The sequence below is a fragment of the Streptomyces sp. NPDC046915 genome, from assembly GCF_040644935.1.
GTDB lineage: Bacteria > Actinomycetota > Actinomycetes > Streptomycetales > Streptomycetaceae > Streptomyces.
This window is the reverse complement of the sequence record NZ_JBEYXB010000010.1, coordinates 1-57,671: the sequence shown is the minus strand read 5'-3', so window position 1 is coordinate 57,671 and position 57,671 is coordinate 1. Positions and strand designations below refer to the sequence as shown.

General features: G+C 70.3%; 46 protein-coding genes and 2 pseudogenes. 24 read left to right on the top strand and 24 right to left on the bottom strand.

From position 1 onward, the window contains the following. Positions 1-66: 66 nt before the first annotated feature. The 3 genes from ABZ915_RS25655 to ABZ915_RS25645 all read right to left on the bottom strand — a co-directional run bounded on the left by ABZ915_RS25655 (position 67) and on the right by ABZ915_RS25645 (position 2,703). Positions 67-594 carry a general stress protein gene (locus tag ABZ915_RS25655; protein WP_361807572.1) on the bottom strand — a complete coding sequence of 176 codons (528 nt, stop codon included), beginning with the start codon at positions 592-594 and terminating at the stop codon, positions 67-69. A 643-nt stretch (positions 595-1,237) separates the two neighbouring features. Beyond that, a complete protein-coding gene (locus ABZ915_RS25650; RefSeq protein ID WP_358940233.1) occupies positions 1,238-1,804 on the bottom strand; it encodes a type 1 glutamine amidotransferase domain-containing protein in 567 nt (188 codons plus the stop codon). 449 nt (positions 1,805-2,253) lie between these two features. After that, positions 2,254-2,703, bottom strand: coding sequence for a DUF1931 family protein (locus tag ABZ915_RS25645; protein WP_263276742.1), 450 nt, complete (start codon positions 2,701-2,703; stop codon positions 2,254-2,256). 908 nt (positions 2,704-3,611) lie between these two features. On the opposite strand from ABZ915_RS25645, the gene ABZ915_RS25640 reads away from it, so the two are divergent. Genes ABZ915_RS25640 through ABZ915_RS25630 form a run of 3 tightly spaced genes read left to right on the top strand, consistent with a single transcriptional unit; the run spans position 3,612 to position 5,451 of the window. After that, entirely contained in the window at positions 3,612-3,989 is a 378-nt protein-coding gene (locus ABZ915_RS25640) for a DUF2267 domain-containing protein (RefSeq protein ID WP_361807569.1), read from the top strand. 8 nt (positions 3,990-3,997) lie between these two features. Next, a complete protein-coding gene (locus ABZ915_RS25635) occupies positions 3,998-4,378 on the top strand; it encodes a glycogen debranching N-terminal domain-containing protein (RefSeq protein ID WP_361807566.1) in 381 nt (126 codons plus the stop codon). 17 nt (positions 4,379-4,395) lie between these two features. Next, positions 4,396-5,451 (top strand): LLM class oxidoreductase, encoded by a 1,056-nt coding sequence (locus ABZ915_RS25630; RefSeq protein WP_361807564.1) that lies wholly within the window; start codon positions 4,396-4,398, stop codon positions 5,449-5,451. 41 nt (positions 5,452-5,492) lie between these two features. Here ABZ915_RS25630 and ABZ915_RS25625 read toward each other — a convergent pair whose 3' ends face one another. From ABZ915_RS25625 to ABZ915_RS25615, 3 genes are all read right to left on the bottom strand, one after another. Next, a complete protein-coding gene (locus ABZ915_RS25625) occupies positions 5,493-6,101 on the bottom strand; it encodes an NAD(P)H-dependent oxidoreductase (protein WP_361807561.1) in 609 nt (202 codons plus the stop codon). A 13-nt stretch (positions 6,102-6,114) separates the two neighbouring features. Next, positions 6,115-6,960, bottom strand: a complete 846-nt coding sequence (locus ABZ915_RS25620) for an aldo/keto reductase (RefSeq protein WP_361807558.1) — start codon at positions 6,958-6,960, stop codon at positions 6,115-6,117. 101 nt (positions 6,961-7,061) lie between these two features. Further along, positions 7,062-8,360 (bottom strand): MFS transporter, encoded by a 1,299-nt coding sequence (locus ABZ915_RS25615; protein WP_361808299.1) that lies wholly within the window; start codon positions 8,358-8,360, stop codon positions 7,062-7,064. A 179-nt stretch (positions 8,361-8,539) separates the two neighbouring features. On the opposite strand from ABZ915_RS25615, the gene ABZ915_RS25610 reads away from it, so the two are divergent. Then, entirely contained in the window at positions 8,540-9,439 is a 900-nt protein-coding gene (locus tag ABZ915_RS25610; protein ID WP_361807555.1) for a LysR family transcriptional regulator, read from the top strand. 22 nt (positions 9,440-9,461) lie between these two features. Here ABZ915_RS25610 and ABZ915_RS25605 read toward each other — a convergent pair whose 3' ends face one another. From ABZ915_RS25605 to ABZ915_RS25590, 4 genes are all read right to left on the bottom strand, one after another. After that, the gene (locus tag ABZ915_RS25605; RefSeq protein ID WP_361807552.1) at positions 9,462-9,617 is read right to left on the bottom strand and encodes a hypothetical protein; all 156 of its coding nucleotides are present in this window, start codon (positions 9,615-9,617) and stop codon (positions 9,462-9,464) included. Continuing rightward, a complete protein-coding gene (locus ABZ915_RS25600) occupies positions 9,614-10,261 on the bottom strand; it encodes a hypothetical protein (RefSeq protein ID WP_361807549.1) in 648 nt (215 codons plus the stop codon). The genes ABZ915_RS25605 and ABZ915_RS25600 overlap by 4 nt, the downstream gene beginning before the upstream one ends. Positions 10,262-10,749: 488 nt before the next feature. Continuing rightward, positions 10,750-11,130, bottom strand: coding sequence for a DUF2267 domain-containing protein (locus tag ABZ915_RS25595; RefSeq protein WP_361807546.1), 381 nt, complete (start codon positions 11,128-11,130; stop codon positions 10,750-10,752). Then, the gene (locus ABZ915_RS25590) at positions 11,123-11,377 is read right to left on the bottom strand and encodes a hypothetical protein (RefSeq protein WP_361807543.1); all 255 of its coding nucleotides are present in this window, start codon (positions 11,375-11,377) and stop codon (positions 11,123-11,125) included. The genes ABZ915_RS25595 and ABZ915_RS25590 overlap by 8 nt, the downstream gene beginning before the upstream one ends. Positions 11,378-11,494: 117 nt before the next feature. On the opposite strand from ABZ915_RS25590, the gene ABZ915_RS25585 reads away from it, so the two are divergent. Beyond that, positions 11,495-12,919, top strand: a complete 1,425-nt coding sequence (locus ABZ915_RS25585) for an NAD-dependent succinate-semialdehyde dehydrogenase (protein WP_361807540.1) — start codon at positions 11,495-11,497, stop codon at positions 12,917-12,919. On the opposite strand, the pseudogene ABZ915_RS25580 reads toward ABZ915_RS25585, so the two are convergent. The 4 genes and pseudogenes from ABZ915_RS25580 to ABZ915_RS25565 form a co-directional block, all read right to left on the bottom strand. Continuing rightward, positions 12,919-13,020 (bottom strand): annotated as a pseudogene (locus ABZ915_RS25580) (IS5/IS1182 family transposase); the annotation flags it as partial. The gene ABZ915_RS25585 and the pseudogene ABZ915_RS25580 sit on opposite strands and share 1 nt — an antisense overlap. A gap of 443 nt (positions 13,021-13,463) precedes the next feature. Then, on the bottom strand, positions 13,464-14,453 hold the full coding sequence (locus tag ABZ915_RS25575) for a cytochrome d ubiquinol oxidase subunit II (protein WP_361807537.1): 990 nt from the start codon (positions 14,451-14,453) through the stop codon (positions 13,464-13,466). Beyond that, the gene (locus ABZ915_RS25570) at positions 14,450-15,865 is read right to left on the bottom strand and encodes a cytochrome ubiquinol oxidase subunit I (protein WP_361807534.1); all 1,416 of its coding nucleotides are present in this window, start codon (positions 15,863-15,865) and stop codon (positions 14,450-14,452) included. Before ABZ915_RS25570 ends, ABZ915_RS25575 begins: the two co-directional genes overlap by 4 nt. Before the next feature lie 865 nt (positions 15,866-16,730). Continuing rightward, positions 16,731-17,051, bottom strand: a complete 321-nt coding sequence (locus ABZ915_RS25565; RefSeq protein WP_361807531.1) for a DUF2795 domain-containing protein — start codon at positions 17,049-17,051, stop codon at positions 16,731-16,733. Between the two features lie 447 nt (positions 17,052-17,498). On the opposite strand from ABZ915_RS25565, the pseudogene ABZ915_RS25560 reads away from it, so the two are divergent. Next, positions 17,499-17,695 (top strand): annotated as a pseudogene (locus ABZ915_RS25560) (IS5/IS1182 family transposase); the annotation flags it as partial. An 81-nt stretch (positions 17,696-17,776) separates the two neighbouring features. On the opposite strand, the gene ABZ915_RS25555 reads toward ABZ915_RS25560, so the two are convergent. Continuing rightward, on the bottom strand, positions 17,777-19,558 hold the full coding sequence (locus ABZ915_RS25555) for a helix-turn-helix domain-containing protein (protein ID WP_361807529.1): 1,782 nt from the start codon (positions 19,556-19,558) through the stop codon (positions 17,777-17,779). Positions 19,559-20,427: 869 nt separating this feature from the next. On the opposite strand from ABZ915_RS25555, the gene ABZ915_RS25550 reads away from it, so the two are divergent. Next, entirely contained in the window at positions 20,428-20,790 is a 363-nt protein-coding gene (locus ABZ915_RS25550) for a hypothetical protein (protein ID WP_361807526.1), read from the top strand. A gap of 280 nt (positions 20,791-21,070) precedes the next feature. Here ABZ915_RS25550 and ABZ915_RS25545 read toward each other — a convergent pair whose 3' ends face one another. Both ABZ915_RS25545 and uvrA read right to left on the bottom strand, forming a co-directional pair. Beyond that, on the bottom strand, positions 21,071-21,733 hold the full coding sequence (locus ABZ915_RS25545) for an SDR family oxidoreductase (RefSeq protein WP_361807523.1): 663 nt from the start codon (positions 21,731-21,733) through the stop codon (positions 21,071-21,073). A 176-nt stretch (positions 21,734-21,909) separates the two neighbouring features. Continuing rightward, positions 21,910-24,378 carry an excinuclease ABC subunit UvrA gene (gene uvrA / locus ABZ915_RS25540; RefSeq protein WP_361807520.1) on the bottom strand — a complete coding sequence of 823 codons (2,469 nt, stop codon included), beginning with the start codon at positions 24,376-24,378 and terminating at the stop codon, positions 21,910-21,912. A 431-nt stretch (positions 24,379-24,809) separates the two neighbouring features. Between uvrA and ABZ915_RS25535 the strand changes: the two genes are divergently transcribed. From ABZ915_RS25535 to ABZ915_RS25520, 4 genes are all read left to right on the top strand, one after another. Beyond that, positions 24,810-25,898, top strand: a complete 1,089-nt coding sequence (locus ABZ915_RS25535) for a hypothetical protein (RefSeq protein ID WP_361807517.1) — start codon at positions 24,810-24,812, stop codon at positions 25,896-25,898. Positions 25,899-26,200: 302 nt separating this feature from the next. Continuing rightward, positions 26,201-27,376 (top strand): glutathione-independent formaldehyde dehydrogenase, encoded by a 1,176-nt coding sequence (locus tag ABZ915_RS25530; protein WP_361807514.1) that lies wholly within the window; start codon positions 26,201-26,203, stop codon positions 27,374-27,376. 314 nt (positions 27,377-27,690) lie between these two features. Then, entirely contained in the window at positions 27,691-29,868 is a 2,178-nt protein-coding gene (locus ABZ915_RS25525) for an FUSC family protein (RefSeq protein WP_361807511.1), read from the top strand. A 360-nt stretch (positions 29,869-30,228) separates the two neighbouring features. After that, positions 30,229-30,519, top strand: a complete 291-nt coding sequence (locus ABZ915_RS25520) for a hypothetical protein (RefSeq protein ID WP_361807508.1) — start codon at positions 30,229-30,231, stop codon at positions 30,517-30,519. Between the two features lie 87 nt (positions 30,520-30,606). Here ABZ915_RS25520 and ABZ915_RS25515 read toward each other — a convergent pair whose 3' ends face one another. Then, positions 30,607-32,766, bottom strand: coding sequence for a ricin-type beta-trefoil lectin domain protein (locus tag ABZ915_RS25515; protein WP_361807505.1), 2,160 nt, complete (start codon positions 32,764-32,766; stop codon positions 30,607-30,609). A 270-nt stretch (positions 32,767-33,036) separates the two neighbouring features. Here ABZ915_RS25515 and ABZ915_RS25510 point away from each other — a divergent pair, with 270 nt between their 5' ends. The 5 genes from ABZ915_RS25510 (at position 33,037) to ABZ915_RS25490 (ending at position 39,217) form a co-directional block, all read left to right on the top strand. Further along, positions 33,037-34,071: a LacI family DNA-binding transcriptional regulator gene (locus ABZ915_RS25510; protein ID WP_361807502.1), complete on the top strand. Its 1,035-nt coding sequence runs from the start codon at positions 33,037-33,039 to the stop codon at positions 34,069-34,071. Between the two features lie 67 nt (positions 34,072-34,138). Beyond that, a complete protein-coding gene (locus ABZ915_RS25505; RefSeq protein WP_361807499.1) occupies positions 34,139-36,028 on the top strand; it encodes a sugar-binding domain-containing protein in 1,890 nt (629 codons plus the stop codon). A 76-nt stretch (positions 36,029-36,104) separates the two neighbouring features. Continuing rightward, positions 36,105-37,379, top strand: a complete 1,275-nt coding sequence (locus ABZ915_RS25500; RefSeq protein WP_361807496.1) for an ABC transporter substrate-binding protein — start codon at positions 36,105-36,107, stop codon at positions 37,377-37,379. 78 nt (positions 37,380-37,457) lie between these two features. Further along, on the top strand, positions 37,458-38,330 hold the full coding sequence (locus ABZ915_RS25495; RefSeq protein WP_361807493.1) for a sugar ABC transporter permease: 873 nt from the start codon (positions 37,458-37,460) through the stop codon (positions 38,328-38,330). After that, positions 38,327-39,217, top strand: coding sequence for a carbohydrate ABC transporter permease (locus ABZ915_RS25490; RefSeq protein ID WP_361807490.1), 891 nt, complete (start codon positions 38,327-38,329; stop codon positions 39,215-39,217). The genes ABZ915_RS25495 and ABZ915_RS25490 overlap by 4 nt, the downstream gene beginning before the upstream one ends. A 68-nt stretch (positions 39,218-39,285) precedes the next feature. On the opposite strand, the gene ABZ915_RS25485 is transcribed toward ABZ915_RS25490, so the two are convergent. Genes ABZ915_RS25485 through ABZ915_RS25475 form a run of 3 tightly spaced genes read right to left on the bottom strand, consistent with a single transcriptional unit; the run spans position 39,286 to position 43,807 of the window. Continuing rightward, on the bottom strand, positions 39,286-40,260 hold the full coding sequence (locus ABZ915_RS25485) for an antibiotic biosynthesis monooxygenase (RefSeq protein WP_361807487.1): 975 nt from the start codon (positions 40,258-40,260) through the stop codon (positions 39,286-39,288). A gap of 5 nt (positions 40,261-40,265) precedes the next feature. Next, the gene (locus ABZ915_RS25480) at positions 40,266-42,983 is read right to left on the bottom strand and encodes a molybdopterin-dependent oxidoreductase (protein WP_361807484.1); all 2,718 of its coding nucleotides are present in this window, start codon (positions 42,981-42,983) and stop codon (positions 40,266-40,268) included. After that, the gene (locus ABZ915_RS25475; protein ID WP_361807482.1) at positions 42,980-43,807 is read right to left on the bottom strand and encodes an FAD binding domain-containing protein; all 828 of its coding nucleotides are present in this window, start codon (positions 43,805-43,807) and stop codon (positions 42,980-42,982) included. Before ABZ915_RS25475 ends, ABZ915_RS25480 begins: the two co-directional genes overlap by 4 nt. Positions 43,808-44,034: 227 nt before the next feature. On the opposite strand from ABZ915_RS25475, the gene ABZ915_RS25470 reads away from it, so the two are divergent. Beyond that, a complete protein-coding gene (locus tag ABZ915_RS25470) occupies positions 44,035-45,090 on the top strand; it encodes an alpha/beta hydrolase (protein WP_361807479.1) in 1,056 nt (351 codons plus the stop codon). An 86-nt stretch (positions 45,091-45,176) separates the two neighbouring features. On the opposite strand, the gene ABZ915_RS25465 is transcribed toward ABZ915_RS25470, so the two are convergent. From ABZ915_RS25465 to ABZ915_RS25455, 3 genes are all read right to left on the bottom strand, one after another. Further along, positions 45,177-46,532, bottom strand: coding sequence for a restriction endonuclease (locus ABZ915_RS25465; RefSeq protein WP_361807476.1), 1,356 nt, complete (start codon positions 46,530-46,532; stop codon positions 45,177-45,179). Between the two features lie 162 nt (positions 46,533-46,694). Next, a complete protein-coding gene (locus ABZ915_RS25460; protein WP_361807473.1) occupies positions 46,695-48,551 on the bottom strand; it encodes a DUF2207 domain-containing protein in 1,857 nt (618 codons plus the stop codon). A gap of 191 nt (positions 48,552-48,742) precedes the next feature. Beyond that, positions 48,743-49,507 carry an alpha/beta hydrolase gene (locus ABZ915_RS25455; protein WP_361807470.1) on the bottom strand — a complete coding sequence of 255 codons (765 nt, stop codon included), beginning with the start codon at positions 49,505-49,507 and terminating at the stop codon, positions 48,743-48,745. A gap of 419 nt (positions 49,508-49,926) precedes the next feature. Between ABZ915_RS25455 and ABZ915_RS25450 the strand changes: the two genes are divergently transcribed. From ABZ915_RS25450 to ABZ915_RS25420, 7 genes are all read left to right on the top strand, one after another. Beyond that, positions 49,927-52,290 carry a glycoside hydrolase domain-containing protein gene (locus tag ABZ915_RS25450; RefSeq protein WP_361807467.1) on the top strand — a complete coding sequence of 788 codons (2,364 nt, stop codon included), beginning with the start codon at positions 49,927-49,929 and terminating at the stop codon, positions 52,288-52,290. A gap of 21 nt (positions 52,291-52,311) precedes the next feature. After that, positions 52,312-52,674, top strand: a complete 363-nt coding sequence (locus tag ABZ915_RS25445) for a hypothetical protein (protein WP_361807464.1) — start codon at positions 52,312-52,314, stop codon at positions 52,672-52,674. Next, on the top strand, positions 52,671-53,360 hold the full coding sequence (locus ABZ915_RS25440; protein WP_361807461.1) for a hypothetical protein: 690 nt from the start codon (positions 52,671-52,673) through the stop codon (positions 53,358-53,360). The genes ABZ915_RS25445 and ABZ915_RS25440 overlap by 4 nt, the downstream gene beginning before the upstream one ends. A 111-nt stretch (positions 53,361-53,471) precedes the next feature. Next, on the top strand, positions 53,472-54,038 hold the full coding sequence (locus tag ABZ915_RS25435; protein ID WP_361807458.1) for a hypothetical protein: 567 nt from the start codon (positions 53,472-53,474) through the stop codon (positions 54,036-54,038). 183 nt (positions 54,039-54,221) lie between these two features. Then, positions 54,222-55,262, top strand: a complete 1,041-nt coding sequence (locus ABZ915_RS25430; RefSeq protein ID WP_361807455.1) for a Gfo/Idh/MocA family oxidoreductase — start codon at positions 54,222-54,224, stop codon at positions 55,260-55,262. A 373-nt stretch (positions 55,263-55,635) separates the two neighbouring features. Beyond that, a complete protein-coding gene (locus tag ABZ915_RS25425) occupies positions 55,636-56,640 on the top strand; it encodes a substrate-binding domain-containing protein (RefSeq protein ID WP_361807452.1) in 1,005 nt (334 codons plus the stop codon). After that, the coding region (locus ABZ915_RS25420) for an ABC transporter permease (RefSeq protein WP_361807450.1) at positions 56,640-57,671 on the top strand (1,032 nt) is incomplete at its 3' end. The genes ABZ915_RS25425 and ABZ915_RS25420, both read left to right, overlap by 1 nt.

Sequence of the window (57,671 nt, the reverse complement as noted above, 5' to 3'; positions counted from 1 at the left end):
CGGCGGTCGACGTCCGTCGGCGACCGTTCATCCTCCGGGCCCTGTCCGCCCGGCTTCGAAACTCGTTCAGCTGGGGGCGGCGTCGCTGCGCGGGCGGCGGCCCCTGGAGGAGGCGCTCTCCGTGTTCGCGGCGGCCCCGCTGTCCAGCCCGGCGACCAGCCGGACGGCCTCATCGGCGACGTCCTCGTCCACCACGACGTCGTACCGGCTGGGCTCCATCGAGCGGACCGAGGCGAAGTTCCGGCGGCCGCCCTGGGCCGCGTGCAACAGCACGCCGAGCAGCGCACCGACCACCGCTCCGAAGATCAGCCCGTACAGCGCGAGGAGCAGACCGGAGACGACCGGATTCAGCCAGTTCAGCAGCCCGAAGATCCAGCCGACGAGTACGCCGGGCAGCGCTCCGGTGGCTGCGCCGTGGAGGGCGGCCCCGCCGTACCCCATTCGACCGATCACCTGTTCGACCAGGCGCATGTCCCGACCGATGATCGCCACCTTCTGAACGGGAAAGCCCTGGTCGGCGAGGTGATCGACGGCACGTTCGGCTTCCTGGTACGTCGAGTACGAGGCAACGGCCCTGCGGGCCTGCTCGGTCATGGCCACTCCTTCCGCCGACGGACCGCCGAGCGGTCCCGACAGGCCCCAGAGTGGCTGTTCGCCCGGTCACCCCGCCTGCGCCCAGCGGGTCGAAAAGTGGCACCGGCGGTCGGTCTGCGAGGACAGGAGGCGGGACGACGACTCGGGCACGCGGCTCGCGGCGGGGTACCTCAGGGTTCGGCCCGGCACGAGGGAGAGGGGCTCGCGGATGTACTTCCTTGAAGCCCAGAGGAAATCGGAGTGATTCCATGGTCGACCGTCCAACGCAAGGGCTTCCCCCCGCTTCGACACTCAGGAGGCGGGCGGCACCCGGGACATCACCGTGCCTGCGGACGAGCAGCGGCACAGCACTTTTGACGGCGCGGACGAGCGCGAGATCCTCGGGCTTGCCCTGCGCGGGCCGCTGCCCTCCGGCCGTACCGCGACGGCTGTCCTCCCGGGGCCATCTGCGCCTGGCGAAGCTGGTACGGCGCACCGCGGCGACCCTGTCCCTGGGCGTGGCGACGTTCGACGCGGCCGCGCGACGCTACGGACCGGGGACCGTACGGAGGCGACCGCCACGGATGACCAGCCCGTGGGATGGAGAGCGAGCCCACGGTCACCGTGTACCGCCTGCTCTCTCCGCGGCGACCTGGCCGTCGGCTCAGCCGGGCATGGGGTGGTGCGCCCGGGCGAACTGCTCCACGACGGCGGCGCAGAAGGCAGGCAGGTCGGACGGGCCGCGGCTGGTGACCAGTTGCCCGTCGACGACCACCTCCTGGTCGGCGACGACCTCCGCGCCGGCGTTGCGCAGATCGGTGCGGATGCTTGGCCAGGACGTCAGGCGGCGGCCGCGCACGGCGTCGGCTTCCGCCAGCGTCCACGGGCCGTGGCAGATCGATGCGACCGGTTTCCCGCTGGCCATGAAGTCCCTGACGAACTGCACCGCGTCGCGGTCCATGCGCAGTTGGTCGGGGTTCATGGTGCCGCCGGGCAGGAGCAGGGCGTGGTAGTCGTCGACGGAGGCGTCGGCGACCAGGCGGTCCACGGGGAAGGTTCCTGCCGCGTTGAGGTCGAACTGGCGGGCCTGGATCTCGCCGGGATGGAGCGAGACGATCTCGGTCTTCGCCCCTGCGCCCTGCAGCGCACCGCGCGGCTGGTCGAGTTCCACGCGCTCGACGCCGTCGGTGGCCAGAATCGCCACCCGCATCCCCTGCAGTTCCTGTGTCATGGTGCGGCTCCCTTCACGAGTCGCCGGTTGTACGACGCGAGCGGCAGGGACACCCGGCAGGGCCCGTCCGGATCCCTTTTCCGGACCGGGGACTGCAAGGCGCGGCCGAGGGTGCCCCGAGCGTGTACGTGCCGCGATCAGCCGGAGCTGCCCGGAACCAGGACGGCTTGGCCTCCCGGCCCGAACACCCGCCCCTCTGCGCAGTCGGAACGGCCTTCATACACTGAGCCGCAGATGTTCGTTGGGGTGAAAGGGCATCCGTGTGCCTTTCGACACGCGCGTCGAGGACTTCCTTCACCCTCTCGGCGCGCAGTCCCTCCTCTGCCTCCCCGAAACGGCATTCCGGGTCACAGGCTGTTGCGTGGCCTCGGTGAAGGCTCCCGTCCCCACCTTCCGGCCCCCGCCCGGCATGTCCGTTCAGATCGGCGACATGCACCGGGGCGCGACTGCTACAGCAGCCGGTCGAACACCGCGGTCACACCGTCCCAGTGGCTGGTCTGCGGGTTCTTGACATCCGGATACATGATTTTGAACGTCTCGGAGAGGGCGACGCTGAGACCGCCGATGATCTCGGGGTAGCGCTCTTCGGTCTCCTGGGTGGGTGTCCTGTCGAGGGGAGGGTGCGCGGCGAGCTGTTCCAGGATCGGCTTCAGCTCGACCTCCTCGTCGAGCCGCCGGAACCGGTGGATGCTCTCCTGGAGGCCCTTGGTGATCGGTAGGTCCCACGGTTCGACGGTATCCCGGCCGTTGGCCTTGGCCGACGCCTGGCCGACGACCAGGAGGTCGTAGAGCTTGGCGTCGACGAAGTCGCCGTACCGCTTCAGGTCGTTCTTGTCCACGTCGAGGCCTGCGGCGGCGCGGAAGAACCTCTCGAACTTCGACACACCCATCACGGTCATGCCTCTCGCCTCCTCACCGGGAACCGGACGGCGTCGTTCGCTCCCGCCAGCGCCGCCATCGGCTGTTACCGGTCGAGATTCGCAGAGCCCGCCCGCTGAGCGCCTCCGCATCCCAGGCCGAAAAAGAACACCCCCTCCTACCCTGGCAGAGCAGCATGGAATGCGCGGGCATCCCCCGGTCAGCCGTATGGCCGTCCCTCCGCAGGAAACTGCGCGGCGTTGCAGCGCCTCGAACGAGAGCCGCTGACCGGACGACATGGCCAACTCGGGGAAGCGGGACTGTGTCAGGGCACCCCGACGAGCGGCATCACCCCGCCCCTCAACAAGCCGGCAACACACCAGATCAGCCACCACCCCGACCATCCCCCCAAGCGCCGCACCCCGGCTGCGAGAGCCCTGGAGGAAGCGGGGCGGGCAAGCACCGTGTCTGACCAGGTCATGCTCATCTCTTGGGTGCGAGTGAGAGCCGCGCCGGCCGCGCCCCACGGTCCAACGACCTGGCAGTGTGGCTGATGGACATCGCCCGACAGCTCGCCGCCGTCGAACGCTCTCGACGCCGAACGGGCCGGCCGGAAACGCGACGGCGGGAACGACGGCGGGAAAGCCGACCGCGCCGCACCACAGGAACGGCGCCCTGACGCACATCCGGCAGACCGGTGCCGGTGTCCCCTTTGCCGTGGCGGAGGCCGCCTGCACTTGTGCTCGGAGGTCTATGGAGCCCGCCGCATTTCCGCCCGCCGGGAGCAGGCAGGGTGTGGCCCACATCCGGAGCATGGAAATGGCCTCTGCTGAGGCGCATGCACCATGACGCGCATCAGCCCGCCACCCCCACACGCACGACGCACCCTTCGGTGGCTGTCTCAGGTCCCAAGCCAGGCAGTTGCAAAGGTTCAGAAAAAGGACGACTCATGGACTACAACACCTTCCTCGACACCATCACCCGGCGCGCCCCTGTCCCCCCGGAGAAGGCGGAATCCCTCACCCGTGCCACCCTCGAAACCCTGGCCGAGCGGCTCACCAGGGGTGAGGCGGAGGACCTCGCGTCCGAACTGCCCAAGCCGCTGAAGGAACCGCTGGTCTCTCCTACTCCGGAGGCCGAGCCCTTCGGACTCGACGAGTTCATCAATCGGGTGAGCAGGCGAGCAGGGGTGAGCCCGGACGAGGCCCGCGAGGGCGTACGGGCGGAGCTGACCACCCTGAGGGACGCGGTCAGTGATGGCGAGTTCCGCCACGTGATATCCCAGCTGCCCCGGGACTTCGAGGCTCTCGTCGGGGCCCCGGGCTAGAAGGAGCCATGACCGACGAGGTCAGCGCCGTCACCGAGGAGACGGAACCGCCCGTACTCACGGCGGCCACCGTCACACTGGTCGAGGGGCGGACGTTCTGCGTCTCGGGCACCTCGGGCGGCATGGAGGCCGAGGTGCCGCAGGGGACGTTCTTCCGCGACGTGCGGGTCATCCCCGACTGGCAGATCCGGGTGGACGGCCACCGGCCGCACCACCTCACCGTGCTTTCCCAGGACGCCTGCAGCACCACGCTCGTCTCCCTCGTCCCGACACACGGCGCGCAGAGCGAACTCCTGCCGGAACGTCGGCGCTACGTCGGCGAGGGGATGCGCGAGGACCTCCGGTTGCGCGACCTCAGCACGCGTCTGATGCGCCCGGACCCGGCATGAAATCGCCGGAGGATCGCATGACACCATCGACAGTTCCTTCAGCCGGCGGACCCGTGGACGTCGAAGGCGGGGCGCAGCGGCCGTTCTCCGAGCACGCGGCCATGGCCAGGGCGTATCCGGGCGGCAGGATGACCGTTGGCGCCATCACGCCCCTGGAGGGCTTCGAAGGGCCCGTGCCGTCCCTGGCCGGGCACATCGAGCGGATCCAGCAGGCGGAGCGGGCCGGCTTCGCCTCGGTGTGGGTCCGTGACGTGCCGCTGCTGGACCCGGGCTTCGGGGACGCCGGGCAGGTCTTCGACCCGTGGGTGTACCTGGGGCAGCTCAGTGCCCGCACCACCTCGATCACACTGGGGACCGCCAGCATCGTCATGCCGCTGCGGCATCCATTGCACACCGCCAAGGCGGCCGCCTCGGTGGACCAGCTCTCAGGCGGCCGGCTCCTGCTCGGGGTGGCCACCGGTGACCGCCCCGTGGAGTTCCCGGCCGTCGGTCAGGACCTGGGCGGCCGGGCCGAGAGGTTCCGGCAGTCGCTGGAGTACTTCCGTGTCGTCCTCGAGCACCGTTTCCCGCACGTGGAGTCGCCGCTCGGCCGGATGCACGGCACCGATCTGCTGCCCAAGCCGGTGTACCGGCGGATCCCCGTACTGATGACGGGACGCGGCAGGCAGGACGTCCGGTGGATCGCCGACAACACGGACGGCTGGCTGTACTACACCCCGCCGCTCCAGCAGCAGGCCGAGAACATCCAGCGGTGGCGGGAGCTGACCGAAGGCGAAGGCGGTGGGTTCAAGCCGTACGCACAGGCCACCTATCTGGACCTGACCGAGGACCCGCTAACCCTGCCCCGGCGCATCCACCAGGGCTTCTCGGTGGGCCGGGTGTCGTTCCTGGCGATGATGCGGGCCTGGCAGGACATCGGCATCGACCAGCTGCTGATCAACTTCAAGCACAGCCGACGTCCGGTCGCCGAAGTAATCGACGAACTGGCCGAACACGTGCTGCCGCACTTCCCGCCCGGGCGTTTGGGGGTGCGCGGCGAGCACCGGCGGCCCGTGGAGCGGACCGGACCCTGAGGAAGCACGACCCCGGCGCCCCCTGCGTGACAGGGCCGGGCTCAGTCCCGGACGGCCCCGAACGGCCGCTCCTGCGCGTAGTCGCACGTGCCCTCCGCCCGGAACTGCAGGGCCGCCCTGGTCACCTCCGCGCCGAGGCCGCGCAACTGGTCCGCTACTGCCTGGTCGGTGAGGCGTCCGTCGCCGTCGAAGACCCGGGAGGACCGCGGGACCGCGAACACCAGCGGCACGGCCCAGCCGCGCAGCGACCGCACGATGAACTCCATCGCGTTGATCGCCTGCAGGCCCTGCACTCCGCCGGCGGTCGTCAGCATCCCCACGGGTTTGTTGCTGAGGTAGGGCGGGTCGTGGTCGGCCAGGAGGGCGAGCCAGTCCACCGCGTTCTTGAACGCGCCGCTGACCGACCCGTGGTATGTCGGGCTGCTCCACAGCAGGGCGTCGGCGGCCTGAACGGTGTCCGCAAGCCGGCGGGCGGACGCAGGGATCCCGTGCTCGGACGTGTAGAACGGAAGAGCCAGCCGTCTGAGGTCGATCACCAGGGTGCCGGCGCCCGCATCGGCCGCCCCCTCGACCGCGACACACAGTGCGGTGAGGCTGGTCGACGGGGTGCGCAGCGAACCTCCCATTCCGACGACGAGCGGGCGCGACATCCTGTCAACTCCTTCAGAGCATCTCCAGGGGCGTGGGCCCGCTGGGCGGCGGGAACGCCTCGTCGAGGGCGTCGAGTGCCTCGGTGGGAAGGTGGAGGTCCGCTGCGCCGCGGTTCTCCCGAACGTGGTCGGGTGATCCGGAACGCGGGATCGCGGCCACCCCCTGTTCCAGCACCCAGGCGAGTGCCACCTGGGCCGGCGTGGCTCCGAGGGCCCGGGCCACGGCATCCAGTGCCTCGACCTTCAGGAGCCGCCCCTGCTCGATCGGGGAGTAGGCCATGACTGTCACCCCGGCCTCACGGCACCAGGGGAGAAGATCCCACTCGATGCCGCGCCGGGACAGGTTGTACAGCACCTGGTCGACGGCCGCGGCGTCGCCACCGGAGAGGGTGGTCAGCTCGATCATGTCGGCGACGTCGAGATTGCTCACGCCCCAGTAACGGATCTTCTCCGCCTCCATCAGGTCGGTGAATCCCGCAAGGGTCTCCTCGAGTCGCCACCGTCCCCGCCAGTGCAGCAGGTACAGGTCCAGCCGTTCCGTACGAAGCCGCCGCAGGCTGTCCTCGCAGGCGGCGACGGTGCCTTTCCGGTCGGCGTGGCCGGGCAGCACCTTGCTGACGAGGAAGACCTCTTCCCGGCGTCCCCGGAGGGCCTCCCCGACGAGTTCCTCGGCTGCGCCGTCACCGTACATCTCCGCCGTGTCGACGACGGTCATGCCCAGGTCCACGCCCAGCCGCAGCGCGGCGATCTCCTGTTCACGCCGGGCCGGGTCCTCGCCCAGGTACCAGGTGCCCTGCCCGAGCGCCGCGATCTCCTCACCGGCGGGGAGCGCAATCGTTCTGGCCGGTTCCGCAGACATCTCGGGCCTCCCGTCTGCCGCGGATCCCTGTCACGCGCACCCGCACCGGGTGCCCAGGTCGGCGCCTCCCAGACAGCCGTGTCGCATGCGCCGCAGGGAGGTCAGGAGGGGCGGGCGGACTGCGCCCGGAGCTCGCCGGGACCGGGTGCGCGGTCGCGCAACGCGACGGCGACCGACACGACGGCGCCGCAGGAGAGGGCTGCCGCGAAGCCGATCATCGCGGTCTGCACGGCGAAGTGCCGCAGGGCGATGCTGAACAGGACGGAGGGCAGGCCCATTCCGAGGTACGCGACGACGAAGAACACGGCGAGGACCCCCGCGCGTGAGGCGGGCTCGGCCACTGAACCGGCACGTTCGACGCCTCCCTTGAACAGCAGCCCGGAGCCGGCTCCCGACAGGGACACGGCGACCAGGTAGAGCCAGAGCGCCGGGTGGTACAGGGCGACGGCGCACAGGACCAGGCCGACCGGGAAGACCACTGCCCCCACGGTCAGGACCCGGGGCAGTGGGAGGCGTCCCAGCACCAGCTGGGCGGCCGCCGCGGAACCGAACATGAGGAAGGCCGCCAGGCCGACCACGAGGTGCGAGTCGGTGTGCAGGGTGCCGTGGAGCACGCTCGCCCCGAGGGAGGAGATCAGGCCGAGGATCGCGAAGGCGAAGGCGCCCAGCGCGCCGGCCGCGCCGAACGTCCGCCGGCCGCCGGGGCGCAGGACGAACCTGCTGGGCGGTTCGGCCGCGGGCAGCTCCAGGTCCACGGTCTCCGGGGTGCACAGCACCAGCGCCAGGCACACCGCCATGACGAGCGTGAAGATGGCCTGGGCGGTGATCAGGGGCGCGGGAAGCCACTCGGCGGCGGCTCCGGCGATCAGGGGCCCTGAGGCCAGGCCGCCGAGGTTGGCGGCGGTCGCCACGATGCCGGGCAGCACCGAACCCGTCCGTTCCGGACGGGCCTCGTGGTGGAGGTCGTGCAGGTACGTCGTCGCGGTCGAGGCCATCAGCCCCAGTCCGACACCGTTCAGGATTCTGCCCGCGATCAGCCCCGGCAGGTCCCGCCACACGATCAGTACGACCGACGCGACGATGCCGACCAGCAGCGCCGGGACGATGATGCGCCGCCGGCCGAGCCGGTCCGACAGGTGTCCCAGTCCGAGGAAGGCGCCCGCCGCGCCCACGACCATCGAGGCGTACGCCGCCGTGACCGTGGTCGCGCCGAAGTGGTCCCGGGCCTCGTACAGCGGCCACAGCGGGGTCGGCGCGGTGCCGAAGGCCATCAGCACGGTGAAGGCCACCGCCACGAACCAGAAGCCGGTCGTGTGCGAGGCACGGCGCCGGGCGGGGGCGCGGGGCGGCAGGTCGGCGGGGGTACGGGGCGGTAGGCCGGCGGGAGCGGGTGCTGGGATCCGGTGGGTCGGGTCGTCGGGAGCGTCGGCTGTGGGACGGCTCAGCGGCGTCGGAACGGCAGGCAGGGGTACCCCTCCTCGGGCGGAAACGGATGACGCTTTCCATCCTCCTCACCAGCCACAATCAGTGCCAACGAATGTTTTTGCTGGGCTCCAGCAATGTGAGTGATACTTCTCGTGTGGAGCTACGCCAGCTGGAGCACTTCATCGCTGTCGCCGAGGAGCTGAGTTTCACGCGTGCCGCCCGTCGGCTGCACGTGGTGCAGTCAGGGGTGTCCGCCGCGATCCGCTCACTGGAGCGCGAGCTCGGCTGCGCGCTGTTCGAGCGCACGTCGCAGCAGGTCCGGCTCACCGGGGCGGGCGCCGCACTGCTGCCGGAGGCTCGGGCCACCCTGAACGCCGCCCAGGCCGCCCAGGACGCCGTGCGCGCCGCACAGGACACGCTGAGCGGCACGGTGAACGTGGGGGCCATGGCCTCGGTCGAAGTGGTGGACCTGCCGGCGCTCCTCGGACAGCTGCACGCGGGGCACCCGGCGATCGACGTCCGGCTGCGGCTGGCGACGGCCGGCTCGGCGGGACTGGCGCACGCGCTGCTCAGCGGGGACCTGGACGTGGCCTTCCTGTCGCTGCCCGAACGCAAGCCCGCCGGGATCGACGCACGGGAGCTGGCCACCGTGCCGCTCGTCCTGGTGGTGAGCGCCGCCCATCCCCTCGCGCAGCGGGGAAAGGTGGCACTTGCGGACCTCGCGGGGGAGCCCTTCGTGGACTTCCCGCCGGGCTACGGCAACCGCGAGGTGGTCGACCGGGCGTTCGCGGCGGCGGGCGTCGTACGCCGGGTGGCACTGGAAGTGCCCGACATCGACATGGGGGCGGCACTGGTCCGGCACGGTCTGGGCATCGCCTTCCTGCCCGCGTTCGCCGTTGCCCGCACCCCCGGCCTGCACGTCCTGGACGTCCTGGACGTGCACGACACCATGCTCCGCTGGAGCATGCATCTCGGCACGTCGTCGACCCGGCGGCCCAGCTCGGCTCTGCGGGCGCTGCTCGACCTGGTCGACCTCCACGTCATCGCCCTGTGACACCTGGACCGCGGCCCGGACGTCACCCGCCGGTGGTGTCCGGCCCCCTGCGTCCGCCTCGCTCCGGCCGCGACATCTGCCGCACCATCCGCTGACGCTCACGCTGCCGTCGTCCATAGGCGGCGTCGGACACCTTCTCGTCCCCTTCGAGGCCGGTGCCGAAGGATCCGCCGATCATCGTGATGGCGGTGACGAACCAGGCCAGGAAGAGGTAGTCGCCGACGCGACCTGCCGTCCGACGAACTTGCGCAGGACGGACGCGTCCATCAACAGGAAGGAGACGGCGACCAGAGTCGCGAACAGGGCCGTGGCCAGCACCACCACCGTGAGCGCGATGGTGAGCAGGGTGAACAGGTTGTAGGGGTACAGGGGCTGGGGCTGTGCAGGGAGGTGGGTGCCGCGCTCCCGGAGCTGGTGGTCGACGATGATCCACAGGGTGAGAGCGACGGCGGACACAGCGGTGATGACGGCATGCTGCACGCCGAGCGCGGTGGCGAGGTTCCAGGTGGCGCTGGTGATGAACAGGACCGTAGCCGTGGCGAACACGCCCGCAAGGGCCCGGGAGAGCGAGCCGGACAGCCGGGAGCCGGACAGCCGCCAGGGGCGGTTGGCGTACTCCATGCCGGCGACGAGTCGAGCGTGGCCGCGCAGGCCGGGCACGACGTAGCGCCGGGGCTGGCCGGGACGGGTGTCCGGTACCGGTTCGCGCGGCGGGCGGCCGATCGCCTCCGGGGGCCTGGACGTCTCCTCGTGCGCGACCAGCTCTCGGACGACATCCGCGACGGCCTGCCGCACCCCGGCGCCGAAGGCGGCGGACCCCAAGGGCGGCAAGGGAGACGAGCGCGGCACGGAGTGCGGTGTCGCCTCGACGCTGATCGGGTAAGGCCGGGCCCGCCGCGGAAGGTCGGTGAGAAAGATCGCCACGTCCCACGTCCAGGTGGTTTCTGACGGCCTCGGCGATGTCGGAGACGCGGCCTGCTCGCTCACGCTGAGCGGGGCGGTCATCGTGTCGACCTGCCATTCGACCCGAGCACGGACTGCCCGGCGGAGATGGTCGGGCAACCGGGGGGGGCGAGAGCCCGGGCGATCTCCGACGGCAGACCGGGATCGGCCACCGGTACGACACGCACGGATCTGCCGGAGGAGGTCTCGGGCACGTCAGCCGTCATGACCATACCTTCGTGTGCGCCCGCGCCATGGCGGCCGCGAAGGACCAGCGGTCCGCGGGTATCACCCACCGTGCCCCGGCACACACGCGGCGTCCAAGCCGCTGGCGCCGTGACGCGGGCGCCGTGCCGAAGGCCCAGGGGTCACCCGGCGGATTCGAGGGCCTGGGAGAAGTCCGTTCCGAGCTGCGACATCAGGTCGCTGAACTCCTTCTCGCTGATCGCCTCCCGGAGCACGGCCAGTACGGTTCGCACACCCCGGTCGGCTTCCTCCTCCTTGAGCATGGTGCGTTCGGCAACGCGCCGCACGCTGTCGTAGTGGCCGAAGCGCTCGATGCGCTCCGTGGTTCCCCGGCGCACCGCCTCCGCGAGGCCCTCGGGGAGCTCGGTGGTCAGGTCCCTGGCCTCCCCCGGGCTCAGCCTGTGGGCCAGCGTCTCGAGCGTGGCCCAGGTCAGGTCCGCCGCCTCCTGCCGGCTCAGTCCGGTGCGCTCGGCGACGGTACGGACGAATTCCTGCTCATCCATGCGTCGTCCTCCTTCGCTGCTGTGTTGCGACGAACGGCACGGATCCCCTGCAAGCCTGCCACGCCGACCCGGCCCGCGCCCGCCCACGGACGGCGGTGACCACGACCACCCACGGCTTGACGCCTCCGCGCACCGTGGTGTGCAGGGCCTCGCCGGCCAGGTTGAGCTCGTCGTATTGCGCACAGGCGAAGAGCCACACCATGAGAGCGCCGACGTAGCGGAACTCGGGGGCGGCGACTCCGCGCATTCGACGTGAACCACAGAGGACCCGGGTGCCTCAGTTTGCCGTGGTATGGGACGAATCAGCACGTGTGAGCGGGTCCGGGCGTGGAAACCCGAGGTGCCCCGACTCCAGGGAGGCGTCATGGACGCCCATGTCACTGCCCAGGGAAGCTCCATCGCCACGGTCAACCCGTACACCGGTGAAAGGGTTCGTGAGTTCCCGCCGCTGAGCGCGGAGGACGTAGGGCGCGCGATCGACGCGGCGCACTGTAGCTTTCCAAACTGGCGTGCCCGTTCGACGGCCGACCGGGGGGCCCTCGTGCAACGCGCCGGCTGGCTCATGAGGGAGCGCAAGGAGGAACTGGCGCACCTCCTGACCCTTGAGGTCGGCAAGCTGATCAACTCGAGCCGTGCAGAGGTCGACCTCGCGTCCGACATCCTCACCTACTACGGCGGGCACGGCCCCGAACTGCTGGAAGAACGACCCCTGCCGGTGCCCGAGGGCACGGCCGTGCTGGTGAACGAGCCGCTCGGCGTCCTTCTCGGTGTGATGCCGTGGAACTTCCCGTTGTACCAGGTCGTCCGATTCGCGGGTCCGAACCTCGTCCTCGGCAACACGATCCTGCTCAAGCACGCGAGTAGCTGCCCCCAGTCCGCACTGGCACTCGAGCAGCTGTTCACGGATGCGGGTGTGCCGACCGGGGTCTACGCCAATCTTTTCGTGCGGGGCAGAGACGTCGGGAAGATCATCGATGACTCCCGAGTGCAGGGAGCGTCACTGACCGGAAGCGAGCGGGCGGGCGTGAGCTTGGGCGAGATCGCCGGCCGCAATGTCAAGAAGTCCGTCCTCGAGCTGGGTGGCAGTGATCCCTTCGTCGTGCTGGACGGTCACAACCTCGAGCGCACCGTGTACGCCGCGTTCCTCGGCCGGATGGGCAACACCGGGCAGTGCTGCGTGGCGGCCAAGCGCTTCATCGCCCTTGCCGACGTCTACGACGCCTTCGTCACCGGGCTGCGTGACCGGATGAGCGAGGTGCAACCGGGAGATCCGGTCGACCCCGCCACCACGCTCGGCCCGCTGTCCTCCGAGGCCGCGGCCGAACTCCTGATGGAGCAGGTTCGTGACGCGGTGGACAAGGGAGCCACGGTGGTGCTGGGCGGCGGGCGGCCCGACCTGCCGGGCGCCTTCGTCGAGCCGACCCTTCTCACCGACGTCACACCGGACATGCGGGCCTACCGGGAAGAGCTCTTCGGCCCCGTCGCCACGGTCTACCGGGTCGCCGACGAGGACGAGGCCGTGGCACTGGCCAACACCTCCCCCTACGGCCTGGGAGGCGCGGTCTTCGCCGCCGACCCGGAACGTGCTCGCAGAGTCGCGGACCGGCTGGAGACGGGCATGGTATGGATCAACCACCCGACCGCGTCCCGACCGGAGCTGCCCTTCGGCGGCATCAAGCGCTCCGGCTACGGGCGCGAACTCGGCGACGTGGGCATCGTTGAATTCGCGAACCGCAAGCTCGTGCGCTACGTGGACGCCGACGCCCCGATCGAAGAAGTGCTGGGCTGACTGCGTTCGATCACCCAGCGGCGGCGGCCCAATCGCTCGCTGGACTCGATGCCTTTGCGTGCGATCTGCACCCCGATGCGCTTGCCACGTAACCATTTCCGTAGGTCGGCGCGGTCGTAAGTCCTGCGGCTTGCCGCGGTCCACGGGGGCTCGGACCTGTGTGGTCGCCCCCCCTTTATCGCCCTGAACATGGGCGGTTTCCAGGACGACGCGGGTGACGTCGACGAGACCGGCGTCGTCGAGCCGGTGAAGGACGGTGTCCTGTGTCCCGCCGCCCTGAGGCCGCACTTTCGACGGCGGGATCAGCGGCTTCGCCATCTCCCACAACCCGTCCGGCACAATCCAACTCCGTGTATCCCGCTCCCACGGCCGGGACCCGCGGTGCGCCGGGTAGGCATCAGCGGTGACGGTGTGCGCCGTCTCGAGGGGTGGCGGTGACCGCGCAGGTGGAGACGGATCCCGTCGCACCGCCTCACCGCGCCTCCGACGGACCGTGACTCCGGGACGACGCCGCGCGCGGCGTTCCGGTGGCGGCAGTTCCTCGTCAGCCGAGCTTGCGTCGCAGTTGCAGGCTGTACAGCAGAAGGAGCGAGGGTGCGATCAGGACAACCGCGACGCAGGACACCAAGATCAGCACCCACAAGGTGGCCGTCGGAGCCGCCGCCTGCTGGATCGTCAGGTGGGTGCCCAGGAGGTACGGGTACTGAGCCACTCCCCATCCCCCGACGACGGTGGTGATGGCGATGGCCGCCAGGGTGCGTACGACAGGAGGGCTGCCCCTGCGCAACAGGAGCAGCGCGGCCAGGCCGCACAGGCCCGAGACGACCAGGAGCGGTGCACCCACCATGCTGAGCTGGTGGAACAGGCGCGGGGAGTCCGCACGCAGTACGAACACGCCCACGAGCGCCACCAGTCCCGCAACGATGCCCGCCCCGAAGGCCCGGTGGCTGAACGCCTTTTCCAGGGAGGTGTCCGCTCGGTGCTGGGCCTGTCCGGTGAGGAACACGGCGGCGAGGTAGGCGCAGACGGTGACCGCGAGGACGCCGCCGAGAACGGAGGTCGGATTGAGCCAGCTGGACAGCGCGTCGCCGTGCCCGGCCGAAGGGACGCGGCCGGAGGCGATCCCGCCCGCGACGGTGCCGAAGAAGAACGGGGTCAGCACCGACGAACAGGCGAAGGCGACACCGCTGATCAGCTCTCCCCGCCCTTGGGGCAGCGCATGCCGGAAGGCGAAGCCCGAGCCCCTGGCCACGATCCCCAGCGCCGCCAGGCCCAGGGGGATGTACAGAGTGGTGGTCATGGCGGTGAATGCTTGGGGGAAGGCCGTCCAGATCGTGACGAAGCAGAAGATCAGCCATGTGTGGTTGGCCTCCCACACCGGGCTGATGGAGACGTTGATCAGCTCCCGTGCGGGACGTCCCCGCGCGCCGCCGCCGGCTGTCAGATCCCAGAAGCCGGCCCCGTAGTCGGCGCCACCGAAGAGGGCGTAGGCGATGACCCCGGTGAACAGGACCACGGCGATGAAATCGCTCATGCCTCATCTCCTCCGAGGGGGTGCCCGTTCGTCGCCGGCGCCGCCCGGGGGCCGTACGGGACCACGACGGCCTCCGTGCCCTGCTCCGACCAGCGGCGGCGCAAGGTTCGCAGGACGTACAACGCGCCGACGGCGACGCACGCGTAGATCACGAGGACCGTGGCGAACAGGGGCCACAGGTTCCCCTGCGTGGCGACAGCGTTCTCCGTCAGCAGGAGTCCCACAACCGTCCAGGGCTGGCGGCCGACCTCGGTCACCACCCAGCCGCTCTCCAGCGAGACGAGCGCGACCAGCCCGGAGACCGCGGAGCTTCGCAGGAACCAGCGGTTGGTCGGCACCTCGCGCCGCCGCCACCACAGCCAGGCGAACCAGAACGCCAGCAGGAGCAGGAGCGATGCGGTTGCGACCATGACGTCGAAGGCGAGATGCACGATGCTGACGACCGAGTCCGTGGGGCGTACCGCTGCGGGGATCGCGTCGAAGCCCTTGATCATGGTGGACGGGGTGAAACCGGCGAGGATCGAGGCCACGTCGGGAAGCTGGATGCCGTAGCGCACCTTGCCGTCGGCGAAGATGCCGCCGAGGGTCTCCGGGACGTGATCACCGGTGGTCGGTAGGAGTTCGATGGCGGAGAACTTCGCCGGCTCCCTGTCGTACACCTGGCGGGCGATCGTGTCCCCGACGAGGAACTGCACCGGCATGGCGATCGCGGCGACCGTGAACGGCACGGCGAACCCCAGCCGGTGGTAGTGGTCCCGGCGCCCCTTGAGCAGGCCCCACGCGTACACGCCCGCGACCATGAACCCCGCGACAATGTACGCCGCGAGGAGCATGTGCACCATCTCCCACCAGAACGCGCCGTTGAAGAAGACCTGGGCCGGGATCACGCCCACCACACGCCCGTTCCGCACCGCGATTCCGGCGGGCTGGTTCATCCAGCTGTTGGCCGCAATGACGGAGGCCGTTCCGCCGACGCCCGCCAGGGTGACCACGACGCCGGTGAAGAAGTGCGGCCACGGGGGCAGCCTCTTCCAGCCGTAGATGTAGATGGCCACGAAGATCGCTTCGAGGAAGAAGAAGAGACCCTCGACGGCGAAGGGAAACCCGAAGGCCGGCCCGTACTCGCCCATGAGCCCGGGCCAGAGCAGCCCCAGCTCGAACGTCAGCACGGTGCCGGACACGGCCCCCACCGCGAACAGCACGGCGGCCACCTTGGACCACCGCTGCGCCAGGACCAGCGCCTGCTGATCGCCGCGGCGCAGCGCCCGGTAGTGGCAGACCAACATCATGAAGGTGAAGGCGAGGCCGAAAGGCACCAGGATGATGTGGAAGCCCAGTGTGAACGCCATCTGCTCACGCGCGGGGAGGAGTTGTGGCGGGTCGGCGGCTGTTAGCAGTGCAGACAGCACCATGAATTCTCTTTCTGGCTCCGACGGCGGCGGACGATACTCATGCCGTGGGGTGGGGACAGGCGGCTGGTGCCGGTACCCGCGCGTGCCGGAGACTCACGCCGGGCGGCGCATGTCCGAGGGCGCGGCCGCCGACGAGGTCAGAGACGGCCGGTACGGTGTATCCGCCGGGTGCGGAGCACGGAGGTGGACCCGGCGCGGCGGGCGGGAGTGCGCAGGCGAGCGCGCGGACGGGCCCCCGGGACGCGGAAGCCCGGCGGGACGCGGCGCTGCCGGATCGTGGTTGTTGCGGTGCGCCTGGAAGGTGCACACGGTGCCGAGGGCGGCGAAGAGGTGCCGCGGGCGGCCTCCCACCCGGCCGCGGCATGCCGCGAGGCGCTTCGAGTCGGCTGCGGGCCGCGTTTGTCCGCGTTCTCCGCCACCTTTTCAAGGGTCCTGTCCGTGTCATTCGAATCGTTCACGGCCTCTATCTTTCGGCAGTTCTAACCGGCCTGAAGAAAGATCCTCGTGAGCGGCCAGGTCGATCGACGACAGGGGAATGATGACGGGGGAATTCCGGGGATGCCTTGCCTTCCGCGCTCGATGGTAAACGGCCATTCCGCGGCACGCCCGCCCCAGCGGGCGGCGGTTTCGCCGGTTCCTTCTCCAGGGCCATCTCGTCGGCGCCAGTCAGCGGACAGGGCGAGCACTTCCCGGCATGCCGTGTGCGCGCCCGCCTGGCTGCGGCTGGTCCAGTCCGTGCGGGCCGTGCTGCCACCACTGGTGCCGCGGCGTGGCTCGCCGGCAGGCTGCCCCGCCTGGAGGTCGAGGAGGAGCTCGCTCCGGCCGGGCCGCTGAGGGGCGCGACCGGCACCGAGCGGCCCGGCCGTCAGCTGTCCAGCTCCTCCTCGACTGGCGGTTTCGGCACCTCGCGCAGATGCTGGGACTGTCCCGGCCTGCCGCCCTCCCGGGCCTGCTCGGCTCGCTGTGCCGGGCTCAGCCCGAGGTCGGAGGCGGGGTCCACGCGGACCGACCGGGCCACCTCCTCGCGGTTGGCGTACTGCTCGGCCGGGATGCCGCGCAGCGCCTTGACGACATCCGGCGCGGCGCCCGACCGGCTCGCCGCTTCGATCAGCCTGTCCTTGCCGGCGGGGAAGTCGACATCCTTGATGGCCTCCACCACGTCCCGGGCACTCGTACTGTGAGTCATGGCCCCTTCTCCCTCATCTGAATCCGGAATCCTGGGCCCCCCGGTAACCGGCAGGGGCGGCTCACTCACCTCCTTCACCCGCCGGATTTCCCCCGGTTTGCCGGTCTGGGCCGGGAGGACCCTGCCCGGCAGGAGGTGATCGCCGTGCCCGAACCCGGGAGCAACAAGTACGACACCGAGCGCGCGAGGGCCCGCCAGGAGGCGGAGCGGTCGGGGCTCTCCGGCCAGGACGCCCACCGGGGGCCGCCAACGAGAGCTCGCGCCCTGGTCGTCCCGCTGTCCGCTGGGAGCGGCGCACCGAAGGCCACGACGCCTTCATCACCGTCGCCTGCAGCTTGTCTGCTGGAGACGCATCAAGCAGGCCAACACGTGAGCCCGGTTCTTGCGGTCTGAGGCTTCGAGCGCCGCGGTCGCGCCTGGGCCTCCGCCTGCCGCCCGAGCACGGACTTGAAGACCTCCACCGGCGCTCCCTCCGCCAGCCAGAGCACGGAAGCGGGTAAGAAGATCGTGGGCCGCAAGCGACGCGTCGTGACCGACCTGTCGGTCTCCTCCCGGCGGTGCTGGTCACCCCGGCCGGTATCCAGGACTCCGCAGCCGGCACCCGGCTGCTCGACCAGGTCGCCGGCCGTCCCGGCATCCGCAGGGCGGCCCAGATGTTCCTCCGCCGCCCGGCCCACCCACCGCAGCGCTGCTGACACCACTCCCACCGGAGTTCCAGCGAGGCGTCAGCCGAGGCCGCCCAGCACGATCTTCCACACTCGGGTCGCCACCTGGAGGTTCAGCCGGTCCTCGACGTTCGCGAGGTCGTTGCCGCTGATGTCGCGGATGCGCTGGAGCCGGTAGCGCAGCGTGCTGCGGTGGATCGCGAGGGATTCGGCGGTCTCGTCGTAGTTGCCGCCGCAGTCGAAGTACCGGGACAGGGTCTCCACCAAGGTCGCGTGGTGCCGGGAGTCGTAGTCGATGAGCTGCCCGAGCCACTCCTGTACGAACGTCTCCAGTTCGTGGTAATCGTTGCCGGGTCCCAGGATGCGGTAGAGGCCGAGCTCGTCGAAGAACGTCGTGCCGTAGCGCTCGCGGGAGTGGCGGCGCACGTCCAGGGCGCGCTGCGCCTCCTGGTAGTGGTGGGGGATGTCGTTCAGGGAGTCGGAAGGGGCGCTCACCCCGATCGTCCCGGACCGTGTTCCGGTCTCCCGGGCGAGCGCCTCGTACAGCGCGCGGGGGTGCGGCCTGTCGTCGGCGACCAGGACGACGTGGTCGGAGCGTCGGGTCAGCAGCGAGCGCATGCCCACGGCAGAGGCCGCCCGCCTCACGGTCTGTGCGAAGGAATCGTCGGCGGTCCGGTTCGACCACTGCACCACGACGACGTAGTGGCTGCGGCGCAGGTCGTGTCCGGCTGCCTCGGACCGGGCGTAGGCGCTCGCCTCGTCCGTCCCTGCCAGGAGGTCGTCCACCAGCTCGCGGTTCAGCCTCAGCTCCACTTCGGCCAGATTACGCAGATGCGTCAGCTCCGGCGCGAGTGACGCGGCAGCGTGTTCCAGCGCGAGCACGGTGTGCTCGTCGGCCTCGTCCCGGGCATCGACCAGGGCCAGCACGCCCAGGATCTCGCCGTGCGGGCGGATCAGGGTGATCAGCCGGTCCCTTATCCGCACCGGCCCGGCCTGACGGGCGACGGCGTGCAGCATTTCGTCCTGACGCACTGGGTCCGGCTCGGGATAGGGGACGGGGCGGCTGGGGCCGGTCCAGGACCTCAGCCGACCGAAGCGGTCCTCGACCAGCGCAGGAAGTCCAGTGAGCCCGTGCAGTGCGCGGGTGACAGCCTCCTCGCCGCCATCCGAGGCAGCGACGCCGGCCATGAGCGCGTGAACGGCTCGCTCGTAGCCCAGCTCAGCCACCACAGAGATCAGCTGCCGCTGGAGGGCTGTGCGCTCGTCCCTCAGTCGGTGCAGCTCCAGCGCGTCCTCGCGTCGGCGGCGGTGTGCGAAGGCGACTGACAGTGCGGCAGCGGTGTGCCGGACGAGCGTGGCGAGCAGGGATCGCTCGGCCTCGGTGGGCCGGGAGCGGGACGTGACCACGAGGTAGCCGTGGAGTCCCTCAAGTCCGCGTAGCCCCAGGGCCCGGCCCCAGGGCCTGCCGGGTACGGTCACGTTGCCGTCCTGCCCGGCCAGCTCCCGCACCCTCCGGCTCACGGCCAAGGCAGGCATCTGCCCGTCCCTCGGACTGGGGACCAGGTCGCCGCCCACCTTGAGGTATCCGGCCTCGGCGCTGTATGGCCCCGCGGCGGCTACGTGGTCCATGGCCAGGCGCAGGATCTCGCCTTCGTCCGGAGTGCCGAACAGGGCGTGGGAGAGCCCGACCAGTTCGTGGAGGGCATGGTCGGCCGGGGTGCGAGCGGGCGGGCGGGGCCCTCCCCGCGCGGCCGTGGGGTGCCGCCCGGCGCTGCCCCTCGGAAGGCTGCCCTTCCGGTGGGAGTAGCGGTGGTACAGGCTGTGCGACCGACTGCCGGCCATGGGACCACTCCGTCCCTCGAAGCCTTCAGAGAAGCGAGCGGCATGTCGCGTACCCGCTCACGGGCCGACTTACCCGAGTTGTGTGGATCCCTTCTCTCGTACTCGTGGGGCGACCGGACCTGTGCATTCCTGACTTGCCAGACGCAGGCGTGGAGCCACCCGGTTCGTCACCCTGGGGAGTGCTCGAGACTCTCCGTGTGCACCGGTAGGAATCCGGCGTGGTCCACCTGGTGCGGCCCCTGCCGCATGGTTGGCCCCGCGCCCTCGGACACCGCAGAAGAAGGCGGCCTGCGGCTGACCCACGAGAAGCGAGAAGACGGAGACGAAGAACGATGATCATGCCCCTGCGGAGCCACCGCACGACTCGTTCGATGCCGCCGTCGACCGCGTGGGGAAAGTGGTCCCGGACGCGCTGGAGGAGTTCCTCGCCGCTCAGCCTCACTGGTGTCTCGGACGGCTTCCATCCGTCGTAGTAGACGCCGCGGTTCCGGTGGGTGCCGGATGCTCCGCCCGGCTTGCCGGGCCGGTCCGGCGGCGCGTAACGGTCGTCCGGCAGGTGGCGGGCGCGGGACTCCCCGACGGCCTCCCGCAAGGCTCCTGCGAAGCGCCCGGGTCCCCACGACCGGCCATGGACGGCGTCGAGGCGCTGCTCGGCCATGGCGGAGGTGCGGCTCGCGGCGCCTGTCGTTCCGGCCATCCCCGGCGAGGAGAAGGCACTGCCCGCGCCGACGCCCGGACGGTACGCGCCGCGCGCGGGAACTCACTCCTGAGGTCGGCGACTTGAACGAGCTGATGGAGCAGGCTCGACAGGATATCCGGGCGGCAGCAGCCGACATCTGAACACGACAGTCGATACGGCGGTGAACGGCATGACGGTGAAACTGAACGCGATGGCGTTCGGCCACGCAAAGAAACTGACCGAAGAGGGCCGGATCGTCCTGGACGACCGGGACGAGTGGAGCGAGCACCGGCCTTCGGCAGCGGACGAGAATGCCTACCTCGAGGAGCACGGATTCGGCGAGTACGCCAGGTGGTACCTGGGCATCGATGACGAGATGGGAGAGGAGACCAAGGGCCGGTACAAGTTTCCCTACGGCGATTTCGAGCGCGTCCACCGCTGCGGTGTGCTCTCTGCCGGGGTACGCGCCGCGCAGCAGAAATACGCGGACATCGAGAACGCCGCCGCGCACCTGCACGGACTGCTGGACGGCAGGCGGGCCGGGAACCGGTGACAGGGCCGGAAAAAGACGGGACGTCCAGTGGCGCCAGGCGTCGTCGCCCCGCTCGCCCTCCGCCTGGGATGGCTCGCTCCGGGGGACGTCCGGGTGCTGTTCCGTTGCGGTACGCTCGCCCGGCTCGTCGGGCGTCGTGATCAGGGGCTCCGGATTTCATGACGTAACCGAAGGCGTCCCTCGGCTTGCGGAACACCGTGTCGGCCTCGCTGCGCAGCGCCTCTGAAAGCGCCCGGGAGTCAGTCATTACCCCGCACCCGGGCGAGGGCGGAGTGCTGCGTCAGCCGCCGGCGACGGCGCGCACCGCCTCCTCGACCGGAGTGGACCCGCTGATCAGCTCGAAGATGCGCCCGGCGGTCCTGGGCTCGTGGAGCAGGGCGGCGAGCACCGCAGCCACGTCATCGCGCGGCACTTGGCCGCGGTCGGTGTGCTCGGCGAGCGTGACGCGGCCCCTACCGGGGTCGTCGGTCAGCATCCCCGGGCGCAGAATCGTCCAGTCCAGTCCCGGACGGGAGGCGATGTCGGCGTCCGCCTCGCCCTTGGCCTTCAGGTAGGCGGCGAACACCGGGTCGGTGCCGGGCGGCGGCGGGCTGTCCACGCCCATCGCGGAGATCACCAGGAATCGGCGCATCCCGGCGCGCTCGGCCGCGTCGGCGAGGAGGATGGCCGCGTTCCGGTCCACCGTCTGCTTGCGGGCCGCGCCGCTGCCCGGTCCGGCGCCCGCGGCGAACAGTGCCGCGTCGGCGCCGCCAAGGTGGCCGGCCACCTCGTCTGCCGAGGCGTGCTCCAGATCGCACACCACTGGCTCCGCACCGTCCGCGCGCAGGTCGTCGGCGTGGTCCGGGTTGCGGATCAGCCCTGTGACGTTGTCGCCGCGCGCCGAGAGCAGCCGGGTCAGCCGGCGCGCGATCTTTCCGTGTCCACCCGCGATCACCAAGTGCATAGGGTCATTCTTGCCACAGGCAACCGCTCACAGCCGGGCTGCTGGACTGCCGCGGCAGGTCGGGTCCCCCGGTTGCCGCAAAGTCGGCGTACTCGCGCACCGGGCTGATGCGCGAGACCATCCGGCCACCGGGTGTCGCCGCAGGTGCCCGGGGATTCGCGATCGCGATTCCGTCGTCAGGGGCGCGCGAGCCGGGCCGCGAGATAGGGCGCGGTGGCGCTGCGGCGGGCCCTCGCCACCTTGGCCGGCGGGCCCGCCGCGACCACCCGCCCGCCCGCGTCGCCGCCGCCCGGACCGAGGTCGATGACCCAGTCGGCAGTGGCGACCGTGGCCAGGTCGTGCTCGACGAGGACGACCGTGTTGCCGGCGTCGACGAGCCGGTGCAGCTGGCGCAGCAGCAGCGCGATGTCCGAGGGGTGCAGCCCCGCCGTCGGCTCGTCGAGCAGGTAGAGCGCGTGCCCGCGGCGGGCTCGCTGCAGTTCGGTGGCCAGTTTGATGCGTTGCGCCTCACCACCGCTGAGTTCCGTCGCGGGCTGGCCCAGCCGCAGGTACCCCAGTCCCACCTCGCGCAACGTCTCCAGACTGCGGGAGGCGGCCGGGACGGCGGACAGGAACTCGGCGGCGGCGTCGACGGACAGCGCCAGTACTTCCGCGATGTTCTTGCCGCGGTAGGTGACTTCCAGCGTTTCGGCGTTGTACCGGGCGCCTTCACAGGTCGGGCACGGCGCGTAGGTGCCGGGCAGGAACAGCAGTTCCACCGCGACGAATCCTTCGCCCTGGCAGGTCTCGCACCGTCCTTCGGGCACGTTGAAGGAGAACCGCCCGGCCGAGTAGCCGCGCGCCCTGGCTTCGTCCGTCACCGCGTACAGCTTGCGCACCGCGTCGAACATCCCGGTGTACGTGGCCAGGTTGGACCGGGGAGTTCGGCCGATGGGCCGTTGGTCGACGAGCACCAGCCGGTCGAACGACTCGACCCCCGACGCGTCCTGGACATCGACCTCCAGCTGCGCCTCGTCGGGCTCCTCGGGTACGAGACCGAGGTGACCGCGGACGACCTCGGCGAGCACCTGCGTCACCAGCGTCGACTTTCCGGAACCGGACACGCCCGTCACCGCCGTCAGTACGCAGAGCGGTACGTCGACGGACACGTCGTGCAGGTTGTGGCGGGAGACTCCGCGCAGGTGCAGCCAGCCGTGCGGTGTGCGCGGGCGGTGATCGAGCGGCTGGGCGCGCCCGAACAGGTACTGGCTCGTGGCCGACTCACCCACCCGCTCAAGACCGGCGGCCGGGCCGCTGTACAGCACGCGTCCGCCGCCCTCGCCCGCACCGGGGCCGATGTCGACCACCCAGTCCGCCCGCCGTACGACGTCCATGTCGTGCTCCACGACGAACAGCGAGTTGCCCGCCGCCTTGAGGCGGTCCAGCACGTCCAGCAGCGGTTCCGCGTCAGCCGGGTGCAGGCCCGCGGAGGGTTCGTCGAGGACGTAGACGACGCCGAACAGCCCCGAGCGCAGTTGGGTGGCGATCCGCAGGCGCTGCGCCTCGCCGGGCGACAGGGTCGTCGAGCGGCGCCCGAGGCTGAGATATCCGAGGCCCAGGTCGAGCAGTACGTCGATCCGCGCGACCAGATCGCCGCAGATCCGGACCGCGACCTCGGTCGTCTCCCCGGAGCGGGCGGTCGACGTGGTGGCGTCGGCCTCGGACCGCCCCGCGACGGGCCGCAGCAGCGCCACGACCTCGGTGAGCGGCATCGCGTTGATCTCGGCGATGGAACGTCCGGCGAAGGTCACGGCGAGCGCCTCGGGCCGCAGTCCGCTGCCGTGACAGGCGGGGCAGGGCACACTCCTGACGAACCGGAGCGCCCGTTCGCGCATCTTCTCGCTCTTGGAGTCGGCGAGGACGTGCATGACGTGCTTGCGGGCGCTCCAGAACCTGCCCTGGTAGCCGTAGTCGACGCGGTCCTCCTCCGGCTCGATGTACACGGAGGGCTGTTCGTCCGTGTACAGCAGCCAGTCCCGGTCCTTCTTCCTGAGCCTGCGCCACGGCCGGTCGATGTCGATCCCCAGGCCGTTCACGACACTGCGCAGGTTGGCGCCCTGCCAGGCGCCCGGCCAGGCGGCGATCGCCCCCTCGCGGATGCTCAGCGAGGGATCCGGGACGAACAGGTCCTCGGCGACGTCGTGCACGACGCCCAGTCCGTGGCACTCCGGGCAGGCGCCGGCCGCGGTGTTGGGTGAGAACGACTCGGCTTCCAGCCGTGTGGCCCGGGGCGGATAGGTGCCGGCGCGGGAGTACAGGATGCGCAGCAGATTGGACAGCGTGGTGAGGGTGCCGACCGTCGAGCGCGAGCTGGGCGACCCGCGTCGCTGCTGCAGGGCCACGGCCGGTGGCAGTCCGGTGATTTCCTGCACGTGCGGTGCGCCGACCTGTTGCAACAGCCTTCGGGCGTACGGTGCCACGGACTCGAAGTAGCGGCGCTGGGCCTCCGCGTAGAGCGTGCCGAACGCGAGCGAGGACTTGCCCGAACCGGAGACGCCGGTGAAGGCGACCATCGCGTCCCGCGGAACGTCGACATCGATGTTCCGCAGGTTGTTCTCACTGGCGCCCCGGACATGTACGAAGGGGTCGGTCGCGTCCTTGTTCACCGTTCCTGACTACCTGATCGCGCCGCGAACCGCGCGACAGGCGCCGTCACCGGGCCCCGCTCCCGGGGAACATCCGAGAGTGCTTCGCCGTTGGTCCGTATGTGGGCGTGAAGGGAACTGTGTCCCCGGGCCTCACGCCTTGCCCATGAGGACGAGCGTTCGGCTGAAGCCTTATGGGGCCCCCGCCGCGAGGCGACCGCCCTTCGCGCCCACTCTCGATCGGCCCCGGCTGGGGATCCCCCGAACCAGTCGGGGCCTTCGCCTGTCCCCGGGAGGACGAAGAGATCTGACCGTACCGCCCGCACCAGCCGACAGGGGCCGGCGTGTCACGCGGCGGCGGTGTTACCTCGGGGGCAGCTGTGGGCACTCGCGATCACGGGGACAGCCGACGAGAGGGAGTCATGCGGGTGTCGTCTCAGGGCGTTACGGTCGTGGCTCTTCTGGCGGATCCGGATGCGCCGACGGAGATCGCGCAGCGCATGGCCCGGGTGCTTCCTGATCGGCTCGCCGACAGGTCAGGCCAGGGGCGGCGGTTCGACGTCGAGGTGGTCAGTGAGCCCTTCACCGCGGGGACCGAGGACCTGTCCACGTTGACGCGCAGGATCATGGACCGCGGAAGTGCGGAAAACTGGGACATCGTCGTGGCCCTCACCGACCTTCCGCTGCACTCGCACGGGCGCAAGCTCGTGGTGGATCTGAGTCACGAACACGGCTTGGCGCTGCTGTCTCTTCCCACGCTGGGGGGCTTCCGGCTGCAGACCAGGGCCCGGCAGGCCGTGGAAGAAGCCGTGCTCAGCTTGGCGGGCCCGCAGGCCACTGGGTCTGAAGGGCCTCCGGGGAGTCAGCCGCTGCGGGGGCCCTTCATCCGTCGTCTCGCGCCCATCCATCCGGGCCAGGTCGGTGAGGAGGAGATCGCCGATCTGCGGTACGTCGTCAGTGGGCCGCGCGGTTACCTGAGGGTGCTCGGCGGTATGGTCCGCGCCAACCGGCCGTGGCGCCTGGTGCCGGGCTTGTCGAAAGCCCTGGCGGCCGCCCTCGCCACGGCAGCGGTCGCCACCGTGAACTCCACCGTCTGGACCCTGGCCACCTCCCTGAGCACGCCACGCCTGGTGATCGCCATGGTCGGGTCTGTCGCGCTCATGATCGGCTGGCTGATCGTGGACGCGAACCTGTGGCATCGAACGGATGAGGTCTCGACGGAGGCGAGCAAGAGGGCGGCTCTCTACAACGCGTCCACGATCATGACCGTCGGCATCGGGGTGGTCGTCTGCTACGCGGGTTTGTTGGTCATTGACCTGGTGTGGGCGCTGTTCATCCTCAACGACCGGCTGTTCGCTTCCACGACACGAACGCAGCTGCACGCCACGGAGTACTGGACGCTGGCCTGGTTCGTCGCTTCGGTCGCCACGGTGGGTGGCGCGCTGGGATCGGGCCTGGAGAGCGACGAGGCGATCCGGGCAGCCGCCTACTCCAAGCGCGAACAGGAGCGTCGCAGCGTGCTGCAGGACGACCCACGGTGACTAGCGGGTGACCTCAGTCGGAGATGTGCCGTCGGTTGGTGGTCGTCCGGGTCCGGAGATTTCCGCTGATCGGTCGGTTCGTGGTTGTTTCGTCTCGGGGGTCGACGGGGACCCGCACGGCACGCCGCCGGAGCGCCGAAGCTCCGCCTGGCGGGGCCGGCGGCAAAACGACCGTTCCACCTGATCCAGGAACGGCCCGCAGAGGCGTGCCGGAGCCCCGGACCCCGTCGCAGCAATTCCGAGAGTCAGGCTCTTTGCGCCCTCTCCATCACCGCCATGCCGCGACATCGAGGGAAGTCATCATGAAGGCAGCGGTATACGAAGGACCGCGAACGGTCACAGTGAAGGACGTACCGGACGCGAAGATCGAACACCCCTGCGACATCATCGTCAAGATCACCACCACGAACATCTGTGGTTCGGACCTGCACATGTACGAGGGCCGCACCTCGTTCGAGTCCGGCCGCACCCTGGGGCACGAGAACATGGGCCAGGTGGTGGAGGTCGGCTCGGCCGTCCGCAAGGTCCAGGTGGGCGAGTACGTGGTCCTGCCCTTCAACATCGCCTGCGGCTTCTGCAAGCAGTGCGAGCGGGGTCTGACCAACTACTGCCTGACCATGCAGCCGGAGCCGGCCCTCGCCGGAGCCGCCTACGGATTCGCCGACATGGGCCCCTATCAGGGTGGCCAGGCGGAGCTGCTGCGCGTGCCCTACGGCGACTTCAACGCGCTGCGTCTGGGCGAGGACGCCGCCGAGCGGCAGACCGACTACGTGATGCTCGCCGACATCTTCCCCACCGGCTACCACGCCACCGAGATGGCCCACGTCAAGCCGGGCGACCAGACGATCGTCTTCGGGGCCGGTCCCGTCGGGCTGATGGCGACCTACTCCGCCCTCCTCAAGGGTGCCGGCCGCGTCTGGACGGCCGACCACCAGCCCGACCGGCTGCGCAAGGCGGAGGAGATCGGGGCCATCCCGATCAACACCGCCGAGCAGAACCCGGCGGAGGTCGTCAAGGAGGCCACCCTCGGTCTGGGCGCCGACAACGGCTGCGAATGCGTCGGCTACCAGGCCCACGACCCCCAGGGACACGAGGACGCCAGCCTCACGCTCAACGGCCTGATCGACTCGGTCAGGTTCACGGGCGACATCGGCGTGGTGGGCGTGTTCCTGCCCCAGGACCCCGGCGGCGCGGAGGCCCAGAACGAGCTGGAGGCCCAGGGCAAGGTCCCGATCGACTTCGGCATGATGTGGTTCAAGGGCCAGCACATGGGAACCGGGCAGGCGCCGGTGAAGAGGTACAACCGGGCCCTGCGGGACCTGATCGCCGGCGGGAAGGCGAAGCCGAGCTTCGTCGTCTCCCACGAACTCAGCCTGGACGAGGCCCCCACCGCCTACGAGCACTTCGACGCCCGTGACGAGGGCTGGACCAAGGTGGTCCTGCATCCGAACGGACACGGGAACGGCCATAAGCGGTAAGAGAATCGGGGCCGCCGTGCCCCCTGTTTCCCCTGGGCCGGTCCGGGGGACGGGTGGCGATCTGCCCGTCCGCCGGACGGGCTTGGGGCAATCGCCGCGCTCCGGCCGGACCTGAACCAACAACGATTGCCCGCGCTCCGGCCTGGCGGACGGACGGCGGACGCTCAGCAGTGTCCGCAGGGGCAGCACCCCCTCCGGCGGCTGCGGCCGCCGGCCGGCCAGCGGGTCGTGTGGGAGGCTTCCTTGCCCGACGGTTGCCGCACCTCAACCAGGCCGACGCGACGCGCCAGGGCGTTCCGGCCAGGCGGACACCCGTGACGTGGCTGCGGGCCTTCGGGGAGGTCGTGCGATCCGGGCTCACGATCGAGGAGACGCGGCTGGAGCCCCTGCTCGCGCTGCGTGCGGCCGCTGGGGTGGCGATCGTCATCGGGCCGACGCTGTGGCTGGTCTCCCCCGCGTATGCGGCGTCCGCCGCCCTCGGCGCCTACTCCGCGGGTGGGGCCACCTTCCAGCGCAGCTGGCGTCCGCGCAAGGTGGTCGCGCTCGGCACGGGCGCGGGTCTGGCGCTCAGCACCTTCGTGGGCTACCTGGCGGCGGGGCGACTCGTGACGTTCCTGCCGCTGCTGGCCGTATGGGCCTTTGCCGCGGGTATGGCGTGGGCCGTCGGATCGACCGCTGGGATCGTCGCCGCGACGACCGTGGGCAGCATGCTCGTGACCATCACCTTGCCCACGAGCATCGGGCGCGCCCTGGAGCACGCCGGGGTCATCGCACTCGGGGGCGTGACGCAGGCCGTGCTGATCCTGCTGTTCCCGATCCGGCGTTGGGGAGCGCATCGTGACGCGCTCGCCGACGCCCTGGCCGCCGTGGCGGACTACGCCCGCCGGTTGCGGCACGACCCGACCGCCCCGTTCGACCCGGAGCCGTTGATGACGGCCCGGGACGCGGCTGCCGTGACGCCGTCACAGGCCCGCACCCGTCCCCCCGTCCTGCACGGCCCCCGGGGACTCGCCGAGCGCATCAGACCGGTGGTCGCGGCGCTCGCCGACCCGGACGTGGGCGCCCCCGCGGAGGGACCAGGGCGGGACCGCGCGCGGGAGTTGCTCGACGCGGCCGCCGACGTCCTGGATGCGGCCGCCCGGTCGATCCGCCGCGGCACTCCCGCCGAGGTGCGGCCCGAGAGCACGGACGTCCTGCGCGTCGACGAGGAGCACGAGGTGCTGGAGGGCCCAGCGCGGCAAGCCGCCGAGCGGCTCGTGGAACTGCTCGGCGAGGCGTTGGAGATCGCCGGTTGCGGCTGCGCGCCCGGGAGGACGCCCACGCCGCCCGGCCCCGCCGGCGCCGAGTTCCTGGTGCGCCCGACAATGCTCCGGCTGGTCCCGGTCGTCGTCCGGGCGGTGCGCCGTGAGCTCCGCCAGGACTCGCCCGTGTTCCGGCACGCCGTCCGCCTGGCGGCGGTGGCCACGCTCGGCTATCTGATCGCCGCTCGGCTACCCCTGGGCCACGGCTACTGGGCGCCCATCGCCTCGGTGATGGTGATGCGGCCGGACTTCCACCGGACGTACGCGCGTGCGGTGGCCCGTCTCGCCGGGACCCTGGCGGGGGTCGCGCTCGCCACCGGGATGGTGCGGGCCCTGGGCCCGGACGCCCACGTGTTCGGCGCGCTGGCGGTGGTCTCGGTGGGCCTGTCGTACACGCTGAACCGTACCGGCTACGCCTACTCCCAGTGCTTCACCGCCGCGTACGTCGTCTTCCTGCTCGGCATGGGCGGCCAGGCATGGGAGCAGACGGTCCCGGAGCGGGTGGTGCTCACCCTGCTCGGCGGGACCCTGGCGATGCTGGCGTACGTGGTGTTCCCCGCATGGGAGACACCCCGGCTGCCGGGCCGGCTCGCGGACTGGCTCGCCGCCAACGGCCGCTACGCGGCCGCGGTGCTGCGCGACTACGCCGAACCGACCCGGGAGCATCACGCCGACATGCGCAGGGCACTGCTGGAGAGCAGGGAGGCACGTGCCGCCTGGCAGGAGGCATACGACCGGGCACGGCAGGAACCGGTCCGCCCCAGGGGTCTGACGTCGCGGGAGGCGCAGGAGGCGCAGGAGGCGCTCAAGGGGTTCGGCCGCGCGGCGATGCTCATGGAGAGCCACGTCCCGCGGGCCGACAGCCGTTTCGTCCCCGAGGCGGAGCGATTCGCCGAGGCCCTGGAGACGGACACCGCGAAGGCAGCAGTCGCCGTGCGCGAGCACAGGAATCCGGACTGGGGACGCGTGGAGGAGGCGCTCCACGCGTGGGAGGACGCCGCCGCCGGCAACGGGAGCCCGGTCGTGCGGCGCGAAGCGGAACTGCAAAAAAGGGCCTTGGAGGACCTCGCGACAGCCGTGAGCCGCACGCCCCTGGAACGGGATGTCGGCTCTGCTCGCGAGGAGCAGCGGGTGCGGGCGACCCTGGCTGCGGAAGGTAACGGATCAGGGCCCGCGCACCGGGGTGGGTGACGGCGCGGCGACAGAGAGCGCCGCGCCTCCTGGAAAGGGGCACCTCCCGGAGGCCACAACCCCCCTTCATGACGATCGTCATAGGCATCCCGCAAGATGGCCTTGAGAACGTGGAATACGTTCATCTGGTTCCCGCTCTCGCCCCCGTCCGTCTCCAGCTCGTCCAGGAAGCGTTCGCTGACCGCCTTGTAGGCGGCGTAGCCGTCGGCGGCGAAGGTGCCGACCGTGACCGTCCACTGACCGGCGACATACGACTTCGACCCGGTGTCGACGCCGGACAGGTCGGCCAGCGGGTGGTCGTCGACATAGCCCGTGCAGCCGAGCTGGAACGGGGTCTCGTTCGAGTAGCCCGTCCAGCCGTTGGACCACGTGTTGTCGCCGTTGGCCATGCCGGAGAACGCGTTCCAGCCGTCGGAGAGCTTGTTGACGCTCCACTGCCACGGGTCGCCGACGAAGCTGTCGCCCACGCCGCAGAAGAAGCTGCCGATCGAGCTGCCCCAGCCCGAGTACCAGGACAGGCCATTGGGGTCGCTTCCCGAAGAAGCGGCCGGTGACCGGGTCGTAGTTGCGAACTCCGAGAAGGTTCAGACCGGAGGTGGCGTCGGCGGGCTTGCCCAGGTAGCCGTGGTTGCCGACCCAGCCGGTCGGTGAGGCGGACCGCGTCCCCCGTGGCTGGCAGAGCGCGGGCCGGCGGTGACCCCCGGCCCGCGCTGCGCGGTGTGACGTCGAGAGCGAAGCTCAGGGCAGGTGCCACACCTGGGTGGACAGCCCGTTGCAGGCGTAGATCTGAAGCTGGGTTCCGTTCGCCGTGTTGCCCTGGGGGTCGTCCAGGCAACGTCCGGACTGGGGGTTGTACAGGCTGCCGTCGGCTCGGGGGACCCACTGCTGGCCGCCCGCGCCGTTGCAGTCGTAGAGCTGGACCTTGCTGAAGTCGGCCGTGGCGTTCTTGTCGATGTCGAGGCACTTGCCGAAGGCGCGCAGGGTGCCGTCGGCGGCGGCCGTCCACTGTTGCCCGGGGACCTGGTTGCAGTCCCAGAGCTGGGCCGCGTTCTGGTTGGTGTTCGTGTTGGTGTCGACGTCGAGGCACTTGCCGGTGGCGCCCGGACCGGTGACGGCGCCCGCCGTGCGGACGCTGATGCCGCGCCAGGAGGCGGTGGTGTCGTAGTCGCGGACCCCGACCGAGCCGTGTGAGAAGGCACAGTCGTTCAGGCTCAGGTAGGCGGGATTGGTCCAGGAGCCGGACGGCGTGCCCTGGACGGAGAGGACGCAGCCGGTGACCTGGACGCTCAGGTGGTACCAGGTGCCAGCGGACAGGCCGCCGGAGATCGGCGTGCTGCCCAGCTGGGTCCAGCCGTGGCTCTCGCGTCCGATCACGAGGCTGGAGCCGGTGACACCGACGTAGTAGCCGTTGACGTCGTCGGCGCCGGTGGTCGGGTCGGTGGCGCGTACCAGGAAGCCGGCGTTGCCGTTGCCGCTCGTGCCGCCGAGGCGGACATCTCCCTGGAGGGTGTAGTCGGTCCAGCCGGTGGAGCCGGTGACGGCCTTGTTGCCGCCGGTGCCCGCGGCGGACTCGGTGTAGGTGCCGCCGGCAGCCGACCAGGTGCCGCCGTACCGCGTCCAACCACCGTCGTCGGAGGAGAAGTCGGCGGTGTACGGCAGGACGCCGGCGTTGCCCGTGCCGGTGAGCTCCTGACAGTCGTAGGGACCGGCGACGCCCGCCGCGCTGTAGCGCACGCTCCTGCCGTCGGCCGAGGGCAGCAGCTCAGGGCTGTAGTTGATGCCGCAGTTGGACGAGGCTCCACTGGTGGGCACCGCGATGGGCGAGGGCATCCAGGACCAGGAGCCGCTGCCGCCGGCGGTGTTGAGGAGGACCACCTGCTGGTTCTCGGGGGCCCCGCCGGCCAGGCGTGACTCGGTGTGGCCGGAGAGCATGAGCTCGCCCTTCGAACCGCCGGCCGGGCTCCAGGCGATGACGGGGGTGCCGTACAGCTCCCGGCCGTCGTCGGTCCGCGGGACGGTGCCCAGGTCGGAGGGGCCGCTGCCCCAGGTGTCGCCGTCGGAGGACGTCTTGGTGTGCACGAGGCAGTTCTGCGGACCGCACACCTCGTAACTGGCCACGTAGGTTCCCGTGGACGGGATACGGGCCACGGTGATCATGCCGGGCCGGTCCGCCCGAGTGGCGCTGGCGACGTCCTTGACCTCGCCGGGCGCCACCCGCGTGCTGCCGTCGGGGTTGGCGCTCCAGGTGTCACCGCCGTCCGTGGAGACGATGTGCCCGAGGAACTGGCTGTAGGCGGTGTTCTGGCGCTCGTCGGAGAAGTACATGAGCATCTTGCCGGCGGAGTCCAGGGCGACGAAGGGTTCCCAGATTCCGCTGCCGTCGGCTCCGTGCGCGGTCTGCGGGGCACCCACATAGGTCCATGTGGCGCCGTGGTCGGTGCTGCGCCATTCCCGGAACGTCACTCCGGACCGGTCGGCGGGCAGTGTGGCGCCCACCAGCAGCAGGGTTCCGGCCGGGTAGGACCCGAGGGTCCGCGGATACTCGAAGAGGAAGGGCTGGTAGGAGAAGGTGTCGCCGGGGACCGTCGACAGGGTGGACCACGAGGCGCCGTCGTCGGTGCTGCGGCGGATCACATACGAGCTGGAGCCGCCGTCGGTGCTCCAGTGCTCGAAGCTCGCGAGCAGTGTTCCGTCGGCCGAGCCGCTGTAGTGCAGGCGGATCATGCGGGTGTAGGCCATGCCCTCCGTGCCGGACGAGGGGCTGTACAGGACGTTGCCCGGGGTGTTGGCGAAGGCGCTGGTCGGCAGGGCGAACAGGCAGAGAAGGACCGAGGCGAGCAGGCTGAGCAGGAGGCGCGCACGCCGTCTGCGACGGTCGTGCGGTGGCGAAGCGGCCATGGCGGCTCCTTGCGCGGTGACGGGTGGGAGCGCGGCCCGTCCGTGCGGGGACGGCGGGCGCGGCGGGTACGGCGCGGGTACGGCGGGTGCGGCGGGCGCGGCGGGCGCCCTTTGCAACGATGGCAATGCCCGCAGTCGGGGAGTATGGAGCCGCACGACGGCCTGGCGCAATGCTTTGGCGGCAAGTTTTGCATCGATGCAATCACCTAGACTGTCCGCACCAGGTGTCCGCACCGCCGCGCACCGCCCGGCCAGAGAGGTCAACACGTCATGACGGCCCCCACGCTCCGAGACGTCGCCGAGCGTGCCGGCGTCTCGATCCGCACGGTGTCCAATGTGGTCAACGGCTACGCCCGGGTGACCGATGCCACCAAGGTGCGGGTCCAGGCGGCGATCGACGCGCTCGGATACCGCCCCAACCTGATGGCCCGCAATCTGAAACAGGGACGTACGCGCATCATCGCGCTGGTGGTGCCAGCGCTCGACGTGCCCTACTTCGCCGAACTCGTACGTCTGATCATCGGCGAGGCACGCGCCCGCGGATACGCCGTCCTCATCGACCAGACCGACGGCGACGTCGAACGGGAGCGGGAACTGATCATGGAGGCGTCGCGGGCGGTCAGTTTCGACGGCGTGATCGTCAGCCCGCTCGCCCTGACCGCCGCCGACCTCGAGTCGCGGCACGGCCCGGCGCCCATCCTCCTGCTCGGCGAGAAGATCTTCGACTCCGGCGCCGACCACGTCGCCATCGACAACGTCACCGCCGCACGGGAGATGACGGCCCATCTCATCGGCCTGGGGCGCCGGCGCATCGCCGCCATCGGCGTCCAGCAGGACCCCACGGACGGTACCGCGGTCCTGCGCACCCGCGGCTACCTGGAGGCGTTCGAGCAGGCCGGCCTCACCGTGGACGAGTCGCTCATGGTGCCCATCCCGCACTACGAACGCCGGCACGGAGCCGCGGCGATGACGCGGCTCCTGGACCACCCCGACCCGCCGGACGCCGTGTTCTGCTTCAGCGATCTGCTGGCCCTGGGCGCCATGCGCGTGGCCTTCTCCCGGGGCCTGCGCATCCCCGAGGACCTGGCGCTGGCCGGCTTCGACGACATCGAGGACGGCCGCTACAGCAGCCCCACCCTGACCACCATCGCCCCCGACAAGCACCAGTTGGCGCGTGCCGCGGTGGAGCGGATCCTGGCCAGGATCGAGTCCGACACGTACGACGCGCCCGTGGAGATCACGGCTTCCCATCGACTGGTGGTCAGGGAGAGCACAGTCGGTCCAGGGGCCGCCCGACCCGTGTGAGCTCGATGCCGTTTCGTTATGAACGGCGGATTGCATCGTTGCAAAGAATCGTCTGATACTCCGTGGCGTGAACGATTTTGCATCGATGCAAAGCGGCGCCTCCCCGGCGGGACACGGTCCCGGTCCCCGGGACGGCGGCGGTCCCACCGTGGCCGCCCCCGCGGCCCCGCCCCGGCCGGAGTACCCCCGGCCCCAGTTCGTGCGCCGGGACTGGCTCAGCCTCAACGGCACCTGGCAGTTCGAGATCGACCAGGCCGACACCGGTCTGGAGCGCGGCCTGCTGCACCGGGAACTCGCCTCCGAGATCACCGTCCCCTTCGCCCCCGAGGCCCCGCTGTCGGGCATCGGCTGCCAGGACTTCCTGGAGGCCGTCTGGTACCGGCGCACGCTCCGGATCCCGCACGAATGGGCCGGGCAGCGCGTCCTGCTGCACTTCCAGGCCGTCGACCACGACACGACGGTGTGGGTCGACGGGCACGAGGTGGGCCGCCACCGGGGCGGCTTCAGCGGCTTCACCCTCGACATCACCGAGTTCGCCGCCCCGGGCACCGCGCCGGACCTCGTGGTGCGGGCGCGGGACAGCCGGGCCGGCGTCCAGGCCCGCGGCAAGCAGTCCACCCGGTACGACACCTACGAGGCGTTCTACCCGCGGACCACGGGCATCTGGCAGACCGTCTGGCTGGAGCCCGTCCCCCGGGTCCACCTGCTCCGGCCGCGCATCACCCCGGACACGGCCGGCGGCCGGTTCCTGCTCGACCTCCCGGTCTCCGCCACGGCCCCGGGCCACCACTGCCGCGCCGTCCTCGCCGACAACGACGGAACGATCACCGAGGCGACGGCTCCGCTCGACGCGGACCCCACGGCACACCTCGTCCTGGACATCCCCGCCGAGCGGCGCCGGCTGTGGCAGCCGGGCGACCCGCACCTGTACACGCTCACCCTCGACATACACACCGCCGAGGGCGAACTGGTCGACTCGGTCGCGAGCTACGCGGGCCTGCGGTCCGTGACGATCGACGGCCACGCCGTCCTGCTCAACGGGCGGCGTGTCTTCCAGCGTCTCGTCCTGGACCAGGGCTGGTACCCGGGCGGCCTGATGACGGCGCCGGACGACGAGTCCCTCGTGCGCGACATCGAACTGTCGATGGCCGCCGGCTTCAACGGCGCACGCCTGCACCAGAAGGTCTTCGAGGAGCGGTTCCTCCACCACGCCGACCGTCTCGGCTACCTGGTGTGGGGGGAGTTCGGCGACTGGGGCGCCAGGGCGGGAGCACGGCCCGAACACCAGGCTCCGACCGCCTCGTTCATCACCCAGTGGCTCGAAGTCCTCCAGCGGGACTACTCGCACCCATCGATCATCGGCTGGTGCCCCCTCAACGAGACCTTCCAGAAGATCACCGACCGCATCACCGTCCTCGACGACGTCACCCGGGGCATGTTCCTCGCCACCAAGGCCGCCGACCGGACCCGGCCGGTGATCGACAGCTCGGGATACTCCCACCGCGTGCCCGAGACCGACGTCTACGACTCCCACAACTACGAGCAGGACCCCGAACGCTTCGCGCGTGACATGGCGGGCCTCGCCGACGGCAAGCCGTACGTGAACGCGGCACCGGACGGCAGCGCCTGGTCCCTGCCGTACGCCCAACAGCCCTACTTCTGCAGCGAGTTCGGCGGTATCCACTGGCCGACCGACCAGGCGGGGCTGCCCGACACCGGTTCCTGGGGCTACGGCACCACGCCCCGGAGCGAAGAGGCCTGGTACGAGCGTTTCGCCGGCCTGGTGGGCGTCCTGATCGACGACCCCCTGATGTTCGGTTACTGCTTCACGCAGCTCACCGACGTCTTCCAGGAACAGAACGGCGTCTACCGGTTCGACCGGACCGAGAAGCTCGACGTCGCACGCATCCGGAAGATCCAGTCCCGGACCGCGGCCTACGAACTCGACCAGCCCTGACGGGCGCCGGCGCATGCGTCCCCCCGCGCCGAAGCAACCATCCCGTCCGCCCCACCCACCCTCCAAGGAGCCCGCAGTGAGAACTCGCCTTCGCCGGCTGACCGCAGTCGCAGCCGCCTCGGCCTTCGCCCTCGTCCTGGCCGCCTGTTCGTCCTCCTCCTCCGGCACCACCGCCGACGGAAAGACCCTCCTCACCGTGGTCGGCTTCGAGGGCGGCGGCAACGAGATCGCCGACATCCCGGCCATCAACGCCGCCTTCGAGAAGGCCCACCCCGACATCAAGGTCGACTACAAGTACGTGGCCAACACCGAGTACGACGCCTACAACAACACCCGGCTCGCCGCGGGAACCGCCGCGGACGTCCTCATGGTCAACAAGAGCCGCCTGACCACCTGGCAGCAGCAGGGCTTCCTCGCCGACCTCAGCGACCAGCCCTGGGTCAAGCGGATGATGCCCAACCTGGCCCCGTACACGCAGGTCGACGGCAAGACGTACGACTTCGTCCAGCAGAACATCCCGATCGGCCTGTACGCCAACCTGAACCTGCTGAAGAAGGCGGGCATCAAGCAGGTTCCGCAGACCTGGCCGGAACTGATCAGCGACCTCAAGAAGCTGAAGGCGAAGAAGATCGGCGGCCTGGAGATCCCCAACCTCAAGGGCTGGGACGCCGAACAGGTCTCCCTCGCCCTGGCCGCCAACCTCGTCGACCCGAACTGGGGCAGCGGCTACGACAAGGGCGGCTCCACCTGGGCCGCAAGCTGGAGCCCGGTGATCGACCACCTCAAGCAGCTGCTGACCAGCGGCCTCGTCGACGGCAAGACCATGAACGGTCTGGACCCGTTCAGCCAGGGTGTCTCGCAGTTCGCCGCGGGCAAGTGGGCCTTCTACGTCGACGGCGCCTGGGACCTGAAGCACTACCAGGAGAGCGCCAAGTTCGACTTCACGCTCAACCCCTTCCCCGGCGGCCCGGCGGGCAGCAAGCCGAAGACCTTCACCTTCATCGGCTCGGGCTGGTCGGTCAACGGCGCCACCTCGCACCAGGACGCGGCCGAACAGTACGTGGACTTCATGTCGCAGCCGAAGCAGGACAGCGCCTACCTCAAGGCCGAGAGCTGCTTCAGCACGCTGACCGACGTGCCGAGCCCGAAGGTCGCCCAGTCCGCCCCGGTCGCCGCCGCCTTCGCCGCCGGCAACACCAGCCCCTCCCAGGTCGAGGTGCCCAACTACCCGAACTCCGAGGACAAGTTCACCGCTCAGCTCAACGCGCTCTTCAACAACCCGTCCATGGACACCGGCGCGCTGCTGAAGCAGCTCGACAAGGACATCCCGAAGACCCCCTCGAAGAAGTAGCACCCCAGCCGTTCCCCGAACCAGTGCGGGGCCTGCCACACGACAGGCCCCGCGGTCCGCGCCCCCGATGAGGTCGCCGTGAGACTCACCACCCGATCCGCCGCGCTGCTCATGCTTCCGGCCACCGCCCTGTACGCCCTCTTCGTCATCTACCCCACCATCAGGTCCGTTCTGCTCAGCCTCACCGACGCCCACGGCGTCATCGGCGGATCGTTCGTCGGCCTGGACAACTACCGCGAGGCCCTCCAGGACCCGCAGGTGCTCGCCGCGCTGGAGAACACCCTCGTCTACACGGTCGTGGTGGTCGTCGTACAGAACGCGCTCGGCCTGGGCATCGCCTACTGGCTCTTCAACTCACCCGCGGTCCGCACCATCGCCCGCACCGGACTGCTGCTGCCCGCGATGATGGCCCTGGTCGCCGTCTCCTACCTGTGGTCGTTCCTCTACTCGCCGGTCGGCGGCCCGCTCGACGCCGTCATGGACGCCCTCGGCCTGCACGGTCTGGAGACCTCCTGGCTCGGCGACACCCACACCGCCCTGATGGCGATCGCCGTGTCCTACATCTGGATGTACCTCGGCTACACCGCCACCATCTTCCTCTCCAACTACCTCTCCATCCCCGCCGAACTGATGGAGGCGGCATCCCTGGACGGTGCCCGCGGCTGGACCCGGTTCCGCCGCATCGACTGGCCGCTGCTCGCGCCGTCCCTCACCGTGAACATGACCCTGTCGACGATCGGCTCACTGCGCGTGTTCGACCTGCCCTTCATCATGACCGACGGCGGTCCCGCCAACTCGACCCAGACCCTGAGCTACGTCGTCTTCGTGGACAGCTTCAAGGACTTCCGCTTCGCCTACGGCACCGCGGTGGCCGTCCTCCTGCTCGTCATCACGATCATCGTCGGCGTGCTCCTCACCACCGTCCTGCGCCGCCGGGAGGTCGCGGCATGACCCTCACCGCCACCGGCACCACCCGAGCCGTCAGCCCCGCCCCGGCCGACACCGCGCCCCTGCGCCGGCGCAGGCTGCGCAGTACCGTCTCGCACATCGGCCTGCTCCTGGTCACCCTGGTCGTCGTCGCCCCGATCCTGCTCATGGTGAAGGTCTCGCTCCAGTCCGACGCCGACGTCGCCGCCCACCCGCTGTCCTGGCCCAGCCACTGGAACCTGCACAACTACGTGACCGCGGTGCAGGCCATGAACTACGGGCGCAGCCTCTACAACACCGTCCTGATCACCGGCGGCGCCGCCGTCCTGGTCATCCTGACCGGATCACTCGCCGCCTGGCCGATGTCCCGCGTCTCCCGCCGCTGGACCAAGACGGTCTACCAGCTCTTCGTGGCCGGCCTCACGGTCCCCGTCTTCGTCATGATCACTCCGCTCTACATGTTCATGCGGGACCTCGGACTGCTGGACTCCTACGCCTCGGTGATCCTCGCGGAGGCCGCGATCAGCCTCCCCTTCGCCGTGCTCTTCTTCACCAGCTTCCTGAGGTCCGTACCCGTCGAACTCGAGGAGGCCGCCGCCATCGACGGGGCGGGGCCGCTGCGCACGTACTGGCACGTCATCCTGCCCGTACTGCGCCCGGCCACCGCGACCCTCGTCATCACCCTCACCCTGGCCATCTGGAACGACCTGGTCATCCCCCTGGTGCTGCTGACCTCCGACAGCAAACAGACGATGACGCTGGACGTGTACTCCACGATCGGCACCCACGCCTACAGCACGTCCCAGCTCCTGCCCACGGTCGTCCTGGGCACCGTCCCGCTGCTCGTCGTCTTCCTCGTGCTGCAACGGCACATCGTCGCCGGTATCACCGCCGGGGTCAGCAAGGGGTGAGGCCACGACCGTCCGTGCGGTCGTAGCCTCGCGAGGGGTGAGGCTACGACCTCACGGGCGGTCGCCGGTCAGGGCAGCGTCCACCACCGGACCGTGACGAGGTAGAAGACCACGGCCCAGAAGGCCATCGCCCCGGCGACGACACCGAGGCCGCGGAGATTGGCCCTTGCCGCCGGTTCGTCCGGGGACGGCCTGAGCCATCGTCCGAGCAGCGGGTTCACGTAGTAGGGCATGGTCAGGAAGCTCATGATGAAACTCGACAGCAGGTTGCCCACGAGCAGGCCGATCCAGAGCGGCAGGTGCAGCGGGGACAGCGCGAGGGTCAGCAGCACGACGGTCGGGTACAGGCCGACCCAGATGGCGAGGGAGGTCCTGGTCTCGGAGGGCGGCGGCGGTGCCTCCTTGCCGTTGCCCTCGAAGGCGAACCAGCTGCCGAACGAGTTGTCGATCGTGTGCAGCTTGAAGTCGCTGAACCGCTCGCCCTCGGCCAGGATCTCCTGCCGCTCGGGCGACGTCAGCCAGGCGTCGAGGTGCTCGGCGCTGTCGTAGCGGTACAGCGTGGTCCATTCCTCCTGAAGCCCCTCGATGGGGCGGAAGAGCTCGGTCCCGCGAAACCCCTCGAACCTGCTCTCCTCCTGGACCATGCGGTGCTGCCAGGCGAGGAAGTCGTCGACCTGGTTCGAGGGGACGCGGTGGGTGACCACCACGGTGACCAGCGGATCCAGCGACTGGGTGCCGCTGCTGACCACCTGCTGGGTCGCCGGACCGTCGAAGTACCTGGCGCCGACGTCGAGATAGGTCTGCCTGGTCCCGCTGTTGATCCACGCCTGTAGGTGCGCCACCGAGTCGAACCGGTACACGACGACCCAGTCGGGTTGCAGCGGTGTCGGCGGGGAGATCTCGGCGCCGAGGAAACCGGGGTAGTAGGCGGCCGCGGCGTTGAGGTCCTCCTGCCACGACGCGAACTCCCGTTCCATCCCGGGCAGGACCTTCTGACCGATGATCGCCGTCGCCGCGGCGGCTACGTTCTTTTCGGTGTTCATGCGGCTCAACCTGTCGACACCGACTGCTCCGCGGGGAGTCGGCCGTAAATGCGTTCCGGAGTCAGCGGCAGCGCCCGGTAGCGGACGCCCGTGGCGTCGTGCACCGCGTTCGCGAGCGCGGGGGCCACCGGGTTGATGCAGCACTCCGCCATCCCCTTCGCCCGCATGGGCCCCACCGAATCCGCCGAGCCCACCAGGAGGACCTCGGTGCGGGGGATGTCGGCATAGGTCGGGATGCGGTAGTTGCGGAGGTTCGGGTTGACCATGACACCGCCGTCGTCGACGTGATGGTTCTCGGTCAGCGCGAAGCCGATCCCCTGGGCGACTCCGCCCTCCACCTGCCCCCGGACCTGCGCCGGGTTGATGATCACCCCGACGTCCGCCGCATGCACGCTGTACAAGATCCGTGTCTCTCCCGTCACGCGGTGCACGGCGACCCGGAAGCCGTGGGTGTTGGAGGTGACACTCCGGGGCGAGCCGTACGCCTTGCGCGCGGCGGTGAAGCGGATTCCACGTGTCCGGGCCAGCGCGACGAGTTCGGCCAGCGACACCCGCCGCTCCCCGCAGCGGACACCGTCGTCGTCCATCGTGCACATCACGACATGGACGCCCGTGTGCGCCGCGGCGAATTCCAGGATGCGGTCGCGCACGGCGCCCGCCGCCCGCAGGACCGCGTTGCCCGCCACGAAGAGGCCGGCGCTCGCGAAGGCACCGGTGTCGAATCCCGTGCGGTCGGTGTCGGACTGCACCAGACGGATCCGCGAGGGCGTCGTGCCCAGCTGGTCGGCCGCGATCTGGACATGGGCCGTGGAGGTTCCCTCCCCGAACTCGGGGGTTCCGACGGCCAGTTCGTAGATGAGGTCGTCGCCCAGGGTGACCCAGGCCTCGGAGAGGTGTTCCGTCGGGGGCGCGGTCTCGTGCAGGGAGCTCGCCACACCGGCTCCGACGAGCCACTCGGGGCCGGGAGGCGGCCGGCCAGCCGTACGGACCAGGGCGTCGCCCACCAGGTCGATGCACTTGGCGAGTCCGTCCTCGGTGAAGATCACGTCGTCGGGGCCGTCGTGCAGGGCGACCAGGGGCCCACCCGGCCGGACGATGTTGCGCCGGCGCAGTTCCAGCGGGTCGAGGTGCAGGGCGCGGGCCAGTTCGTCCATCGCCGACTCCACGGCGAACGCCGGCTGCGTCATCCCGTAGCCGCGCAGCGCCCCGCTCGGCACGGTGTTCGTGTAGACGGAGTACGCGTCGTACTTCTTGTTCGGGCAGCGGTAGATCATGACGGCGGCGCCGCCCGCGTACAGCGTCTCGCCGCCGTGGTTGCCGTAGGCGCCGGTGTTCGAGACGTTGCGCACCTGGAGGGCGGTGAGCGTTCCGTCGGCCTTCGCGCCGAGCCTGACCGTCAGGGTCATCGGATGCCGGGGCGAGGCCGTGGTGAACTCCTCCTCACGGGTGTACTCGAGGCAGGCCGGCCGTCCGGTGTCCAGGGTGGCGAGTGCGACCAGGTCCTCGGCGATCACTTCCTGCTTGCCGCCGAATCCGCCGCCGACGCGCTTGCAGAACACCCTCACCTGGTCCGGGCGCAGCGCGAACAGGTACTCCAGTTTGACCTTGGCGATCGACGGTGACTGGGAACTGGTGCGGACGTTCAGCCGGTCCTCCGCCATCCAGGCGATCGAGCCGTGGGTCTCCAGGTGCGCGTGCTGGACCCGCGGTGAGAAGTAGGTGCCTTCGTGGATCACGTCGGCCGCGGCGAATCCCGCGTCGACGTCGCCGATGTGCGAGTGGAGTTCGAGCAGGATGTTGTGGGCGGGGTCGCGGACGAACGGATCGTGCGAGCCGTGCAGTTGGGGTGCGCCGTCGGCCATCGCCGCCTCGGGGTCGAACACCGCCGGCAGCACGTCGTACTCGACCGTGAGATTCCGGCAGCCCTCCTCGGCCGCCCCGACCGTGTCGGCCAGGACCGCGGCGACGCGCTGGCCGGCGAAGCGGACCGTGTCGTCGAGGATGTACGTGTCGTCCGGGTCGACGAGGTGGTCGGTGTGGATCGCCGTGGTGAAGCGTCTGCGGGGCACGTCTTCCCAGGTGTAGACCCGGTGCACACCGGGCACCGCGAGGGCGGCGCTCTTGTCGATGGAGAGGATCCGGGCGTGCGCGTGGGGTGAGTGCAGCACCTTGAGGTGCAGCATGCCGTCGATCCGCGTGTCCATGGTGAACTCGGCGTGGCCCGTCACCACGTCGTGCCCCGCGGGTGCGCCGACGCTCGTCCCGACGGCCTTGCCCGGTGCCGCCGGCTCCACCGCGCTGACGCCCGTCACGGCGTCCTCGATCGCCCGGTATCCGGTGCAGCGGCAGAGGTTTCCCTTCAACGCCCGTGGCAGGTCCGCCTTCTGCTCCTCGGTGAAGGTCGCCGACGTCATGATCATCCCTGCGGTGCAGAAGCCGCACTGGAACCCCGGGGCGTCCTCGAACTGCCGCTGCATGGGATGCGGGGCGCCGGGCCGGCCGAGGCCCTCGATCGTGGTCACCTCGCGGCCGTCCGCGCGGAAGGCGGGGGTGATGCAGCTGTGTACCGGGGTGCCGTCCAGCCACACCGTGCAGGCGCCGCAGTCGCCGGCGTCGCACCCTTTCTTGACGCCGAAGTGGCCGAGGTCGCGCAGGAAGGTGCGCAGGCACTGGCCGGGGGCCGGCTCCCGGTCGAATTCCCTGCCGTTCACGGTGTAGTTCATGTCAGGTCCCCAGCCGTGAGTTCGCGGCGGATCTCTTCGGCGAAGTGCCGGGTCAGATGCCGGCGGTGGTCAGGGGTTCCGTTGGGATCGGCGAACCAGACGTCGGCCGGGACGTCGTCGATGCTCTGCCGCAGGGTCCGGGCATCGGGCAGGCCGTCGAAGGCGATGCGGACCGGCCGCGTGGTGCCGGCGGTGACGGTGAGCAACAGGTCGTTCGCTCCCAGCCGTTGGGTGCCGGCCAGGAACACCGTCGAACGGCCGAGCCGGGTCAGCGTGAAGCGACGGTGTGCGGTGCGTCCGCGCAGCGCGTGCTCCGGAACGGTGATGCGCCGGAGGACCTCCCCGGGCGCGAGGATGTTGCGGCGGTCGCCCGTGACGAAATCGAGGGCGTCGACGAAGCGGACGGAGCCATCGGGCGCCCACAGTTCGTACTGCGCCTCCAACGCGACCGTCAGCGTGATCATCGGGCCGGCGGGCAAGGACATGCAGATGTTTCCGCCGACGGTCGCCGCGTTCCAGACCTTGAACGAGGACAGGAATGCCTCACAGCTCGTCCGGAAGAGAATTCCGGCGGTCCACCGCTGCGGCCACGGGAAGGCGTACAGGTCGCGAACGGTGCAGGTGGCGCTGATCTCCAGGCCCTCGTCCGTCGGAACAAGGGGCTCCCAACGCAAGGCCGTCAGGTCGATCAGCCGTCGCAGGTCCGGCTGCTCCGTGGAATAGAGCCATGTTCCGCCTGCGAGCCAGGCGTCACCCTCGTGCCAGTCCGTGCCTGGCCGCTCGGACGGTCGCCGGACTACTTCGGTGATGGTGTTGAGGTCCATGAGAACCGACCTACGGCGGGCCGGGGATACTTTTGTCACAGCTTATCGCAGTATGACGGGTGAGAACCCGTCCGAGGACAGCCGAGAGTGGCCGGTCCGCCCCGGACAGTCACACCGATACTCGTCCGGGAGAACGCACATCGGCACTCCCCTGCAACCGCAGGAGTAGCCACGATGGCTCCCCCCGCAGGATGACCGAGGGTGTGCCATGGGCGATGCTGTGGGCTGTGACAGTTGATCTCCGCCGATCCGGAGCCGAGCCCGAGGGCGGCGAAGGAAACGGGGGCGCTCTTCCGGCGTCCCCCGCGCCCTCCCGGCTGCGGCGGTGGCTGCGGCGCGCCGCGCTGGGCTGTGCCGTCGTACTGGTGGTCGTCACGGCGGCCTCGTTCGTCTACAACGGCGTCACGGCCGGCCGCGCCGCGCCGCCGCGGGGGCTCAGGTACGTGCAGGCCGCCGATATCCGCACGCGCTACCAGACCTGGGGTACGGCAGGGCCACCGGTCGTCCTGGTGCACGGCGCCTTCGAATCCGTGGACACCTGGTCGCGTCTTGCCCCGCTGCTCGCCCGCGATCACCGGGTGTACGCGCTCGACCTGACGGGCGACGGCTACAGCGAGCGCCACGGCCCGTACACCGTCGACCATTTCGCCCGGCAGCTCCTGGGTTTCCTGGGCGCCATGCACCTAGGCGGTCCGGGCGAGCGCCCGCTGCTGGTGGGGCACTCCGCCGGAGCCGCCGTGGTCACCGAGGCGGCGCTCAGGGCCCCTGGCCGGCTGGCAGGCGTGATGCTCCTCGACGGCGACGCCCTCGACACGGGTGCCGGGCCGCCGCCGGCGCTCAAGTACCTGCTGATCGACCCGTACCGCACCAGCCTGCTGCGACTCGGCCTCGGCATCGACGCGGTGATCCGCAGCGTGTACGACGCGCAGTGTGGGCCCGCCTGTCCGCGCCTGGACGCCGCCGGTCTGGATCAGTGGCGGCGCCCGCTCCGGGTGCCGGGCGCGGAGAACGCGCTCTGGAGCATGCTGGCCGCGGGGGTGCCGGGGCTGCCGGCGGACCGGGTGGCCCGGCTCGCCGGGGTGCGCCTGCCCAAGTCGGTGGTGTTCGGTGCCCAGGACGACGTGTTCAGCCGGCAGACGCCGCAGGAGACCGCCCGGCGTATCGGCGCACCGCCCGCGACGCTCATCCCGGGCGCCCGGCACCTGACGATGATCTCCAGCCCTGAGGCGGTCGCGACGGCCGTGGACAGCCTTACCGCGGCATCGATCGCGGCATCTCGGTGACCGCGCCGCCGCCCCGTTTCCCTCCCCGACGCCAACAGTCGGCATCTGCACCACGAGCCGGGGAAGACCTCGTGCTCGTCGCGGTACTAGGGCGCCGCGGTGCTGCCGGTGGTGTCCGCCGGGGTGGCTGCCGCAGCGTCCGCAGTCCCGCTCGCCCGCTCGTCGGCTGCTTCCAGCAGGTGGAGGGCGGGCGGGTTGACGGGTTGTGGTGTTCCCTGGAGGTCGTACTGGAACAGCGCGATGCCCTGCTGAGACGCCCACGCGATGGCCGGCGGGGTGTAGCCGGCCATGGAGAAGAACAGCGCGGAACGCTGCTTGGCGGCCGCTACGCCGTGAAGCTGCTGGACGGTGGGACGGCTGGTGGGGCTTCCTTCCTTCTTCACCTGAGCCACGGCGTGCTCGGCAAGGACGTCGATGCCTTCGTCCGCGCCGACGGGGGTGGCCACGGCATCGGTGAAGCCCAGGTAGCGCATCCAGTCGACGGCGGCGAGTTCCGCGTCCCGGGCGTCGCGGATCAGCCGCTGGACGGGGCGAACGGCTGCGGCTGCGGCAGTGGACGGGGCGGCCGCGGCGGCCTCTTCACGGGCCGCCAGAGCGACCCGCAGGCGCGGATTCCGGGAGAACGAGAACACCAACTCCCCGGCCCTCAGCTCACCCCAGCTCGCTTCAGGCGCGTCGATCACGTCCTCGGGCCCGGGGTCGAACCGGTAGGAGACCCCCTTGTCCGATACGGCCGCTCCCCGGTCGGTGAGGATCAGCAGGGCGGGGCGTTCCTTGAGTCCCTCGGTCGCGGACCGCGCGACACACAGGATGCGTTCGTCCACGGCGACGTGCCGGCGGGCCAGTCGCTCCGCCTCGGCCTGAAGGCGTGGATTGCGCGCCTCGACCGTCGTTGCCAGGCAGTGGGCTATCGCCTCGTCCTGCGGCGTGCCCCGCGCCGGAAGAGCGTCCAGCAGTTCCCGCACCGCGCGTCGCAGCGCCTGCTCCGCTTCGCGTGCGCGGCGCTCCGCGACATCGGCGGCAGCGGCCTGCTGTTCCTGTTCGGCGCGTGCGGCAGCGCGGGCCCTCATCCGGGCGTACCGGGCCGCATCACGTTCGTCGCGGGCGGTGTTGCGCCGGCCGGCCGGGGTCCTGCGGAGCAGCCAGTGAATCGATCCGCTGACGATGAACACGGCAGCTCCGACCGCCCACACGGCGGTCGACACGAAGATACCCACGAGCAGGACGAGCACCCCGATGACCTCGCCGAAGGCGAGCAGCGCCGAGATCAGACCGACGCGGGCATCGCCCGGTGAACGCGGCACCTCCCTGCCCGGGGTGTCGTCGTCACCGGCCGCCGGTGTCCCGGTCACCTCCACGGACCGCTGGTCCGCGGGCGTCCGGCCGAGCCCACGGCAGCCTCCGGCACCCTGCCCGTGGTAGCCGATGACCCCGTCGCTCACCGGTGCCTTGCGCCCGCACACCGGACATCTACCGCGATCCACCGAACCCCCTCAATGTGCCCCCCTTGTACGCAGAGGAACGAACAGTAATCGCCGGCGCGTTCGCCGAGGAACTCATGGGCCGGGTGGTGGCGCTGCCGCCTTGTCGGCGAGGCCGGCGCGTCACCAGGAGCCTCCGCCGCCTCCACCGGCTCCGTCGCCGACCGAGTAGCCGCTGTCGGAGCCGGAGTTCGAGCCCGACCCCGAGGTGGAGCCGGAGGAACCGCTGGGGGCCGGCTGCCTGGTGGTGGAGGAGACGGAGTTGAGAATCGCGAGGGCCACGAGCGGGCGGACCAGTGGCATCCGTGCGGGGCGGCGCGCGGACGGGGCGGACGGGCGCGCGGTCGATTCGGACACCGCCTGGCTCCAGCGGTCGGCCACGCCGAGAGCCACCGCCCAGGCGGTGTAGTGGTCCATCACGCCGGCGTCGGCCGCCGCCTCCACGTGCTGGGCGCCGGCCCCGGCCAGGTAGCGGCGGAAGCCCTCGACCCGGAGCCACAGCGCCGTGCCCCGGGGGGTGAGGACCGGCACTTCGTCCGTGTGGGCGAACATTCCGGCGCCCGCCCCCGCGACGGTGGCGGCGACGGGAAGCAGCACCGCCCAGAAGCCGGCCGGACGACCTGCGGCGATCGCGGCGACGATCACCGCGACCAGGCCGGCCAGGGTCGTGAGCAGTCCGGCCAGCCCGACCCGGTCCCATCGCGTGTGGGCTTTCGCGTCCCACAGATCGCTGCTGTTGCGCCACACGATCAGCTGGTCGCCGATCTTGCTCCAGGCCGCGGCGAACCGCCTGTCGTAGGAGCCGCCGAGTACCAGCGAGTCACGGCCGGCGAACATCTGGTCCAGCGCCTCCCGGACCGCGCGGTCGGAGCGCGGGACCTCCTCCCGCGAAGGGCGGGTGAGGGTGGGGAACGACTCGTTGTCGTCCATGACCAGGCAGCCGTCGTTCACGGCGCTCAGCAGCCAGGCCACCCTGTGGCGGGTCCGGGCCTCCCCGGTGAGCAGGACGCCGCCCAGGGCCGGAGTCAGCTCCTCGGGCGGTGAGGAGGTCTCGGTGGCCAGGGCGGGGAGCCGGGTGATGTCGATACGGCGTACCACGCCGGCCGGGCCCGCGTCGGAGCCCGGCAGCGCTTCGGCGTGGATCATCTCGCGCCCGGCCCGTCGTACCAGCTGTCCCGTCACCAGGGCGGCGGCGAGGGCGATGCCGGCCGTGAGCAGCGCCACCCGCAGCGGACCGGGCCGGTGGACGGAGACGACCGGCCCGGACGGCTCGGCCGGGAGCGGCGGCGCGGTCGCGAGCCGGCCCTGGGAGGTGGCGTACAGGGTCGCGCCGTGGCCCGCCTTGAGGTTGTCGACGGCGAGCGTGAGGTGTCCCGGCCCGGGCCGGCCGGCCCGGCAGGGGTCCTGGGAGCCGCGCGCGCCGCCGGCGCAGTGGATGTCACCGAAGACGAAGGGGCCGGTCACGTGGATCTCGACGCGGTCGAGCGGGACCTGCCACCCGGTGCCGACCGCGTTCCACGCGAGCTTCCCGCCGGGTGCGACGCCGTCCAGCTCGTACTGGATGCGGTAGCGGTGCCGGCCGGTGACGGTGCGGTCGGCGTCGCCGATCCGGATACGGGTCTCGCCGTGGTCGCCCATGTCCGGCTCGACCTCGTACGGGACCCGTTTCCCGCCCGTCGTGACGCTCACCTCGGCCTCGGCGGAAAGGCCGGGGACGTCCCGGAAGATGCCGTGCCGGCTCTTGTCCCCGAAGTCGTAGTCGACCACCTCGGTGATCCGGGCGCGGCCGTCCGCGGCGAGTTCCGCCCCGGTCCACAGTCGGGCCACGTGCTCGGGGCTCGCCGCCGACGCGCTCAACGCCGCGCTCAACGCCGCGACGCCGCCCAGCACCAGCACCGCGACGAGCACGACCACCAGGGTCAGTCCTCTTCGCCGCCGCCGCGCCACGTCCGCCGCCGTGTCACCTCTGCCTCCGCTCACGCCGCCCCCCGCTTTCCCCCGACCGGACCGAAGGCCTGATCATCTACGCGTCGCGAGACCGTAACCCGCCCTCGGCTGTCAGGGAAGCCCGAGGCAGCGGGGCAGTTCCGGTCGGTCCGCCACGCGTTCCCGGAAGAACGGGCCGCGGTGTCGGCGCCCGGCCGGCAGGGCGGGCGCCGACACCGGTCATGTCAGGCCGGTGACGTCACGGCGCGGCCCAAGTGGCGGGCGAAGAAGCGGACCGCGCTGTCGGCCTCGAACCTGGGCAGTTCCTTGTGCCTGCCGGCGTTGGCGTGGAGTGTCTTCTCCTTCGAGGCGAAGGCGTCGAACAGCGCCAGACCCGACTCGCGCGGGATGTGCTCGTCGTCCCACTGGAGCATGAAGGCGATCGGGACGGTGATCCGCTTCGCCGGCTCGGCCAGCGCGTCGGGCCAGTGGAGGCCGAAGACCGCGGCGGTGATCCTGGGATCGGCCGCCACGAACGGCACCCCTGTCGCGGTGCCCATGTTCAGGCCGAAGTAGCCGACCGGCCCGTCGGCGCCGATCTCCGGAAGTTGCTGGAGGGCGTCCAGGGTCGCCTGCCACTCGGGTACGGCGCGCTCCGCCAGGTGGGCGTTGTAGCGGACGACGATCGGGCCTTCCGGCTCGCCCGCCTCCCTCGCCTCGAACAGTGCGGCGATCTCCTGCTCGTCGTGCTCGGTGCGCGGCCGGTCGCCGTGACCGGGCGCGTCGATGCAGGCGACATGGAAGCCGCAGCCGGTCACGAGGAGGTGCGCACGGCCGGTCATCGCCGGCCACCTCTTGTGCGTGCCGCCGCCGTGGCCCATCAGTACCAGGGGCGCGCGGTCGGCGCCGGACGCGGGCGACCAGAGCAGGCCGGGGATGTCGCCCACGGTGAAGTCGCGCTCGATGACGCCGTTCGACGTCGTCTCCGCGGTGAACTGCAAAGAATGCATGGGGTGTTGCCTTTCGGGAGTGCCCTGTTGTCGGGGCGCTCCCGGCGACAGCTACGTCGATCGCCCGACCGTGACGACGAGGGGGAGCACCCATACGGATACCGCGTTCATGGGTCTCACCTCCTCGGACGGGATCACGGTCGACCGGAAGCTACCAGCCCGGTCATCGGCCCGCCCACTCGTTTTCCCGCGTCGCGGCGCCGGAGGGACCGGGTCCGTCTTTCGGCCACCGTCCAACGAGAATCAGCCGATGATCACACACAAGTGGTCTACACCCTTCTCGCCGGAACGCGGCTGCCCGTACCTTCCTCCGTGTTGATCACAGGGCCCACACAATCTCCCGCCGTCCAGCCCTGCCGCCGACGGGCGGTCAGCGGTGTCCGGGCAACCCTGAAGAGAAGGAACTCCCATTGGACGCCATGGTGCTTGAGGCCCAGAAATGGGTCAACGCGACGTACAGCGGCGTAGCCGGATACACCCAGGCTCCCGAGGACGGGAAGACCGGCTGGCTGACCATGTACTCGCTGACCCGGGCGCTGCAACACGAACTGGGGATCACGACGCTGTCGAACAGCTTCGGCCCCGGGACCCTGTCCGCGCTGGCCGCGCGCGGCGGCGTACCCGCCAACGAGACCAACAAGAACATCATCAAGATCGCCCAGTCCGCCTGCTACTGCAAGGGCTACGACGGTGGCGGCATCGACGGTGACTTCGACTCCACGCTGGGCGTCTCGATCGCCGGGCTGATGAACGACGCCGGCCTCAGCGGGTACAACGGGTCGATCCAGCCCAAGGTGTTCAAGGCCCTGCTGACCATGGACGCCTACATCCTGCTCGCCGGCGGCACCGAGGAGGTCCGGTCGATCCAGCGGTGGCTGAACGGCCGCTACATCAACAAGTCGACGTTCTTCGTCATGCCGGCCGACGGCCACTACACCCGCGATGTGCAGACGGGTCTGATGAAGGCCCTCCAGTACGAGTTCGGCATCCCGGAGGACTCGGCCACCGGCAACTTCGGCCCCTCCACCCAGCAGGGCCTGCGCGACCACCCCGTCTCCCAGGGGTCCAGCGGCGTCTTCGTGCAGCTCTTCAGCGCGGCCTGCGTCTTCAACGGTGCGGTCGGCAGTGCCACCGCGTCCTTCACGAGCACCTTCGACTCCGGGCTGACGAGTTACGTGCACGCCTTCCAGGCGTTCTCCGCGCTGCCCCAGAGCGACATGGGTGACTACCAGACCTGGGCGCAGCTGCTGGTGTCGACCGGCGACCCGGACCGCAAGGCCACCGCCTGCGACACCAGCAGGCGCATCACGGCGGCCCGGTCGAAGAGCCTCTACGACGCCGGATACCGCTACATCGGCCGTTACCTGGCCGAGGAGCCGCAGTACAACACGGAGAAGCCCATCGCGCCCGGCGAACTGGACGCCATATTCTCCGGCGGCCTCAGGGTCTTCCCGATCTGGCAGTACGGCGCCAGGGCGCTCGCCGACTTCGACTACACGCCGGGCTTCCAGCACGCCCTTCTCGCCCACGAGAAGGCCGCCGCGCTCGGCTTCAACAAGGGCACGGTGATCTACTTCGCCGTCGACTACGACGCCACCGACCCCGAGATAACCAGCAACATCATCCGCTATTTCAACGGCGTGCAGTCCGGCCTGGCCAGCAAGGGCAAACGCTACATCGCCGGCGTGTACGGATCGCGCAACGTGTGCTCCCGGGTCACCGACGAGGCGTACGCCCGCTTCTCCTTCGTCTCGGGCATGTCCTGGGGATTCTCCGGAAACCTCGGTTTCCCCATGCCGAGCAACTGGTCCTTCACCCAGATCAAGGAGTTCACGTTCGCGGCGGGCGGCGACAGTTTCCCGCTCGACAACGACGTGTACCGCCCGAAGAGCGACCCGGCGGTGGGCGCCGACGGCGTCGGGAGCTCCGAATCCCCCACGGACGCCTACCTCCAGTACATCGACGACCTGTACGCCTGCGCGGTCCGGTACAACAAGGGCAATCCGAGCCTGCGGGTCATGGAGTACCTGCGCTATCCCACCTACGTCGATTTCTACTCGGGCTGGCAGACCCTCATCGGCGATGTCGACCGGGACTGGATCGACTACGCGGCGGCGAACGGCCCGAAGCGGGTGACCACCTTCAAGGACCCCTCGTACGGCACCAGTTACGGGGTGGACCACTTCGGGGCGACCGCCAACGGCTTCTACCTCAAGGGTTCGGGATCGGGTACCGGCGCCAACCGCGGGGACTTCGCGGGCTGGGGCGGCGACCTGACCACGTTCTACGCGGAGTGGCGCAACAACGCCGACGAGTACGCGTCCGGCTACCAGTTCTGCACCGACCGTCTCGCGAAGATCAACGTGGAATCGACCTTCTCCTTCAACGACCTGATCGAGGACGTCGACGGCTACCTCGTCGGCATGGCGGTGCGGGACGGCGGGCAGATCAACACGGTGATCCGCGATCTCATCGGCGGGACAGGCCATCTCAGGCGCTTCAAGGACTACTTCGCCAAGCGGCACGGCGGCAGCGTGGCGAACGCGACGGACACCGCGCGCACCATGCTCATCGACGTCGGCGACGACGACGTCCTGGACGCCATCCGCACGGCGGCCATCCGCAAGCTCGCGGGCGTGGCCACCATGCTTCCCGGCTACATGCCCGACGACAAACTCAACCCGTTCCTCAGCGGATACGCCGACATGCTCCAGCGTATCGTGGGCAACGAGAACGCCATCATGCGCGCCTACTTGGCCAAGAACGGACTGAAGAGCCTGTAGCGGGCCAGTGCGGAGAACGGTATGAAGCCCCGGAACTGGGCCGTCGCAGCAGGCATTTCGTTCCTCTCCATGGTGCTGATGTACGGATACGGCGCGTCGCGGATGTTCTCGCTGGACAAGCAGGAGGAATGCACCGTGGTCCTCCACCAGCGATACGACTCGAAGTACGCCCTTGCGAAAGAGCAGTTCTTTCCGCTGACGCAGAAATGCAACGCGTCGTACGACATGGTGCCTTTCTTCGTCAATCCGTCCGTCGTTCTCCTCCTGGGTGTGACGTTGCTCTGCGCGGGCGCGGCCGTGGCCGCGTCCGTCCGGCGCCGGCGTGCCGTGCCGCTCCGCGCGAACCCTCGGCGACCATCACACCCCCAGGAGAACCGATCATGACCGAACCCACCGTCAGCCCCACCCGCCGTACCGTCCTGGGCACCGGCCTCGGCCTCGCGGGCGGACTCGCCCTGTGGGGCGCCGACATCCCGGCCGCGAGCGCCGCGCCCGCGTCCGGCGCCCGGCACTGGACCGGACGGAAGAGCGCCAACGGCTGGCCGGTCGTCTCCTCCGCCGGCGAGCACCGCATCGAGGGCAGCCCCGCGACACTGACCGCACTCGACGGCGATGTCGCCACGGTGCTGCTGTACGTGGTCCGGCGCTTCCACTACGAGATCGACTCGCTCGGCAAGGGCGAGGTCCACGGCCACACCACGCGGACCGCGATCGCCGCGGACTACGAGTCGAACTACCTGTCCGCCACCGCGATCTCGATCCGGCCCGAGATGTACCCGGCGGGAGCCACCGGCTGCCTCTTCCCCCAGGAGGTCGCGGTGATCCGCGACATCCTGACCGAGTGCGAGGGCACGGTGCGCTGGGGCGGCGACGACAGGAAGACGCCCAAGCAGGGGCACTTCCAGATCGATGTCGGGCCCGGCAGCGGCGCCCTGAAGAAGGTGGCCCGGAAGATCAACGGCTGGGACGACAAGCCGGGGCAGGGCGCGGGCACCCCCCAGGACATCTTCGGGAAGGGCCGGCACACCGCGGCCAAGCGGCTCGCCGACCGCCAGCGGGCCACCGCCTGACGCGGCCGGCTCGGGCGATCGGATCAGGAACCCGGGCGAAACGCCCGGCGCGTGTACGACTTCGGCGCGTTCCGTGATCGGCACGGCGCGCCCGTTTCGAAGGGGAGAGTCATGAAGACCGCTATACGTCTGGGTGTCGCCGCCACCGCTCTGCTCGGCGTGATCACGGCCTCGCCGGCCGCGACCGCCGCGGACAACGCCGCCGCGACGGGCAACCGGATGCGGACGGTCACCATCAGCGGCATCGCCGTGGACCAGAGGGCCTCGGCGGAGACGAAGGCGAACATCGAGGCCGATCCGCAGGCCGCCGTCGCCGCGTCCAACGCCTGCGGATCCGGCTACACCATCTCCACCGGCGCCTGGCAGCTCCCGGGTGCCAGCCCCCGGTACGGCACCCTGTACACCTGGACCAACGGCAAGACGACCGGCTCCGGCTACTACGACAAGCCGATCTGTTCCCTGTTCTTCAACGACTCCGGCTACACCCGGTACATGGGCGTGCGGCTGAAGTCCAACTACACGGCGGACGCGCCCAAGGAGGACTTCGGCGCCTACGGCGAGTACGCCGGCCCGGTCTACCAGAACCGCGGGTACTGCGGCACCGCGTACGCCTACATGGAGGACAGCAACGGCAAGGTCCTCGTCGACGCCCTCCGTACGGTGGGCAGCTGCGACTGAGGCACACGCGGGCGGCTGGGCGACGCCGAAGGCGCCCAGCCGCCCGCTTCTTTTCCGCCCACTGAATCCGATTGCAGGACAGCTATTGACATGACATTTGGACAGGGGTCATCGTACTCGAACTAGAGCGCACTAGTAGAGCGCGGCAGAAGTCCTGACCCACTCCCCCTCAAGGAATCGACCATGACCGTACGTGTAGGTGTCATCGGCGCCGGAATGATCGGCCAGGACCACATCCGGCGCCTCACCGAGGTCGTCACCGGCGCCACCGTCACCGCCGTGACCGACATCGACACCACCCGCGCCACCGAGGTCGCCACCCGCATCGGCGCCACCGCCCCACCCACCGGAGCCGACCTCGTCGCCTCCCCCGACGTCGACGCCGTCCTCGTCACCTCCTGGGGTCCCACCCACGCCGAACACGTCCTGAACGCCATCGCGGCCGGCAAGCCGGTGTTCTGCGAGAAACCCCTCGCCACCACCGCCGAGGACTGCCTGCGCATCGTCGAGGCCGAACGCGCCCACGGCCGCCGCCTCGTCCAGGTCGGCTTCATGCGCCGCTTCGACCCCGGCTACCGCCAGATGAAGGAGGTCATCACCACCGGCGGCATCGGCACCCCGCTGATCGTGCACTGCGCCCACCGCAACCCCACCGTCCCCGACGCCTACACCTCCGCCATGGCCGCCCAGGACACCGCCGTCCACGAGATCGACGTCCTGCGCTGGCTCCTCGACGACGAGATCACCTCCGCGCAGGTCATCACCCCCCGCGCCACCGGCAAGCGGTTCGCGCACCTCAAGGACCCGCAGATCATGTACTTCGACACCGCCCGCGGCGTCCGCATCGACCTCGAGGTCTTCGTCAACTGCCAGTACGGCTACGACATCCAGTGCGAGGCCGTAGGCGAGGACGGCCTCGTCCGCCTCCCCGACCCCGCCGCCGTCGGCGTCCGCACCGCCGGCCGGCACGGTACCGCCGTCCTCCAGGACTGGAAGGCCCGCTTCGCCGAGGCCTTCGACACCGAGTTCCGCGAGTGGATCCACACGATCGCGGCAGGCGCCGAGCCCACCGGCCCCTCCGCCTGGGACGGTTACGCCGCCACCGTCATCACCGACGCCGCCGTCCGCTCCCTGGAAACCGACGGAACCGTCGTCACCGTCGACATGAAGCCCCGCCCCGCCTTCTACAGGGGCACCGAAGGCACCACCGCCACCACCGCCTGAGGGCCTTTCCCGTCCCAGCGCCCCGGCCGTACCCATCCACGCGTGGACATCGGCCTGGACATCGGCCTGGACATCGGCCGGGGCATCGGCCGGGGCATCGCCCATGTCGCGCTTTGTTGAGACGTCCTGACAAACCTATTGACATCACTGGTGGGCCGTTTCATAGTACGTGCACCTAGCGCGCGCTAGTGATGCGCTCTAGTGATCTGCACGCGGCACCCACCCTCGACCGCCGCAGCCAACTTCTCCGGCCGCACGACGGCACTCCCGAACCGTTCGCCCCGCCTCGCCAGGCCGGGCGAGGAACCCTCGTCAAGGCCCCTCTCCCCATTCCCTATTCCCACCCTGACCAGCACAGTGAGGTGCAAGGGACATGCGCAGACACCACCGAGCCGCCGCTCTGACCGCCACGGTTCTCGCCAGCGCCCTGTTCGCCGCGGGCTGTTCCAGCAGTTCCGGCGGGAAGAAGGCCGAGGAAGGCGGCGGGGCGGCCTCCGCGGGCAAGGCCTCCACGCCCCGGATGACGGTGGCGATGGTCACGCACGCCGCACCCGGCGACACCTTCTGGGACCTGATCCGCAAGGGCGCCCAGGCCGCCGCCGCCAAGGACAACATCAAACTCGTCTACTCCGCCGACCCCAACGCCGGCAACCAGGCCAGCCTGGTCCAGAACGCCATCGACCAGAAGGTCGACGGCATCGCCCTGACCGCCGCCAAGCCCGACGCCATGAAGGCCGTGACCGCCAAGGCCAAGGCGGCCGGCATCCCCGTCGTCGGCTTCAACTCCGGTCTGGACAACTGGAAGCAGCTCGGCATGCTCGAATACTTCGGCCAGGACGAGAACATCGCCGGCCAGGCCTTCGGCAAGCGCCTCAGCCAGCTCGGCGCCAAGCACGCCCTGTGCGTCATCCAGGAACAGGGCCAGGTCGCCCTCGAAGCCCGCTGCGCCGGCCTGAAGAAGGGCTTCAAGGGACAGACCGAGAACCTCTACGTCAACGGCACCGACATGCCGTCCGTGAAGTCCACCATCACCGCCAAACTCCAAAAGGACCACTCCATCGACCAGGTCGTCACCCTCGGCGCCCCCTTCGCCCTGACCGCCGTACAGTCCCTCGGCGACGCCGGCAGCAAGGCCAAGGTCGCCACCTTCGACCTCAACAAGGACCTCGTCAACGCCGTCCAGGCCGGCAAGGTCGAGTTCGCCGTCGACCAGCAGCCCTACCTCCAGGGCTACCTCGCCGTCGACTCCCTCTGGCTCTACAAGAACAACGGCAACTTCAGCGGCGGCAGCACCGCCCCCGTCCTCACCGGCCCCGCCTTCATCGACAAGACCAACGTCGACCAGATCGCCAAGTTCGCCGCGAACGGAACCCGGTGATGAGCATGACCCAACAGGCCCAGCCGGCGGTGGCCACACCGCCGGTCCCCGGCCCGCGGCACGCCGACGGCCGTACCCAGGAGCGCCCCCTGGTGCTCCGGCTGCTGGCCCGCCCGGAGGTCGGTGTCCTCCTCGGCGCCGTCGCCGTGTTCGTCTTCTTCTTCGTCATGGCGCCGACCGTCCGCCAGGGCAGCTCGATGGCGACCATCCTCTACCAGTCGTCGACCATCGGGATCATGGCGCTGCCGGTGGCCCTGCTGATGATCGGCGGCGAGTTCGACCTGTCGGCCGGTGTCGCCGTGATCACCTCGGCGCTGACCGCGAGCATGGTCAGCTTCCAGCTGACGATGAACGTCTGGGTCGGCGTGGCCGTCGCGCTCCTGGTGTCGCTCGGGATCGGTGCGTTCAACGGCTGGATGCTGGTCAGAACCGGGCTGCCCAGCTTCCTGATCACCCTCGGGTCCTTCCTCGGTCTCCAGGGCATCAACCTCGCGGTCACCAAGCTGATCACCGGCAACGTCGCCACCGACGACATCAGCGACATGGACGGCTTCAACCAGGCCAGGGCGGTCTTCTCGTCGAGCTTCGACGTGGGCGGCGTCCAGGTGAAGATCACCGTGGTGTGGTGGCTGGTCTTCGCGGCGCTGGCCACCTGGGTGCTGCTGCGCACCAAGTACGGCAACTGGATCTTCGCGGTCGGCGGCAACAAGGACAGCGCGCGAGCCGTCGGCGTCCCGGTGACGTTCACGAAGATCTCGCTGTTCATGCTGGTCGGCTTCGGCGCCTGGTTCGTGGGCATGCACCAGTTGTTCTCCTTCAACACGGTGCAGTCCGGTGAGGGCGTGGGCCAGGAGCTGCTCTACATCGCGGCGGCGGTGATCGGCGGCTGCCTGCTCACCGGTGGCTACGGCTCGGCGATCGGGCCGGTCTTCGGTGCCTTCATGTTCGGCATGGTCAGCCAGGGCATCGTCTACGCCGGCTGGAACCCCGACTGGTTCAAGGCGTTCCTCGGCGTGATGCTGCTCGGCGCC

Bases quoted from the DNA above. Each gene is read 5' to 3' on its own strand.
- ABZ915_RS25655 (WP_361807572.1), bottom strand. From the start codon at position 594: ATGACCGAGCAGGCCCGCAGGGCCGTTGCCTCGTACTCGACGTACCAG.
- ABZ915_RS25650 (WP_358940233.1), bottom strand. From the start codon at position 1,804: ATGACACAGGAACTGCAGGGGATGCGGGTGGCGATTCTGGCCACCGAC.
- ABZ915_RS25645 (WP_263276742.1), bottom strand. From the start codon at position 2,703: ATGACCGTGATGGGTGTGTCGAAGTTCGAGAGGTTCTTCCGCGCCGCC.
- ABZ915_RS25640 (WP_361807569.1), top strand. From the start codon at position 3,612: ATGGACTACAACACCTTCCTCGACACCATCACCCGGCGCGCCCCTGTC.
- ABZ915_RS25635 (WP_361807566.1), top strand. From the start codon at position 3,998: ATGACCGACGAGGTCAGCGCCGTCACCGAGGAGACGGAACCGCCCGTA.
- ABZ915_RS25630 (WP_361807564.1), top strand. From the start codon at position 4,396: ATGACACCATCGACAGTTCCTTCAGCCGGCGGACCCGTGGACGTCGAA.
- ABZ915_RS25625 (WP_361807561.1), bottom strand. From the start codon at position 6,101: ATGTCGCGCCCGCTCGTCGTCGGAATGGGAGGTTCGCTGCGCACCCCG.
- ABZ915_RS25620 (WP_361807558.1), bottom strand. From the start codon at position 6,960: ATGTCTGCGGAACCGGCCAGAACGATTGCGCTCCCCGCCGGTGAGGAG.
- ABZ915_RS25605 (WP_361807552.1), bottom strand. From the start codon at position 9,617: ATGATCGGCGGATCCTTCGGCACCGGCCTCGAAGGGGACGAGAAGGTG.
- ABZ915_RS25595 (WP_361807546.1), bottom strand. From the start codon at position 11,130: ATGGATGAGCAGGAATTCGTCCGTACCGTCGCCGAGCGCACCGGACTG.
- ABZ915_RS25590 (WP_361807543.1), bottom strand. From the start codon at position 11,377: ATGCGCGGAGTCGCCGCCCCCGAGTTCCGCTACGTCGGCGCTCTCATG.
- ABZ915_RS25585 (WP_361807540.1), top strand. From the start codon at position 11,495: ATGGACGCCCATGTCACTGCCCAGGGAAGCTCCATCGCCACGGTCAAC.
- ABZ915_RS25575 (WP_361807537.1), bottom strand. From the start codon at position 14,453: ATGAGCGATTTCATCGCCGTGGTCCTGTTCACCGGGGTCATCGCCTAC.
- ABZ915_RS25570 (WP_361807534.1), bottom strand. From the start codon at position 15,865: ATGGTGCTGTCTGCACTGCTAACAGCCGCCGACCCGCCACAACTCCTC.
- ABZ915_RS25565 (WP_361807531.1), bottom strand. From the start codon at position 17,051: ATGACTCACAGTACGAGTGCCCGGGACGTGGTGGAGGCCATCAAGGAT.
- ABZ915_RS25555 (WP_361807529.1), bottom strand. From the start codon at position 19,558: ATGGCCGGCAGTCGGTCGCACAGCCTGTACCACCGCTACTCCCACCGG.
- ABZ915_RS25550 (WP_361807526.1), top strand. From the start codon at position 20,428: ATGACGGTGAAACTGAACGCGATGGCGTTCGGCCACGCAAAGAAACTG.
- ABZ915_RS25545 (WP_361807523.1), bottom strand. From the start codon at position 21,733: ATGCACTTGGTGATCGCGGGTGGACACGGAAAGATCGCGCGCCGGCTG.
- ABZ915_RS25530 (WP_361807514.1), top strand. From the start codon at position 26,201: ATGAAGGCAGCGGTATACGAAGGACCGCGAACGGTCACAGTGAAGGAC.
- ABZ915_RS25515 (WP_361807505.1), bottom strand. From the start codon at position 32,766: ATGGCCGCTTCGCCACCGCACGACCGTCGCAGACGGCGTGCGCGCCTC.
- ABZ915_RS25510 (WP_361807502.1), top strand. From the start codon at position 33,037: ATGACGGCCCCCACGCTCCGAGACGTCGCCGAGCGTGCCGGCGTCTCG.
- ABZ915_RS25490 (WP_361807490.1), top strand. From the start codon at position 38,327: ATGACCCTCACCGCCACCGGCACCACCCGAGCCGTCAGCCCCGCCCCG.
- ABZ915_RS25485 (WP_361807487.1), bottom strand. From the start codon at position 40,260: ATGAACACCGAAAAGAACGTAGCCGCCGCGGCGACGGCGATCATCGGT.
- ABZ915_RS25480 (WP_361807484.1), bottom strand. From the start codon at position 42,983: ATGAACTACACCGTGAACGGCAGGGAATTCGACCGGGAGCCGGCCCCC.
- ABZ915_RS25475 (WP_361807482.1), bottom strand. From the start codon at position 43,807: ATGGACCTCAACACCATCACCGAAGTAGTCCGGCGACCGTCCGAGCGG.
- ABZ915_RS25455 (WP_361807470.1), bottom strand. From the start codon at position 49,507: ATGCATTCTTTGCAGTTCACCGCGGAGACGACGTCGAACGGCGTCATC.
- ABZ915_RS25450 (WP_361807467.1), top strand. From the start codon at position 49,927: ATGGTGCTTGAGGCCCAGAAATGGGTCAACGCGACGTACAGCGGCGTA.
- ABZ915_RS25445 (WP_361807464.1), top strand. From the start codon at position 52,312: ATGAAGCCCCGGAACTGGGCCGTCGCAGCAGGCATTTCGTTCCTCTCC.
- ABZ915_RS25440 (WP_361807461.1), top strand. From the start codon at position 52,671: ATGACCGAACCCACCGTCAGCCCCACCCGCCGTACCGTCCTGGGCACC.
- ABZ915_RS25435 (WP_361807458.1), top strand. From the start codon at position 53,472: ATGAAGACCGCTATACGTCTGGGTGTCGCCGCCACCGCTCTGCTCGGC.
- ABZ915_RS25430 (WP_361807455.1), top strand. From the start codon at position 54,222: ATGACCGTACGTGTAGGTGTCATCGGCGCCGGAATGATCGGCCAGGAC.
- ABZ915_RS25425 (WP_361807452.1), top strand. From the start codon at position 55,636: ATGCGCAGACACCACCGAGCCGCCGCTCTGACCGCCACGGTTCTCGCC.